Here is a 57671-nt window from a genome sequence, read left to right as displayed (position 1 = left end):
GCCGGGAGAGGAAGTAACCGTCACATTGAGTGCCGAAGGCTCCACCGACCCCTACCTGGGCATAACGGATTACAAATGGAAACAGACAGCCGGCCCCTCCGTGAATTTGGCGGGCGCGAACACTATCCGCCCGACATTTACGGTTCCATCTTCAATTTCTGCCGGTGACCGTATGACATTTCAATTAACGGTGACGGATCAGGCCGGTCTTTCTTCAACTGACGAGGTAAATATTAGCTTTTATGATGACAATATGTTTCCGGCGGCCGAAGCCGGCGAGGACCGAGAGTTCCGCCAGGGAACCCGCGTGTCTCTTGACGGGACCGGATCGGCAGATCCGGACGGCAGCATTGCTGCCTATGAATGGACCCAGACCAGCGGGCCGCCGGTGGAACTGATCAATCCAAACACCGCAAGACCTTATTTTGAGGCGTCCAGCGATAATGAATCCGCCCAAACATTAACCTTTCAATTAAAAGTGATGGATAATGGGGGACTGGAAGATACCGATGATATCTCGATCACCGTTCTTGGCCCGCTGATCGCCGATATACAGAGCAGCTTTTCAGCCGGCAACCGGGTAATTCTGGATGGAAGCGCCTCAGTTTACCAGAATGCTACCGCCAATATTAACATTCAATCCAATCTTCTTGAAATGGATAATCAGAGGGCGGGGCTTGTTGCGCTCACCGCGACCGAAAACGCTTCCTTTAACCTGAATCTCACGGGAAATAATTTAAAAGCGACTGAAGATACGGGCTATATTGTTTACACCTATGATTGGACAGCTCAAGCCCCGCAGACTGTGGCCCTGCCAAACAACTGGTGGGGGACTGGTAATGCCCAGATAATCGAAGGCCTCATTTATGATCAGATTGATAACTATGAATTGCCGTCAATTGAATTTCGGCCGTTTGCAAATCAGTCTCTTGGCAGCACAGGCTCATCTCTGCCCTACCCGCCCCTCGCTAATGCCGGGCCTGATCAGGAAACCGCTGCAGACAATGCCGTAACCCTTGATGGCACCGGTTCCTATGACCCCAAAGAAATCGCCCGGTATCAATGGCGGCAAACTGAAGGGCCAGCCGTTAACCTGGAAAATGCGGATCAGGCCACCGCCACCTTTATTGCCCCTTCCGGCGGTGATGACGGCAAAACCCTTGAGTTCGAATTGAAGGTGTCAACTGATGCCGTTTTTTCCCACAAAGACAGGACCATTGTCACAGTGAACCCGGCCGAGGCGCTGCCGACTGTTGATGTTGACAGCTGTTTTATTTCATCTGCTGCCCGCGACCAAGCCGGGAATTTCCCCTATGTGGGGATGTTAACGGGGGGCGCTTTCTTTTTATTGATCTGCTTAACCGCTGTTTCCTGGAGATTGCGGTCCGTATGCCGTTTCTGCACGCTGATTGTCCTTTTGCTCCTTATTTCCGTTCCCGCGCAGGCCGGGTATTTTTCAGTGGGCGGCGGCGCCGGCGGAGACGCCGATAATGCCAATGCAACGATTGAAACCGGGGCCAAAGACATCCGTTTCAAAGGACTTGATCTATTATTTGGCATGGGCCTCCATTTTATTCCGCATTCCGATGATGAACTGCCTGACCCAACCATATCTGCACCTTGCCCAAACGAGGCCTGCACCATCCTGGACACTGTCAGAAAAGGCACCGAGGTCGGGCTTTTCGGAAAACTCGGGGTTGAAATCGCAAAAAGCGATTTTTATGTATCCGCCATCGGCGGCTTTACCGCTTTTACCGAAAGCGAACTTTCCCGCTCGCCGGCCACGGGCCGCGTTTATGAAGAATCCTCAGACAGCCAGATTGAAGGCCTTTACGGCGGGGGGATAAGCTATTTTTTCGACTTTAAATACGATTTCGTGCTGCATGTGGATTATGACAATATCCGGGGGCTCACAGGCGGCATCGGGCTGCATTGGTAACTGATAAAAATGTATGAAACCTTTTAAAAAGTATGATATTCTATCAATATGAAACCAGCCCATGACGAAACCGAACTTTCAATTCAACATTTAAAGGATATATCCGCCTGGGTTTCCAATGTCCACGACCTGAATCGGCTGCTTGAAATGATTCTTGAAACCGGCAACCGGATGATGGCGGCAAAAGCGAGCTCTCTGCTGCTATTGGATGAAAAAACCAACAAGCTCTACTTCAAGGTAGCCACAGGCACCAAAAAGGAAGAAGTCAAACAGTTCGAGGTTAAATTGGGGCAGGGAATCGCCGGCTACGTGGCTGAAAAGGGCGAACCCCTGTTAATCAAAGATGCGGCCAAGGATAAGCGCTGGTATAAACACATCAGCAACCAGATTGGATTTAAAACAAAATCCATTGCCTGTGTGCCGATGCATCTGAATAACAAGGTGATCGGCGTCATCGAATTCATGAACAAAATCGACGGCAGTACATTTCAAAACAAAGACCTTGAGCTGCTTACGGTATTTGCGGACCTGGCGGCCGTGGCCATCGGAAATGCCAAAAAATTCCAAAGCGTTGAGAAAGAAAATCAGGGCTTGCGGGAAGAGCTGGCGCCAAAACATCAAATCATCGGCAAAAGCAAAGAAATTCAAAAGGTGCTCTCCGAGGCCCTGCAGGTGGCCGATTCCATGGCAAGCGCCCTGATTCTGGGGGAAAGCGGCACGGGCAAGGAACTGATAGCCCGCCTGATTCACCAGGGAAGTCCCAGAAAATCAAGGCACCTGGTGACATTGAACTGCGCTGCGCTGCCCGAATCCCTGCTTGAAGCCGAACTATTCGGCTATGAAAAGGGCGCGTTCACCGGCGCCGCCGCTCAAAAAATCGGCAAATTTGAACTGGCTGATGAAAGCACGATTTTTCTGGATGAAATTGCCGAAATGAGCCAGCAAATGCAGGCCAAGCTCCTCCGGGTGCTCCAGGACGGGATTTTCTACAGGGTCGGCGGGACGGCGCCGATAACTGTTGATATCCGCGTAATTGCCGCCACCAACAAAAATATTGTTGAATCCGTTAAGAACGGTCTTTTCAGGGAGGATCTGTATTATCGGTTGAATGTGGTGGAAATTCACATGCCCCCGCTAAGGCAAAGAAAAGAAGACATCCCCCTGCTGGCGAAACATTTTGTCCAGCTTTTCCGAAAAGAAAAAGGGTATTCGAACATTGAGATGACGCAGGAAGCTCTGGACAAAATGATTGCCTACGATTGGCCCGGCAACGTCAGAGAGCTGCAGAACGCTTTGGAACGCGCCGTGGTCATGGGTAACGGCAAAGAATTGCGGCCGGAAGATCTGCCCATGCTTTATTCGGTTGAGGCGACAATGAGCGATATCCAGGTGGGCCTTAGTCTTCAGGAGGCGGTTGATGAATTTAAAAAGAAATTTATCCGCCTGAACCTCAAACATACGAGCGGCAATCAAAGTCAAGCCGCCAAAGTTATGGGCATTCAAAGGACCTATCTCTCCCGGCTGATATCCAAATACGGACTGAGAAAGGACAGGGCTCAACACCCTGAAATTTTATAAAAAATCTATACCGCCGCACTCGTTTCTTTTGGAGAAAGCAACTTATAAAGGCGTCTCAAATCCCCCCATACTGTCATTTCGAGCGGCAGCGAGAAATCTTTTAAACCAAGATTCCTCGTCGCTTGCGCTTCTCGGAATGACAGCGGCGATTGGCCCGAAACCACCAACCCCGAATTTCATCGAATTTGTGCAATATTGATCCCGTATTTCTTTATTTTATAATGGATGGCGCGCCGGCTGATGCCCATCAAATCTGCCGCTTGCTTCTGAACCCCTCCGGTCCGCTTTAAAGCCCGTACAATGGTATCTCTCTCGCTTTCCTCAATAGAAAAGGACTCCGTCTTTAGTCCGTTCGCCGCCGACCCCGGTGTAAAATCGCAAAACTGAAGATCATCAGGCCTTAACACGCTGTCCCGGCAAAGCACGATACCGGCCTCCAGAATGTTTTTAAGCTCACGCACATTCCCCGGCCAGGTCTGATCACAAAGGCAGTCGATGGTTTCCTGGGGCAATGCAATCTTTTCGATTCCGTAAGCCTTGCAATAGGCATCCACAAAAAACCGGGCCAATTTCGGTATGTCTCTTTTCCTCTCCCTCAGCGGCGGAATTTTAATGGTCACCCCGCGAAGGCGATAGTAGAGATCCTGGCGAAACTCTCCCTTATTGATCGCTTCCCCCAAGTCACTGTTTGTGGCGGAAATAACCCGGCAGTCCACCGAAACGGCGTCAAGGGTGCCAACCCTTCTGACCTTTCTTTCTTCCAGGAAGCGCAGCAGCCGGGTCTGCATTTCCCCGGAAATGTTGCCCGCTTCATCCAAAAAAAGCGTTCCCTGGTCCGCGGCCTCAATAAGGCCCTTTTTGTCCCGAATGGCATGGGTAAAAGAGCCCTTGGCGTGGCCGAAAAGCTCTGTTTCGAGCAGGCCGTTGGCTGTTGAGCCGCAGTCCACCACAACAAACGGCTGCGCTTTTCTGGCCCCCCTGTTATGGATCAAATCGGCAATCCGCTCCTTACCCACCCCGCTTTCACCGGTAATCATCACATTTACTTCACTTCGGGCAACCCGCTGAACCACGTCATGCAAATGCTTCATCGCCCGGCTCCGGCCCCAGTAAAAGTCGCCCTCTAATTCCGGCGCGTCATGATCCGGCACATCATCCAATTGGCAGGCATTTAAGGTTTCCTCAATTTTTTTCAGCAGCTCGTGCCCGTCAAACGGTTTTTCCAGATAATCCACCGCCCCGGCCTTCACCGCATGCACCGCCTCCGAGACATTGGCATAGGCGGTTAAAAAAATGACTGGCATTCCCGGGTGCAGATCCTGAATTTTATTAAAAAGCGCCATCCCATCCATTCCCGGCATTTTTACGTCGGATACGACAAGATGGGGCTTCTTTTTATCAAGCAGATTAATGGCTTCTGCTGCATCCGAAGCCTTCTGCACATCATAGCCGGCCGATAAAAGCCTGGCGTTTAATACTTCAAGGACATTCGGATCATCGTCAACGACAAGAATTGTTTGCTGTGCGTTCAAAAGTGTACACCCTATACGGGGGCAGCCATAACATCAGCGGAGTTTTTGTGAGGCATTAAATGAGAGGTTTAAAACAGTGGATTTATGCGCCACCCCCTATTCCTGGCTATATTATTGGGGAGAGGTAATCTCTTTCTTTCTCTTTTTAATCTGTTGATCAATCGCTTCCAGCTCCTTCAGCTGATGCGTCAGCGTATTGATTTTTTCCTGCATTGCTTCCATTTTTTCATTAAGTGCGTCGATTTTATTCTCTTTTTCTTCCAGGCGGCGGTCTTTTTCCTGCAGCGAAGCCTTCAATTCCGTCAATAAAGGTTCAAGCATGCGCGGATCTTCAGCATCCAAATCGGGTGGAAAGGAATCCGCCCATTCATGCCAAAGCTCCAATGCCCTATTGAATTCTTTGGCATTATCGGCCATTATCAAACGCGAACAGGCCAATCCATAAAATGCCAGGCGACTTATTCTGCTCTTTGTATCAAGCTTGTATAAATAGCCAAAAATATCCGCCGCATTTTCATAATTCTTCTGCTCGAATGCATCATATCCATTCATCAGGGTTTTCCACTCATGCGTTGCTGAAGGAATTTTTTCGGGATCCTCCTTCTCAAAAATGGCGCACCCAGATAAAACAAAAAGGAACAGTATTGCAAGTAAGAATTGAAAAAATAAGAAGTCTTTTGTCAAAGTAATGTTTTTCATTATCACTTGGATTGAATCATTATCAAGCCGAAAAAATTTTATTCGGCCACGGCCGCCGGAAGCGTAAATCCAAAAACACTTCCGGCCCCGACTTCGCTTTTAACCCAAATATTGCCCCCATGCGCCACGATTATCTGCCTTGAAATACTTAACCCCAGACCCACGCCGTCCATGTGACCGCGTACATCTTTTGCCCTGTAATATTTATTAAATATAAGGGCCTGATCTTCTTCTGAAATACCCGGCCCGCTATCCTCAATTGCAAAGGTCAGGTTTTCGCCCTTTTTATCAGGTATCACATGAATGCCTACGCTACCGCCCTGATCCGTAAATTTTATTGCGTTGCCCAAAATATTGAGAAACACCTGATGCAGATGCTCGGGCGTGCACATGACTTTGGGGGCATCATTCGGTACCTGAAGATTAAAAGTGATATTTTTTGCCTGCGCCGTGGTTTTAAGATGGTCAATGCTCTTGGATACAAGTTCATAGGGATCAACCGGGCGGGGCTGAACCTCAAGCGCTTTAACCTCCATTCTCGATACCTGCATCATATGATTTAACAATTCAGAAATCCGTCCGATTTCCGAACTGGCGATTTTAAGAAATTTCTTTTGGCGCTCATTTACCGTCCCCATCACCTCTTCGAAAATCATATTTACTGATTCCCGGATTGAAGTCAACGGCGTTCGGATCTCATGGCTCAGCATGGAGATAAAATCCGAGCGCATATTTTCTTCGCGCTTCAACCGCCTGGTCATGTCGTTGAACGCATCGGTTAACTCCCCAAGCTCATCCCTGTATCGAATCTGTATCGTCTCGCTCATTCTCTCCTTTGAAAACGATCGAATGCCCTGCATCAACTCCTTTAAAGGCCGAATCATCGATTTTGCCAAAAACAGGCTGCCGAAACCGCCGAAAATGACAGCAATGAACAACCCGATCAGCCCATATCGCGCGGCCGATCGGCTCTGCTGGTTGATTTCCTGAAGCGCTGCTTCAATATTCTCCTCATTTTTCTCCCGGGCGGCCGATATTGCCTGAATCCATTTGTTGACAAAGGATTCCGGAATCCAGATTTTTTTCTCCGGGAAAGAGGCGCCTTTTTCCGCCTGATCATAAAAATGAAGATAGGTGCTCTCCAGAGCCTGCCACTTTTCCATTAAGGCGGCATCCGAAGTTTTCAAATTCAGGACCGCATTTAAATTGGCCTCGAACTCCTTTCTCGCGGATTGATACAGGCGCCAGTACTCATCATTGTTAAGTAAAACATATTTTTGATGGTACTCCTCCATGCTCAGCAAATTTTCGATCATTTGCTTTGAGCGCGAGGCAATTTCATTGTTTTTGCTGACTATCTCCTCGGACCGCGCCACGATCTCGGTCACATTGACATAAAAAACAATCGTGGTACCCAAAAATACCAGAAAAAAAACGATATATAACGCGAATAATTTCCCGGTTATCCCCAGCCTGAATTTCATATGGTTATCATTTTCGATTAAAACGTATTAATATCATGAAGTTAAAGGCACTTGAGCCTAGCGTAGGTTGGGTTGAGCTTGCGAAACCCAACGAACAATAGAATTCTCAAGATCCCACCGGGAAATATTTGTAACCCTGTGTGCACAAATCGTAACAGCCAGCGATCCGAAACCTCCCCGCTGACAAGCAAAAACTTTATTATTCCAGTACCTTAATAATTTGGCACGGCACTTGTATAAAGAAGGGAAATTTTGCTGTCAGCTTTCTTTAATATTTGCTGTCAGCTTTCTTTAATATTTAAGGAAATATTTTATATGTCAATTCTTAATAAGGTATATAAAAATCTTTTAATTATATTGTTTTTGCTTTTTCTTTCATGTTTTTTATCCGCTGCCGCCGACTCCGCGGAAGTTACTCTCAGCTGGGCGAAGCCCGCTGACAGTCGTGTGGCTGGTTATAATGTCTACTGCACGATATCCGGAACGAATTTCACTACAACCCCGGACCAAAGAATAAATTCCGCAGATCAAACGAACTGCATAATTTCAGGCTTAATAGCGGGCGCGACCTATCATTTTGCTGCATCCAGCTTTGATTCAAACGGGAGTGAAAGCCAACTGTCAGAGACCATCACTTATAAAGTCCCGGATAACGCCACATCTCCGGGAGATACGGATACAAACGACAAAAACGCCAAAGTCAACATGGCACCCATTCTGATGCTGCTGGCTGAATAATTCATTTATGTGTAATTTTGTATACACCCATACACATTTCTATACCAATAAAAAGCCGCATTTATATGCCAAAGAACATAATCTTGAAAAAAAATACCTGCCACTTCAACACGCGTAAATTTTTATAAAACTCATTAAAATCAATTGGAATCTTAAACAATGGCGTTCATCATTTTTTTAATAAATACGCCTGCTCTGACCAAGTCAAAAAACATGGCATGCGATCTGCATAAAAAATTTCTGAAAGAGCTCAAAAATTTTAATTTTATTGTTTATGACCTAATAATATCAACCGCTTGATAAAGGCAATCCACCTGAAAAGGTGATGCGCAAAGGAACCGGCCTAAGTCCAAATGATGGATATGGCGGCGGGCCCGCCGGGCGGATTCAGCACCTCCTAAGGTGTTGTTTCCGGCACGGTCAAGGAAAAAACACCTTAGGAGGTTTTTAATGAATCCAACAATAAATAAAAAACATGTATTATCCCTGATTATCCCCCTTTTGTTTTTTTGTTTATTACCCCTCTCTGCCTATGCGGCGGAAGTTACGCTGAGCTGGTCCAAGCCGGATGACAGCCGTGTGACTGGTTACAACGTCTATTATGCATCAGCTGACACTGAATTTTCATCCACCCCCAGCCAAACGGTTAATTCCGCAGATACGACCAGCTGCACCATTTCCGGCCTGACAGAAGGGCAAACCTATGATTTTGCCGCCACGAGCTTTGACTCAGACGGCAATGAAAGCGATTTTTCCGAAACCGTCAGTTATACGGTTGAATCTTCAACCACGGATACCAATGATATTGATGACGACGGAGACGGGTATACGGAAAACGAGGGCGACTGCAACGACAATGATGCCTCAATACACCCCGGCGCCGAGGAAATCTGCGGAGATGGCATTGACCAGAACTGCGACGGCAGTGACGAGCTTTGCCCCGAAGATATTGACAACGATGGTGACGGATACACCGAGAATGAAGGCGACTGCAACGACAACGACGCCACCATTTACCCCGGCGCTACCGAAATCTGCGGCGACGGCATCGATCAGAACTGTGACGGAAGTGATGAACTCTGTCCCGAAGACATTGATAATGACGGGGATGGATATAGCGAAAATGAGGGCGACTGCAATGACAACGATGCCTCAATTTACCCCGGTGCAGAAGAAATCTGCGGCGACGGCATTGATCAGAACTGCGACGGTGAGGACCTGCCGTGTATAGAAGGGGAAAATGATGTGACGCTTTCCTGGAGCCGGCCGGATGATGACCGGGTAGCAGGCTATAACCTCTATTGCGGCGAATCCGGAACTGACTTCAAGTCAACCCCCTATGTGACGATTGATTCCCCGGATACAACCAGCTACACCTTTACAAACCTGGAAAGCGACGTGGAATATTCTTTCGCCGCCACAAGCTTTGATGCAGACGGCAATGAAAGCGATTTTTCCGAAACCGTCAATTATACTGTGGGATCCGCCACCGAAACAGAAAGCTTAATTTTCGGCGACACAACGGATGCCGACCATCCCGGCACCCTGCAGGACACTTTTATAAACCTCAATGATGAGGTAAATATCACCAGCGAACAGTTAAACACCTATACCTGGCCCCAGGATATGCCGGCCAATGCTATTCTGCTCAAGCTGGACCTCTCAGACCTACCGGCTGATGCCCAGATCCAGAGCGCCACGCTTTCGCTCTACCAGACGGAAGCCGGCGGGGATGCGTCCTACGATGTATCCGCCCACAAAATCATCAACCACAACCCGGACCTGTACCAGGCAGACGGCTACACCTATAACGGCACCGCCGACTGGACAGCCAATGACGACTGCTACAACAGCATCCCCCTGGCCCAGGCGGATATTGCACCAGCCGAAGACACAAAAACCCTGGATCAGAGCACAGGCTACAAACAATGGGATGTGACAGGCATAATCCAGGACTGGACCGACAATCCGGATTCAAACTACGGCCTGCTGCTTAATTCCGATAACACGGCAGCCGCTGACAGCTACCGCTCTTTCGCAGCCAGTGAAACAATTGACGCCGCGCAAAGGCCGCAGCTTGAAATCACATACACCCTTTCAAGCGATGATATCGACGAAGACGGCGACGGCTATACCGTCAGCGATGGCGACTGTAATGACAACGACCCCTCAATACACCCCGGCGCCGAGGAAATCTGCGGTGACGGCATTGACCAGAACTGCGATGGCAGTGATGAGACCTGCCCCGAAGACATTGATAACGATGGGGATGGGTATACCGAGAATGAGGGCGACTGCAATGATAACGATGCCTCAATTTACCCCGGCGCTGAAGAAATATGCGGGGATGGCATTGACCAGAATTGTGACGGAAGCGATGAAATCTGCCCCGAGGATATTGACAATGACGGGGATGGGTACACTGAGAACGAAGGCGACTGCAATGACAACGATGCCTCAATCTATCCCGGCGCAGAAGAAATCTGCGGCGACGGCATCGACCAGGACTGCGACGGCAGTGACGAACTCTGCCCCGAAGACATCGACAACGATGGTGACGGATATACCGAGAACGAGGGCGACTGTAATGACAATGACGCCTCAATACACCCCGGTGCAGAGGAAATCTGTGGTGACGGTATTGACCAGAATTGTGACGGAAGCGATGAGATCTGTCCGGAGGATATTGACAATGACGGGGATGGATTCACTGAGAACGAAGGTGACTGCAATGACAACGATGCCTCAATCTATCCCGGCGCAGAAGAAATTTGCGGCGACGGCATCGACCAGGACTGCGACGGCAGTGACGAAATCTGTCCCGAGGACATCGACAACGATGGTGACGGGTACACAGAGAACGAGGGCGACTGCGATGACACTGACGCCACAATAGTCCCGGGTGCTATCGAAATCTGCGGCGACGGCATTGACCAGGATTGTGACGGCAGTGACTTAGAATGCCTCGAGGAGGAAAAAGCGCCGGAATTCACGCTGGAAACCGCTGAAATCGAAGTCAATCATGTATGGAAAACCGTATCTTTCGACAAAACCTTTGACAACCCGATCGTGGTAGCCAAGCCCATGAGCTTAAACGGCGGCCAGCCGGCTGTCATCCGAATAAACAATGTAACCCCGGAAGGATTTGAAATTCGCATCCAAGAGTGGGACTACCTGGACGGGCAGCACGCAGTTGAAACAGTAAGCTACATCGCAATGGAAGCCGGCCACCACGAACTATCCACAGGAATCCGCGTCGAAGCCGGCACCTTTGAGGCAAAAAATACGGAAACCGTGAGCTTTAACCAGACCTTCAATCAGATTCCGGTCATTGTATCCGGCGTGATAACAGAAAATGATTTGTATTCTGTCACCGGAAGATTATATAATATATCCAAAGATGGGTTTGACTGCACCCTGCAGGAGCAGGAATCCCACAAAAATGGGCACAATGCCATGGAAACCATGTCCTATATTGCATGGGAACCATCAGCCGGAACCGTCAACGGGATGGACTATACAGTGGACAGCACATTCAACGAGGTAACCCACGACTTCTACCCTGTTCCGTTCCATCCCTCATTTGCCAGCACCCCCACCTTTCTCGCGGACATGCAGACCCTGGACGGGGGAGATACGGCCAACATCCGCTGGAGGAACAAAAACACCGAAGGAGTGGAGGTCCAGATAGACGAGGATCAATCCAAAGATAGGGAAACCAACCACACCACCGAGGTCGTCGGATACATGGCCTTTGACCCGGCCTCGGCACTCCAGACAGCGGTTTTCGGCGACACACCGGATGCCGACTATCCCGGGACCATCCAGGACACCTTCATCAACATCAACAACGAGGTGTATGTCGCCAGTGAACAGCTAAACACCTACACCTGGCCGGAAAACACCCCGGCCAATGCCATCCTGCTCAAGTTCGATCTATCCCAACTGCCGGATGGTGCCCAAATCCAGAGCGCAACCCTTAAACTCTATCAAACTGCCGCAGGCGGAGATGCCACCTATGATGTATCCGTCCACAAGCTAATCAACCATATGCCGGATTTAAACCAGGCCGATGGATACACCTACGATGGAATAAACGGATGGACCCCCAACGACACCTGCTACAACAGCATCCCCCTGGCCCAGGCCGATATCGGGGCGGCGGCGGATGTGAACAGCCTGGATCAGGAGTCGGAATATAAGGAATGGAATGTTACGGGAATGGTGCAGGAATGGGTAAGCGGAGGAAGTTTGAATAACGGGTTGATGTTGAACTCCGATGTTGAGGCCGTTGCTGACAGCTATCGGCTTTTCGCATCTAAAGAATTTAATGGCAGTGAAAAACCCAAAATGGAAATAGTATATACATTAGAATAAAGGAGGACAAATGAAGAGAATACTAATTTTTGCAAGTATACTGGTTTTATTGTTCAGTGGGAAACTTTTTGCAGCACCAGGGGATGTTATAGTTGAGGACTTACATGACTCCGCCTCCATCGGGAGTAAAGATACAAGAAATGTTGTGTGGGATGCTTCGGAGTGCGCTGATGGGGTTGCCCCCTGCGTTATGATGGATTGCGCTGATGGTGATTGCTCAGGGACAGATGGCTGGAGATTAAACATACCGGACGGAAAAGGCAGTGAAATAACAATTGTCTGGTGGGAAAGATATGACACGTGGCCACTGGAATGGAGTGTTGGGGGATGTAAGTCTATAAGACCATACAATGGCAGTAGCTCTGATGAGTATTTAGCAGCTCTTATAAGTTTCCATGGCGGCGATTATATGTATTTGAGTACATGGGAGGAAGCTACGGTAGAGTTTAATCCTGATGTTGTCACTGAGGTGCGAACAAACACCTATTCATATTGCACAGAAAATCCTGATGGAAGTTATGACTGCCCGCATGGAAGAATAGGGTGGCAGTGGGAAGGTATGGGAACGGAATGGCGAAAAATGCGGCAGTGGATCAAAATGCCTACAAGTTATTCAAGCGGGGACGGTGAGATAAAGCTTTGGGTTGACGGAAAACTGCATTATCATGTTTACGATAAGGACATGTGGGACAGGGGCGGATTGGAGATTGAAAGCGTTGCATTTGCGCCTGTGGATGAATCAGCTACGCCGCATGGGCACTGGTACGATGAAATTACCATTTACGAAGGGTACGTACCCCCTGATGATGAGCCCACGGATAACCTCGAACCCCTTGAGGCACCAACAGAACTGGAACTCACCCCATATTGAATAGGTTTTACTTATAGTAATTTAAAATAAGAAGGTTGATGGCAATAGGTGGTGCACTTTCATTTTGCCATCAACCGATAAAAGAACTTTATTTTTCTATCTTTCAAAATTGGAAATTTTCATCGAGGGCTTATTGATTAATAAATCATAATCTCTAAACACTTCCCAAATCTTTTTATCTTTCAGCACAGGACCATAAGTCCATCTCAAGTCCTGCATGATCAGGATTGGCATTTATCTCAATTAACACCGGACCACTTGGGGTGATCGCTATATCGGGCCCCAGAAGCTTATAATATGGAAACTCCAACTGGATTTGTTTGGATAATTCAACAACCTTTTGCCAGAAAGGAATTTTAAAATTTTTAAACTCAAAATTCGAATTCGGATGATAATCGAATTTTTCTCCCCGGCCGTTCATTGCGTAATCGAACAGGTTGCCGCTTTCAAGGTTAACTCCAATTGACAATCCTCCTGCACACTGATTATCCAGGAAATTATCGCCAAGTCCGAATCTCATAAAAGCTCCGAGAATCAGGACCTCCCCGTCCCTCGACATTATTGTTTCGGTGCGAATAGTATTTATTGAGGAAGATATTTTGGATAAATCTTGATGCTGCTCAATAAATTCCTGAATAACTGATGGCGCTTCTAAATGAAATGCAGAAAGAGATAATGTTTTATTGCCATCGAAGACTGAAATTTTACCATTTTTTTTATGGGCGAGATACACACCTCGCCCCCCTTTCCCCTTTACCCCTTGCAGCTTTAACTATAACTCGTTGTGCTAAAATATTTTGGGTTTACCCCGGCATGCCTGACAGCCAGAAAGGCTGCCTGAGGTAGTATTAACGTCTTTGCCTGTTGAAATAATGCGAATCCTTGACAGGTGTTGATTTTAGTAATTTTTCGTAAAAACCGTGTCAAGTCTTTTTTTTACTTTTTTTGTCTTTTCGCTGAATAGATACACCGATTTTTTGAGCATAGCTTTAAGCTTAGTTTGAAATAAATCATATTTTTCGCCACTTCTTACTATTAATTTACAGCTCAATTTATCGCATGCTTCATAGGTGCCGATAAACCTGACATCATTTCCACCAAACCCCGCCTTAAAATATGAAGGACCAGGATAAACATCAGGATCGTAGCCTCGAAGGTCAAAGTACTCGTAGCCTTGTTCTTTTAACCATTTAATAGCATGCCAATACAGAACATATGAACTGTTCAATCTATTTTTTATATCTTTTGTCCCGGTTGCGGCAATAATCGGCATTCCAGTATTCCCGATACCAAAAACGACTAAAGCACCGACAACCTCATTGTCATATCTAGACAAGAAAACCCTCATTTTCATATTGTCGGGCAATTTATTCTGTATCATCATTTGTTTTTTTATATCCGCTATATATATAGTAAAGGCTTTTCTTTCCACCATGTCTTCATACACATCTTCAATGTGCTCAAACAATTGTGCATTAGCGCCTTCCTCAATAATGACACCCTTCCCCCCCCCTCTGTTCAAAGCTTGCCTCCATTTTCTTCTGAAATTTTTCTTTAACTCTTCAAGGCTTATTGAAATGTTTAACAGTATGGTCCTGTATTGATTTTCATTGCTGTTCCAATTAAATTTTTCTTTATCCAAAAGGGCTTTTATCGAGTCTGCTTCCTTGCCACTCTCGAGCTCGTAAGATCTAATTTTTAGAAGAAGCCCTCTTCGCATGACATATTCATTAAATAAGGCCCTCAGCATATTTTCTATTACTTGTAAATCTATGGCCTCTCCTTTCAAGCGCCACATGGGCCCCCATGAAACATGAGCAAATCCCGCCTTGATTACCGGCAGCTCCACTTTCCATAGCTGTGCTGCAGCAACAATAGATCCATTTTTCTTGAGGACTAGATGGCTCATGTTTTTTACGCCCCATGTCATCTCTCCATGTTCCCACGTCTGATAAAAGTTTGCATCTTTAAATATCTTTAATATTGCTCCCCACTCTTCTTTATCTACTTCATCAACTTCGCAGCAAAATTTTTTCTGCAATTCTTGCATTTTCTCCTCTTGCTTGTATTTTTGTAACTTCCATGAGAAGGTTTATGTCAAGAGCTAATTCGTTCGCTAATTCGTTCACAAATTATCCTTTTCCCACCATCTAACAAGTCTCGTCCGTCACGCTTCCATCCGCACTCTTTTGTGGGGCTGCCTTTTGCCCCGGTGCATGTTAATATTCGTGGGCAGGAACTGCTAGTGTCCATCCCAAAATAGGCATTTTGGCGAAAGCGAGTAAAAAAATCCGGCCGTAGCGGCCTTAACTTCAGCCAGGTTGGCCGAAAAAATAAAAAATAATGTAAAATCAGTCTGTTTTCAGCTTGTTTGAGCGCACTTATCCATTTGAATTAAGATTTTATCAGCCGAGCCAATGCTGCCCAGACAGCTTGGCCCTGGCAAGTGTCAAAAGATTGGCGGCGACAATCGATGACCACACGTAGGATTTAAACGAATGCCATCCTTTCCACGTGCAGCGGGTAAGCCCCAGGCACCGCTTCAGCCAGGAAATTCCGGCCTCAATGCCGGCACGGAAGCGGCGCAACCGGTTATATACATACTCGCTGCGGCACATATCGGTTTTTTCAAGTCCTCGTCTTTTGGAAAAGCAAATATCTTTTATTTTCCGCTCCTTGGCCTGTTCCAGATTGGCTTTGGAGGCAAATCCGCCATCCAGGCTGGCCTTGAGCGGATAGCCTCCGTAAATATCCTTTTGGCGGTCAAGCATGGATATCGTAAGCGAGCTGTCGGCAGGGTTGCCATCAAAAATCCTGCAGTCGAGAATCAGGTTCGAAGCGCCGCCGGTCAGGCATATTTTGTGGCCATAAATCGTCTCGCGCCGGTCCTTTATAATGATGTCGGTATGCGGTTCAAATATCGAAAACACTTTTTCTCCGGCGGGCACTTTTTCTCCCAACAGGACCCGGCGGCGGGTCTGATCAATGACTTTGCCCATCAACTGTGCATCATGTTTGATCGCTTCGGATATGGCAAGCGCTTTCAAGGAAGAACTTCCAAGCAGGTTTGTTTCTGCTGTGCTGGCATATCCGAGCACCATGTCAGCCACTTTGAGCAGATCAAGATATGCGGCTTTGCGCTGGTTTTTGTTCTTTGCATTCAGGATGGCCAGCATGCGGCGTTTGGCCCGGCGCTGGTGGTTGGAAAAACCAGAAACCTTGACACCTTCAGCTTTTGCCTGCTTGATATGGCGGGTCAACACCCGGACCCCATCATAAAGAAGACTCGAATCAGAAGGCTCATGAATATTGGTTTCTACACACGTACAGTCGATGCGGACCTGTCGACCTTTTTCAATTTTTTGATCTTTGGAATATTGGAGCAGACAACGGTTGATCGCCTCCCAGGTCTGATCCGAAATGGATTTGATGTTTCGATTGAGAGTCGATTTTTTGAATCCCTCTTCGGCCATGCCAATGCGACAGAACCACCGCAGACTTTGCGAATCCACGATATGGAAGGCCAGTTCTTCATAAGTGAAGCTATACAGTGTCTTTACAACGGCGCTGCGGACTATCTGATCAGCACTCATGCCTTTTGCCCCGGCATGTTGAACCGGCGATTTGCCACTGATCAGGTCTTGCAAAATCATCTCGGCGATGGTAGGATTACTATCTATGATGTCGCTGATCGTCTCGAGTTCTTTGCTCTGGGGATGGTCTTTAATATGGATCATAGAGGCATTTGTTTTTGCCATTTTTCGCGCATTTTGTGCTGGCTCCTTTTTCTGTATTTACAGTTATATTGGTTGTTTGTGGAAACTCTAATATACTACAAAGCTCGGAAAAACACCAGCACAAAATGCGCTTTTTTTATTTTTTCAAAAAGTTATAGCCTTGGATGAACACTACTTCCTGAATTTGTCGATTATTAGAAGCGAAAAAAAAAGAATTTTAATTACAGGAATCATTCCACGACCTAAAGGAGAAATAGCTTGCAAATAGTAAAGTAAATTACCTTTTTTACCTACAAGTATATACCCCTGCTTTGTTAACGCTTTTATACTCGGAATATTTTTCTCGTCAATTATACCTAGTAATACGTGGCATGTTTTTTCTTTGCGGCATTTTTCAAATCTTTTAGCAATAAGCTTTGCCCCCACCCCCTTTTTCCAATGCTCTTTTTTCACTATTGCCCAAGAACGAACAATTCCATATTTTTTTTCAACTCCCGCGGCAGCAATTAATTTGCCGTCTTGATACTCCGGAATTATCCAAATGGAATTCATCATCCTTTGGAAAGTCACATTGAAATAACTTTTCTCGTCTGATAAGCTATTGCAAAATTCATTCAATTCACTTTTATTTGGAGGAAACATATTTTCTAACTGTTAAAACTGGAGATTTTCATTGAGGGCTTATTGATTAATAAATCATAATCTCTAAACACTTCCCAAATCTTTTTATCTTTCAGCACAGGACCATAGTCCATCTCAAGTCCTGCATGATCAGGATTGGCATTTATCTCAATTAACACCGGACCACTTGGGGTGATCGCTATATCGGGTCCCAGAAGCTTATAATATGGAAACTCCAACTGGATTTGTTTGGATAATTCAACAACCTTTTGCCAGAAAGGAATTTTAAAATTTTTAAACTCAAAATTCGAATTCGGATGATAATCGAATTTTTCTCCCCGGCCATTCATTGCGTAATCGAACAGGTTGCCGCTTTCAAGGTTAACTCCAATTGACAACCCTCCTGCACACTGATTATCCAGGAAATTATCGCCAAGTCCGAATCTCATAAAAGCTCCGAGAATCAGGACCTCCCCGTCCCTCGACATTATTGTTTCGGTGCGAATAGTATTTATTGAGGAAGATATTTTGGATAAATCTTGATGCTGCTCAATAAATTCCTGAATAACTGATGGCGCTTCTAAATGAAATGCAGAAAGAGATAATGTTTTATTGCCATCGAAGACTGAAATTTTACCATTTTTTTTATGGGCGAGATACACACCTCGCCCCCCTTTACCCCTTGCAGCTTTAACTATAACTTTTGAAGCACTTTCATTATCAAATAAATACTTTAATGTTTTCTCCCATTCTAAACCTGGTTCAATATATCCTATACGCCGTGGAAGCGGGAACCCAAAGTGGGAGCAAAGTTGATAGCATACAAGTTTGTCCTCAAATATTATTTCGTATTCTTTTCTCTGGACCTCTTTTCTTAAACGAGCTCTCTGGTGAGGGTTATATGTAGATCCATAATAATACTTCCATTCAGATCTATCTTTTTCCCACAATCTGAAGGAAGAGTAATAATCAGGGAAATCCCTTAATTTAAAAAATATATAAATAAAATCCTTAAATACTTGGTATCTTGATGCTGAGCATTCCTTCCAGTTCACTAAAACGAAATAGGCATAAGGCAATGCAACAAACCGAATTATCCTTCTGAAATACGGCACAGAAGCTTTCGCACAAGATAATGCAAAGTCTCTTACGATTGTATAACTTCTATCAATGATATCCATATTTGACCAAATTCGTAAAAATAATTGAGAGCCCGTTATACTCCTCTTATAATGGCGACTATGTATCAGAATTACTATCTATATTTCCTATTTTTTCTTTAAAACCACTGAACTTTTGTTCCCACTCGCTGTTAATTTTTTCTTTAAGGATTGCAACATTGTTTAAGCAGATCTCGTAATCCTCCATCAGCTCGATAATCCCGTTACAGATACCATCAGCACTATTCTCAACAAAAACGCTTCCGGTGAAATATTGCCGCAATACCTGCTTATCCGAAGTAATCAGTGGGCGGCCTGCTGCAACCGCTTCATAGCAACCGCAGAGCATGCAATAATCTGCTGTTGTTAAAGCCATTATTGCATCAGCAGCATAAACATGATCTGTAAAATCCTGCTCACTTAAAAAATCTGTAAAAGTTACATTGCCTTGGGATTTTTTCCTTATGGCGGGATCCAGCTTTTTCGAATTTCCGGAAATGTACAACTTAACCCCCTCTTCTTCTAACTTGCCTGCCGCCACAATGGCTTCAGCAACAGGTTCATCCCCCCCAAATGATGAAATCATGAAGATACTGAATCCTTCAAGTTGAATGTCGCGACTCTTTTTCAAATCCGGAAGCTTATCGGGCAGCACATATGCCCTGCCTCCCATGTCTCTTACAATACCGGCCAGGTATTCATTTGTAACTATCGTTAAGTCTGCATTTTTTATTGTAAAATTATTTAACAAGTCAAAAACCATCCAATCTGATGATACTATTCTCTGCTTGTTAATTCTAAAATTAGTATGCCTGTCCACAATTATCCTTCTTCTTGTAACCCACTTAAATAAACAGGCAAGTGCGGCCAAAAGCATTGAAGGATTTTGAACAAACACTATCTTGTACCTGCTGAAAAGAAATACTTTCAAGGTATTATATATACACTTCGGGTATCTTGATCTTCCTTCAAAATCAAAAACATACAAATCGCAGCCGAGGATGCCGGCCAGTTCTATGGACCTCCTTTGTCTTTCCCATGTTATCCACACTTTTCCCGGTTCTGACATAAAAAACCTTTCACTTGATCCTTGAGATAAAATACCTGAGCTTCCCGGATTTATCCGGAAGTATCCTGTCTACCACATTAAAATCGATCTGCATTTCATTGCCCAGATATTTCCTGAGCCGGGCTTTGACTTTCTGTTCAATTACTTCGTCAAAACTACTTTTCGGGATGATATCGATTTTTATAAATCCTTTTTTGTCCTGATAGGCCCTGAACTGAATTGCATAATCCTTGAGAATATATGCCAATATCGCATCATAGACTACGTCTCCATTGGGGCAGACAATAAAATCGTCCACCCTGCCCTCCCGAATTTCCAGTTCTTCAAAAGGCCTGCCGCACTTGCACCCGGGGTTTAAAACCCGCCCCCTGTCCCCTATTTTGTATTTTATAAAGGGAACTGACCGGCTGTTAAGCTCTGTTACTGCTATTTCTCCGAACCCGGCCTGGTCAGGGTCCATGATATCCACATGCACCGTCGGCAGCAGGTGCATGGTCCCGTATTCGCATTCAAAAGCGATTATGCCGTTTTCTGTGGACCCGTATTCATTGACAACCCTGGCCCCTGTTACTTGTTCAATTTTTTCCTTCTGGTACTGAAAAAGGATTTCACCCGTGCATATCACAACAGATGCACCGATTTCTTTACCGTCAAGTCCCAGCCGCTCCAGTGACAGGGCGAATTGATACATCGCATTTGGATAGCAGTAAAAATATCCGGGCTTGTGGTTTAAAAGTATAGCATGAAACCGCCGGCAGTTATGATCGCTCATTTCAAAAGCTGAAAGGCGCTTTCTGCCCAACATTCTGTCCTTGGCATCCTGGATCATTCTCGCTCTGGGAGCAACCGAGCTGCCCCAGATTCGTGCCTGCCTGGACAAGGGCAAAATGCCATGCCAATGGTATGCGCAGTACATCATGGCATCCATGTACCCGGAGGCATACCTGTCTTTTTTGAAAACAAACGGGGTTCCAGTCGTGCCACTTGTCGAACGCCAACCCGCACGCATATGCCCGCAAATAAAACCGGAGAGATTATTTTTGATTATCCATTTATCCACAGCCGGCAGCTTATCCAATAATTTAAAAGCAGAATCGCCGCCTGCGCCATGTTTTGCTTCTTCTACTGAGGTTCGATAATAATCGCACTCATTTCCGATAAATTCTATCAATTCTCGGAGTTTTTTTTCCTTGTACACAACAACAGACTGCCGCCCAGATTTCTCAAGCCTTTCTAACTCATCAATTGCAGACTTAACCCTTTCCCCCCGCAGCCGGTAAATAAATTCCAATTTTTTATCGAGAACCGGCATGAGCCGTTCTTACCTCCGCTATTTCATTTAAGGCCTTATAGTGGCAAGGCCTGCATTGTTCTACAATTGCGCTTATTTTTCTTGGGGTTTTCCCGGCATGCGGTGAGTTATCAGAGCGATCTATTTATCGACGAATCATAAAGCTCTTGATACTGTTGAATCATTCCGGTTTCAGAAAATTTATTCAGGAAAACCCTAAAACCGTTTTCTGATATATTTTTCTGGAAAGAAGGATTTTCGAGCACTTCAATTATACCTTGCGCGAGCTCCGCAGAAGAGCCCGGGGCCACGAGTTTTCCGGTTATATCATTTTCCAGTATTTCTTCTGGGCCCCCACTTTTAGTTGCAACGACCGGGATCTTATGGGACATGGCTTCAATAACAGACAATGAAAAGCCTTCTGAAAGGGACGGCAAAACGAAAAGGTCCGAAGCTTTATAGACAATGTCGGTTTTTCCCTGGTAGCCGATAAAAAAAAAGGAATTGTCCAATTTAAGTTCTGCCCGCAAGTTTAATAAAATTTGATAGGTCTCATCTACAGGCGCTCCTGCGACCACAAATTTAACGTCGGGGAATTTGGAAATGACGCTTTCAGCCGCTCTTAGAAGAACATCGTAACCTTTGATAGGCTTTATATTGCCGACTGCTGAAATCAAAATATCGCTTTCTGAAAAACCCAGTTCCTTTTTGGCCTGGCGCCTATCAAACTGCCATACCTTCGGCATGGGTATTCCATTATATATACAGATTGATTTTCCGGGACGGGTATAAGCCATAGCCGAGAAATAATTTTTTAGATACTCTGATACAAATACAACGGCTTTGGTTCGGACAAAAATTATGGATAGCTTGATTTTGTTAAACAAATCCTCAGGCCGCCAATCAGGGATGCCATGAAAAGTCGAAATTACAGGTGTCCGGGTAATACAAGTGGCCACACTGCCATAAAACGATGAGCCGAAAAGATGCGTGTGGACAAGGTCAATTTGATATTCCCGTATGAATTTAACTATCTTTTGCAAAAGAGAAAAATTCAATCTTCCCTTTCCATTGAAAACAAAAACCCTCACCCCGGGCTCTGCTGACAACTGATCGAAAAGCCATCCATAATCAGACAACAGCACATAAGATTTGAAACGGGTCTTATCGAGGCCGCAAACCAGAGTTTTAAAAACCGTTTCCGCGCCACCATGCCCTGTTGTATCGATCAGGTGCAGGATATTATAAGGCTTATCCGGATGATTCATCAGGAAAGAGATAGGCCAGCTCACTTTTTTCATAAGTACTGGCGGTCAATTTTCTTTTAAAGGAATGCAGAAACCACTTCAACTCCAGATTGACTCTTTCAGTGAAACCAATATCCATCTCCTGGCGAAAACCTGTCAAATAGTCCAAAAGCTCTGATACCGTTGGGAACCAGCCATTTCTTTGCGAAAAACGCTCAAGCAGATATTTCGTCTCCGGATTAACGGCGCCCCCTTTTACAAACCCTTTGCCAATATGGGTGCTCAGTATGCAGACGCCCCCCTGTTTCTCTAACTTTTCCTGGTTTTTTAAATGAATCAGGCGGTTGAATTCTTCCACATTATCGGCATCGCTGGAAATGAAAAGGTTATTTAAAAACGGTTTTCTGGAATCAGCATAGCATACGCGGGGACTTATATTGAAAAGATTAATTTCATCATAGCTAAAAGAGCGGGCATAGCTTATATATTTTTTTGCCAGGTCCCCCCAAAAAAAATGGGAATCAGGGCGGTGGCCTTCGGAATAACCACTTTTTGACGGATTTAAAAGCCGAAAAAGCAACTTGAAAGCTTTTATGGTAAACCGGTCATCTTCCCAATACAGGTTTTCGCGGTTTCCTGCGTGACTAGCATATGCGCGCGGATAAAAGCCCAACTCACTTCTGAACTTTTGCAAACTTTTTTTAACTATACTGCGATCACTGCTCTCCATCCGGGCGCCATGATATGCTATCTCAAAACCGCGCTGCTGAAGGGATTTAATGTAGTCGCAATATTTACAATCCTCTAAGGTCTGGGAGCCAAAATAGTCGCTGGCAGTATCATCGACAGACAGCGGCCAGACGGATTTCGTAGTCCTGAAGCCAAGCCCAGCCAGCAATTCATAGACAGGTGCAATATTGCCTAAAGTTGAGACATCCGTATCATCAAAAATGGTAAAGGCAAATCGCTTGTTTTCAGGCCAGGAAATTCTATTCCTCGTCCTCATCTGTTATATCTTTTGCTTCTATTTTGACTACATTGTTCAAGGAAACAGTCATCCCCAGATTAATCCAAAAATATGGATAATAAAAAACAGTTACAAAAAAACCGGTAACCAGGTATGCCAGCAAGGATAAATCCAGTGCCTTGGAAAGATTAGTGTACCAGTTTCTTTCCATGGCCGGAAATTGCATAGCAACCTTCCTGGTTTCCCTGTTGTTTTTTAGCGTAAAGAAGATAAGAAACAGGAACACGGCCAATCCGGTCAAGCCCAGTTCAGATGAACACTCTATAAATATATTGTGGGAAAGTGCCCCTGTGCCATCAAACATTTTTTCATCCGCTTCCCCCCAATTGGAAAACCCCACACCAAAGACAGGATAGGCCTTTACCATTTCAATGCCTTTTGCCCAACGTTCAAGACGATTTTGGGCTGTACCGTCTGTTTCCGCTCCCATATTTTGCAGGCGCTCCATATCTCTTTCCGCCATTAAAAAAGGAGTGCTCACCATGATCAGGATTAAAACAATGGCCCCGAACATTTTCTTTTTAGCATAAAACCACATGGCCAGCAGAACAAAGGCAAGACCCAAAAAAGCCCCCCTGGAGCCCGAGGCTATAACACTCCCAAAACATGTAACAGGTATAGAAATCAATATCAGTTTCTTAAACCAGTGGATATAAGGCCAGACAGATATAAGAAAATAGGTGCTGATCGCAAAGGCTATGCACATCTGGATGGCAAACTCTCCCGGATTCCTGAGCCATGCCATCCCCACAACTGCGCCGTATTTTTCGTACTCAAAACCTCTGGCAACCCATTTAAGGAATGCGAAATGAGAGAGTTTAAAGTTTATAAGCAGGTAAAATAAAATAAAAACGAAAAGTTGCTTTCCATTGGTTATGGAATAAATAATTAAATAATAACAAAGGATGAGTATAATAATATCCTGCAAACTACTGAACGCGGTCTGCGGCGACAACGCGAACACGGAAGACATTAAAACAACGATAAATAGAATCTTTATTGTTTTATTTATCGGGTTCCTGACGGAAAATAATTTTCCTTCGAAAACGATTGTAAAAAACCATAGGATTATCACCATCTGCATCCAGGGAAGAAAACTTATCGCCGGATACATGCTCTGGGGCCTTAAATATTCGAATAAAAAATATAAAAGCAGCAGCCAAAATGATAATTTCTGAATGAAACCATATTTCAAGATGCTGCTTACGTTTAAGCTATATAGCTGATTTGTCTGCATAGAAAGTAGGAGGTTAAAAACCGTTATACTTTGACCTTTTTTATAAGCGAAAAATAAGAATTTACATGGGCTATGGGGGTAAGACCGGTAAATCTCATTCCCTTTATGACATTCACATTTCCTTCAGAAACCACATTCACAACTCTTTTGTAACCTTTCAGTCTAAGATCCTGGCACGTATAATTCATGGCTTTTGCCATTATCCGTTTCCCCCTGAACTTCGGCATAGTATATCCGAATTGCAGTTCGACTGTTTTTTCATCTTGAATATCACAGAATTTAGAAAATTCGCCTTTGCCAAACAACCAGTGAATATACACCGGCTCAGAATCCAGAAGCACAAGATGAAATTTTTTTCCCCCATGCGTCTTATCTACATAAAATTCTCTTGGCAAATCATCCCTCTCTTTTCTAAGTTTATCAAGGACGCTTAAGTCATCAATAATTACAGTATATTCAGGATCTAATTCCCGACCATTGAAATTATAATCCAAATCAATGGCATTAATTCTAAACTTAAGAATGCGGGTATACCTGGCTGAAATTCTTTTTGCCGTATCTTTAATTCCCTTTTTTTTATAATAGTATAAAAATTCCTGCAGTTTTTTTTTCAACACGCAGCCCTTTTAATCTTTTTTGGGTTTTCTGAAAATTTAGAGTGAATTCCTTGATGGTATGAATGGGGAAACATTATTTTTGTTTTAATTGTATGACATTCTCATAAACCCGCTGAACATCAGCGGCATAACGCTCCTTTGTAAAATTCTGAAGCACGCGGGCCTTTCCTTTGCCTCCCATTGCGCTGGCAAGTTCCGGATCCTTTAACAAGGCAATTATTTTTTCGGCCATAGTCTTATAATCATAACTCTGCACCAAAAAACCGGTCTCCCCCTCAATCACGATGTCAAGCGGGCCGCCGGAGCGGGCCGCGACAACCGGCCTGGACATCGCCATGCCTTCGATAAGAACCATCCCAAAAGGCTCCGGCCTGTTTGAGGCATGCACGATAACATCCATAAACTTCATGAAAGCCGCTACATCCTGCCGATACCCGGTAAAGACCAGTTGATTCTCAATGTCCAGTTCCTGTGCCAGTTTTTTCATTTCGTCTATAAAAAACGGATCCCCATCTGAGCAGTCCCCGACGATAAAGGCTATGGCATGCGGGACCGCTTTTATTACATTACTTGCAGCATAAACAAATTCCCTTATGCCTTTCCACTGAACAACTCGCCCAAAAATTCCAAAGCAAGGCTGGTCCGGAGAGAGGGAAAACTCTTCAAACAAGTAGTCAGTATCAAGGTCCGTACTAAACTCGTCCAGATCAATGGCATCATAAACCAGAGAGATACGGTCTGCCGGCACGCCAATCTGCAGCAAATTGTCCCGGATAGCGCCGGAAATCGCCACATGATGATCGATCAGTTTAGCATAAAAACGGGTGAGCGGATGGATCACTTCAAAGTCACGGAGGTGCGCGATACAGGGTATGCCCAGAAGTTTGGCCGCCAATATCCCTGCTGGCTGGCTGCCGAAAATGTTATTCAGATGAATCAAATCAACCTGATGTCTCCGTCCCAGTCGATAATATTTTAACGATTCGGGGATTATTATAAAAACCAACCAAAAAGAAGAGCGCATCAGGTTCAGGATGCCACGAAAAAAACGATATCGAAAGATCGGAAGGGCAAGCAGTTTACGATAAACCCGGTTGTTCACCCAAGGCAGTCTGGGGACAAAATGATACCAGGTACAGGTGAAGTTTTTTGCCAGATGTTCCCGTGGCTGAGCGCAAACCAGTATGGGGACGAACCTTTTTTTATCCAGGGCACGCAACAGATGACAGAGACTGTTAATCGCCCCGCCAAAAGTAAAACTGTTGTCCAGTATCAGAATTCTAATGGCATCTTTCATAGCGGAACCAGATCCTCAAGATGTTGCAGACATTCCAGGTAGTCTCCTTGTTCCCGGATAAAAACCTCAGGGTATTGCGCCGCCCGGCTCATATAGCGGATCAGGCAAGCATAGAGAATGATTTTCAGGGGCTCTCCGGTTAAATCAAACTCCTGCGCATAACAGTCTTTGTCATCCAGGGCGCCTTTTCGCCAAATTTCCTCGCTTGCTTCACTGAAAGCTCTGGCCACACTGTGCCCGGATTCCGAGCGCTTTTTTTGCACCACAAGATTCAGATAATCTATCCCGGGCAGATCATTTACCCGCCCGGTATCCCAGTCTATTACACCAGCCAGGTGTCCGGTAACCGGGTGAACCAGTATGTTCCCGTATCCGTAATCGCCGTGAGATATGGTTAAAAAAAAAGTACGGCCGGAAAGAATCCGGCGCATCTTCTTAACGACCCTTAATACGCCTGCCATCAGCTCCGGATCGCACGCCTTCACCTTACAAATCCGCTGGACATCCGCACTGAAGAATTCCTCGGCATGGTCCGGTGTCAACAGCATGGATTGCCGCATGGACAGTTGGAGAGTGGTTATAAATTCTACGGCTTCAGCGAATATAACCTTACGCAGCCCACCTTGATTTATCTTCCAGGCAAGCCGGCCCTGGATCAGTGTTTCCGTGAAAAGTGTATGGGCAGCATCTTCCTTTTCGCTGATCGGTTCGGGCAATTTTTTTTTTATTGCCGCGGACAGTCGGGAAGATTTGTGCAGAAAATTCAAAAAATCCTGATTCCGGCGCACTATCTTTTGCACATACGGATCGCTGACAAGCCGGGTGATAAAATTTTTCCGCGTGTTTTGCTCGGTGATGAAAATAACCAGGCTGCCTCTCAGCCTCATATCAAAACGCTCAACAATACATACACATTCCTGATTATTCAGAAACCCTTGAATTTGCCCTGCTGCGGTTTTGACGACGGTTCTGTTTTCAAGGCCGCGATTTGAAATCAGATAGATCCGGCCATCTGCAATCCAATGATATCGCTGCATATGTGCGGCAAGCCGGTACACCGCATGGGCATGGGGCGGGATTTCGAGAAATTGACTGCCCGGTACTATCATCTCTTCGGCGGCCTGATATTTGGGAATGCCGACGAATTCCTTTGCAACCGGCATGGATGCATGCTTAAAGAGTTTGTGAAAGTATAACGGGATGAAAGACGAGCGACGAAGCTGATGAAAATTTCGGTGCCTTAAAAGTTGTTTAAAATTTGCCAATGATAAAAAATTTTCTGCAAAATATAAAATCTGGCCATGTTTTCCAGCCAGCTTTTTAAGAACTTGAAGATCATCAATAAGCTTGGAGCGACTTGCTGCTGAACCTGAATGATAAAAAATCAAGTCATAACATCCGCGATTGGCGTCAGACGTTGATAATTCTTCCAGGAAATCAGAATTTGAGAAAATATTGCGCCAATGCCCGAGTGCACCTCCGACTACGAGTATGGCAGCGCCTGATATGTCCAGGAATGCAAGAAAATTTTCAGCGCTGCCGGCGTAACTGCTATAGCCGGCCGGGCGGATTTTCGCAGGATTGGCTTCCAAAGGCTTTACTTAAAGACATTTTGATGCAGAAAATCAACGACTGCCGGCACTATCCGTGATTTCTGCCTGTTCCGGTTTTTCTTTATCCGCATTATCCGCTGCAGCAGCCGGCTCCCGATGTCCGATAACTCTTGCCGGATTTCCGGCAAGGATTGAATAAGGGGGGTATTTTTTGACCGGGACAACCGCGCCGGCTGAAACCACAACACCGTCAGGCAAGGTAACACCCGGCGAGATAAAGGCATTGGCGGCGATAAAGACATCATTGCCGATGAACACCGGCGCCTTTCTCTGGCCCTGTTTTTTGATAAGCGTATCCCGCTCTTTATAATTATGATTTACGCTCCAGATTTTAACTCCCGGCGCCAGCATGACATCATTGCCCAGTGTCACACCGCCCAGGGCCTGGATAAAATTGTCAAAGCCTATGTTAACATTATCGCCCACCACAAGATTTTCCATGGATCGGAAACGTGTGCCTGCAAGCACTTTCAGATTTTTCCCTGCTGATTTTAATCGTTTTGACACATATCTGCCCCTGAGGATATTCCCGAAAAGACAGGGCACCTGGGAAATCAGCCAGTAGCCGTAATATTTTCTTTCGTTCCTGTCGAGCAAATCCCAACATAATCGCTTCAGCAAATCCAGAAATCGGGGTTGTTGTGACATAAGTCTCGCCTTTTTCTCAGCTGCTTTTTACCATGCCACGCATCTGGCGGGGTAACTGCCATGGATGCAGCAACAGGCTGCGCATGCGCAGCCGATGCTTTACGGATAAAACCGGCAGCTGGGTGAGCGTATAAACAAATATTAAAAAAACAAGGATGTTTAAGCATATGGACCAGACAATTTGATCAGGGCCGAATACCGCAACCAGAACAGCAAGGACACTTAAAGGCAAAAGCGGATAAATCCGCTTCCAGGGAAGTTCCATGTCATACAGGCTTCTTGCATGAAAATAGATATACAGAAACCGTGCGGCAAAAGTCACGGCAGTCGCCCAGGCCGCACCGGCAGCACCGAAACGGGGAATAAGAACAAAGTAAAGAACCGTGATCAATCCCGCCGACAGGATCGTGCTTTTGGTGATTATGAACGTTTTCCTGTGGATCAGGATACCCAGATTACAGTAATTCATTAGTCCCTGGAAAAAATATGCCAGCAACACTATGGGCACAATCTGCGCAGCTCCCCAGAAATCCGGATCCGCCATGATCATAAGAATATTTTTGGCAAACACAGAAATACCAACGGCAATTATCAATATAAACACGGTAAAAAGAACAAAAACCTCCTGAAATGTGGCTTTTGGATTGGGGTTTTTTAGCACCTCGTATCGTTCCGAATCCCAGATGGACATGAAAGGCTGGGTTCCGATGAAAGTGAGCAGGAAACCGAATTTATACCCCAGTGAATAAATGCCGACATCGGACAATGTGCCGTAAAGGTTTAAAAAATAACGGTCCCCGAAAGTCACGTAAAAAGAAACGATACTTGCCAGAATCAGGGGGTAACTAAACGCCACCAAAGTTTTTGCCTGTGAGAAGGAGACATGCAAACCGACTTTGCCCAGGCAATAACTTCCGAGAAGCAGCGCCATGGCTCCGCCCGATAAAACAGCGCTTAACACCACCCCTTTGACGCCCAGCCCAAGGAAAACCACCAGATAAAGATTAAGCGATAATTGCAAAAAAAGCTTGAGGGTGCTGAAGGAGACAAAAAACCAGGGGCGCTGCTGGGCCCTTATGTAAGTCATGGCAACTTCCACAACCGGGTGAAACAGCAGGGAAAGAGAAAAAAGAATCAACAGGTTCTGCTGTTGGAGCCCGCCGAAAACAGCCTTGCTGATAATACCGGAGGCTCCATAAAGCAGCAGGAACCCAAAACCGCTCAAAAGCGTTGTAAGCACCAGGGAGGATGAGATAACCCGGCTTTTGGCAAAATCATCGTCTGCCATCAAATAAAACCTGAAAATCGCCTGGCCGATCCGCAATCCGAAAATAATACCGGCAAAGTCAATCACCATTGAGAGCAATTCAATTGTGCCATACTCCGCCGGCGTCAACACGCGCGTATAAATGGGCAGCATGACAAAGCTGACGCTATAGCGCAAAATGTTGCCCACCAGGTAAGCGCTTCCGTGAGAAACTAATTTTTTACCCGTATCATTCATCATTCAGCCGTATTATTAAAAGGACGCCTATTACCGGCAAACATCGCTTAAAGCCCGATCTGTTTTTCACAATTCTAAAAACGGGCGCTAAGAATAGCTTTTTGATATAATTTTCCAAAAATATTGCCCGTCTTCATCAATGCCCTATGGATTCTATATAATGCGAACAAAATTCTTCCGTTATATATCTTTTCATCGCTTTGGGCTGTAATGTCTTTAATTGCCAGATCAACAAAACCTGCATGATATTTATTCAAGGCTTTTTTCCATCTTCCAATACTGCTTCCTTCTATCGCTTTAGCGGCGACTTCCTCCTTTGTATAAAACACAGAGTCAACATTGGCCGCACGTTCTTGCATATATGAAGTCCCCAGGCCATCCAGCTCGAGCATGCCATTCTCAAGGGGCAGGCCCAGAAAATCAACTATATCCTTTGCAGTTTTGCCCGGATTATTCACCAAATCTTCATACTTTACGATAAAAGTTTTATCTTTATTTTTTTCATAAAACGAAAAACCCGCTTTAAAATGCTCATAAACACAATCAACGGAAAGAAACAAATTTTTTACATGAGCAGGCACACTTTGTTTTTTTTCTAACGCTCTTTTTCGAACCTTTTTTAAAGATGCCACGATATCCTTCGGGTCCCTGACCACAAAAATAAAAAATGCATCATCAACTATTTCTGATAATGTTTCAAAAGCAAGTACATTCGGGGGGGTTTTTTCGCTGATTATTTTGACGTTATGTCTCTCATGCACGATTCTGAAAAGGGAATCTATAAAATCCCGGAAAATTGCTTTCAATTCAGTTTTATTAAAGTAAAAATTAATTCTCTTGTCATCAATTCTTTTGACCATATTTTCATATAGGTGTGTTATTTCCTGAAGGGAATTCAACTCAGGACCGCCTGCAATGTCAGAATGTGAATCAAGGAGCCGTTGAACTAATGTTGTTCCTGACCTTGGTGATCCACCTACAAAAACCAGTCTAAATGAAGACTTACTTTTAGCGTCAGACAAAATTTCCATACAAAAAAACCATTATTCTCTAATCTTTACGGTTGTTTAGCTTTTTTCTGCCATTCTATTATACAATCCCATATAGCCCTCAACCATTCTTGCCGTGGAATAGCGGTCCATAATTTTCTTACGGGCCTTCTCCCCCAGGGTTTCCAGGAAATCCGGTTGGTCGATCAATTCAATAATCCTGGATGCAAATAAAGAATTATCGCCCTCGGGTATGGCAAATCCGTCTGAGCCGGTTGTGATTATCTCTTTTAAGCCGGCCACATCAAAGGCGATAACAGGGAGGCCGCTGGCCATTGCCTCGAGGATGGACATTGGCGTGCCTTCATGCATCGAGGTATTGATATAGAGGTCAAGGCTATTGTAAAAGGCCTGCATATCTTCGACATGGCCCAGCAGCCGGACCTTTGCGCCCAACCCGTATCGGGCAGTCAGATTTTCCAGTTTCTCCTTTTCCGGTCCTTCGCCTGCGATAACGAAACGGGCATGGGTTTTTGCCTGGCAGACTTGTCTGGCGATTTCTATAAACGTGTCAAACCGCTTAACCGGGAACAGACGGCCGGCAGAGCCTATGGTAAAAGGCCGGGCGGTTCCATCCCTGTCCGGTTGTTGCGATGGTTTGGGAAGATTGATGCCATTGGGTATAATGGAGAGCTTGCCCTGCTTCAAACCGCAGGTTTCCAAAAGATAGTCTGCTGTATCTTTTGACACAGCCACCGATTCGGTGAAGATCCAGCGCAAGCACGAGCGGTTGAGTCTGTTGATAATTGTTTTGTTAAAGGCGCGCTTATTGCTCTCCGTTCTGCCGTGCTGCGTGGCGACCAGTCCGGGTCTGCCGCAAAAACCGGCGATAAGTGCGGCAAGGATGTTTTCTTTATACCGGTGGGAATGAATGATGTCCGGTTTAATTTTACGGGCAAGCCAGGCGGCTCTTGCGGCAATGGACAGGGCCGAATGTTTCCGCTCGTCCAGCAGATAGCAATTGATGCCCAGTTGCCTGCATGACTGTTCCAGACGGCCTTGATTCAAGATGATGAGGTGGAGATCAATATCCTTTATCTGATTCAATCCGGATAAAAGCTGATAGGCCATGGCTTCGGCGCCGGCCCATAAATCGCCGGAAATAATATGCACAATTCTTATGGGGTGTTTTTGGGTCAACGGTCAAACATCCTGCTCTATTGGCCAATACCGGGGCAGCATCGTCAAAACCTTTTCAGCAAAAGCCTGCACATCAGAGAACGCAGGCTCGATTTGATTTTTTTGCACCTGCATGGAAATCTGAATAAAAGCCCCGTCGTTTCTGTTTTTGGTGACCCGGCTCACAAATCGCTGAATATTCTGCTCCAAACCTGAATCCAGCACTTTGGTCCCGCCGGAGTGATACCAGTGCAGCATGACATTATATAAGTCCCCTTTACGAGTGATTGTATAGTTGACCTCCTCATAGGCGTCTTTGTATCCGGCGTATAATCTGACATTTTTATCCGTCACTATCCCCCACCCGGCACCCGGAAGGCAGGCATAGGGATTGTGGCCGGTTCGCCCGCCTTTGGCTGTTCCGTAGTAGCCGATATAAAGATCGATAACCCGGCTGTCAGGGGATTTGTAATGCCGGTAGACGTGCTTGTCCGCATTAAGTTCGTCATAAACCGATTGGGGAAAAGTATCATCTGTTGCCGTATACCCGCCAATTTGCATGGGGATATTTTCCAGGTTGGTCTGCACCACCACCGGCGTCTTGCGCGAGGCAATGGCCGCAACAGCAAGCAGGGTCAGCAGGAAAACCAGCGTGGTGGTGATAAATGTTTTATTTTGCATGAAATTAACCTGGCAGAAAAAAGCTTTGAGAAAATTTATTCAAATTCTGGCTTGTCTTTTTTTGCGCTTCCCCGGTTCAACAGCATGTATTCCAGAAGCAGGAGAACAAAGCCGAATGCAAAGACGGCCATGCCGGAAAACTCGTGCAGAAACCCCCTTGCCACCTGTTTGCCGAAAAAGTGGGCAAGGATGCCGGTACCCGTGACGCGTATGATGTTGGCAAATATGGCCAGGGGAATGGCTGACAGGACCAGGATGAGACGCCGCCCCCAGCCCTTGTCCATCAGGTAGGAAAACAGCACGCCGAGCATTATAAACGCGGTCATGGAGCGAAGCCCGGAGCAGGCTTCGGCGACTTCAAGCTGGGTCTGAGCAAAATACAGCATGTTGCCTTCCTGCAGCACGGGGATGCCCAATGCATGGATTATCGCATGAGAAATGTCGGTGGCAAAGAGCTGCAGGGGAAATGCCGCCAGGCCGTAGATGGAGTCCGGCACCGGTACCATAAAGATCAGGTACAGTAAGGGAAATGCCAAAACCTTGAATACGGCTGTTCCAAAATTAAACATTACCAGCCCGCACAGGCTGGCAACGATCATAAGCCGCTGGACCACGGCCACATGCCCGGCAAGCGCCAGCAAATACAGGCAAAGACTAAAGACCAGGATCACAGCCCCCCAGTTGGAAGTGCGGATTGGCGCCCTGGCGAGCTGCGCCCGGCTGCTCCAGACGAAAAAAGCGGATATGAGCGGGACCAGCACACCGTGGGAATTGTTCGAATGGTTCATCCAGGTATGCCATAGGGCGGGATAAACCGGTGTAAAAACAAGCCCCCAAAGGATAAAAACAACACCGCATTTCAGCCAGAAGGAAAAGGCGGAAGCATGATTTATGAGCTTATCGGATTCAATAAATGTCATCGCTTTGAAGGTTCCCAGTAAACAGAGCGCTCGCCCCTGAAGTATTTGACCCAGGCCATGATGATGGCGGCATTGACCACGAGGAAATAATACGGAATCTTAAGGCTGCCCGGAAAAGCGGGCAGCCTGTCCTGCCATTGAAACACCCCGTAACATGCAGCCAGTAAATAAAAGACCGCCTGCAAGCCGAGCAAATATGTGTAGAGGATCGAAGAATGGATGAGAAAAATATTGCTGACCAGCGCGAGAACAAGGAAAAAAGGCACCAGCCAGCGGCAGAGCTTGTGGCTGAAAAGCTGCCAGGCAAAAAGTTTGTAAGTCAACGGATTCAGAAAATTCAGGTTGCGCCCCAGAACCGACAAGCCCCTTGCCACGGTCCGCACCTTGCGGTTGAACTCCTTTTTCTCATCGGCAATATTGCGGTACCAGCCCAGCGCCCGGGGATCGGAAACCCCCCTCAGACCGAGTTTCAGGGAGTTGAGCAGCGTGTTGAAATCACTTTGCAGATCCACGGCCCAATCCGTGCAGACCTCGCGCCTGGCGGCAAAAAAGGAGCCGCTCAAACCGACCAGGGAGCCCACCCTGGACTCCAGGCGGCGCAGCAGCATCTCGTATTTGACATAAGCCCCTTCCCCGCTGATATGCCCTTTTTCATCGACAAACCGGTCTTCACTGCTGACGCAGCCCACGGTGGGATCGGCAAAGCTGGCAGTGATTGTTCGAAGCCCTTCGGGCGCCAGCATGGTGGCCACATCGCTGAACACCAGGATATCCCCGGCTGCTTGATCCACGGCGCATTTCTGGGCAAACTCCTTGCCCTTTCTCTCCGGTGAGCGGGCCACCTTCAGGTGCGCATGGGATTGGATGATTGCTTCCGTTCTGTCTGTTGAAGCATCCGAGGCAAAGATGACTTCCAGTCGGTCCGCGGGATAATCCAGGGAAAGGGTGTTGTCTATTTTTTCCTGAACCCGCTCCTGCTCATTGTGTACCGCGATAATCAGCGATACCCGGGGCAGCAGCTGCTCATCCCGCTGCACGGGTTTCCTGCGGAACAAAGACAGGATATACAGGCATAGCGGGTAGCCAATATAGGCGTATACAATTGCAGCCGCCGAGAGCCAGAAGATTAATTGCATAAACATTTACTCTTCCATATCTTTATCATCTATTTGGCTTTAGTCGAATTCAAGTCAGCAAAAAAAGCTGATAGACCTGAAGCTTGAACGCCTCCACAAGAAGTTCGAACAAGCCGGTTGGTTTGTCTGATGCGATAACCCAAAGTCTGGTCCCTGATGTATTCAAAAAATAGCGAAAACTTTTCCCGGCCCGTTTGGTATGGTGGGTCGAGGTAATTAACAGAAGGTTTTCCCAGTCTTTTTTTTTGCCATCTCTGACACAGTTCTGGCCTCGGAATAGGTCCCGAAAAAACCGGAGTCAACTTCAATGGTGTGTACGTGATTTCGGGGGATATTTAAATTTTCAAGGATCATCAGCGACCATTCATCATTGCTCAGGTTTCTGCCAAGCGCCCGGTTGTATTCAGTGGTGCCCGGCCGGCTGAGGATAAAGATCGCTTTGCAGCGGTCCCTGTCATGAAGCGCGGCAACAGTCCTGAATTTGGCCTTCAGGCTCTCCTGGCCGCCTCCCAGTATATAAACGGCATCGAATGTTTTTCCCTCGGGCAGTTCATCCACGCAGGTGAGATACGATACCAGGCCGGCATGAACGGCAGAGCAAACACGGCTTTGCAGACACACCATCACAGCGGCAAAAAGGATGACCGCACTCAGAGCGAACCATTTTAATTTTCTTTTCATTTACGGGAGATTAACCGCTGATCAGTCCATTAGGCGGATACCGGCACCGAATCCGCCGACCGAACCGTTTCCAGCCCGGCTGTTATCCGCCGGCGGTCGTCCGGGGATACGAACCCGTGCACAGGGAAAGTCAACAGGCAGGCAGCACATTGCCTGGCACCCGGAAAAACCTCTCCCTTATTGGATAGTCCGAGTTCTTTTATTTCATCCACCGGGGCGGGATATGAAGGCATGATGCCCAGTCCCCGTCTTTCGCTGACATCCAGGACCGCATCCCGAAGCCGGCTGTTCTTAACCCGCACCGGCAGGCGAAGCAGCGGCAAGGGCCGCTCTGAATGTTGACTCGCACCACTTACCGGCTCAAGCCATGGAAACCGGCCGAGGGTCTTTGTCCAGTAACGCACGTTTTCCCTGCGTACGGATTGAAACGAGGCGATGCGCCTTTTCCAGTTCCGCGCCAGTCCCGCCTGAAAGGGGGAATACGCTTTGATCGGGAAGCCCGGATCATAGATGGTTTCCCCCAGCTTCAGGCCGGGCAGGGATTTGGGCAGCCAAAAAAATGCGGGGTTTGTAAGGCCGGATAAGGCCAGGGCATATGCCGCCAGCTTCACTGGCCGAAAGCGGGATTGCCCGACAAATTCCTGAATAACAAGTTGGAGCGCTTCTGCCAGCCGGTCTGAATTGGTGACAATGAGCCCGCCCTCGACGGTGGAAAAGGCCTTTCCCCGGCCAAGACTGAAAAACCCGATATCACCCAGCGTCCCGAGGGGTTTTCCATCGAATTCCCCTCCCATGGCCTGGGCCGTATCCTCTATAACCACAGCCCCGGAATCCTTCAGCAGCTCCCGCATTTTGGCGATATTGGCCGGAAGACCGAAAAGGTGGGGGCTGACGACGGCTAAAAGCTTTTCTTTCGGGCTCAGGCGGCCGGGTAAATCATCAAAATCAAAATCCAGCGTGGCCGGGTCCACATCGCCCAGCCGGGGTTTCAAGCCGGCCCGAACAATGGCGGAGGGCACGGAATAACAGGTGAAGGCCGGAATTAAAACCTCGTCGCGCTCCGGTGAAAACCGGTGGAGCGCATGGAGTATCAAGGTTAAGGCAGCCTTGCCGGATGAAACCAGAAAACAGTGCCGAACCTGGAATTTCTTCCTGATATCCGCCTTGAAATTTTCAATTGCTGCCGGCCCCTGCTGCAGCCCCTGGATTCCACAAAAAATATCGTTTAAAGGAATCGGCGCGGCTGCCGGGGGTAAGGTTCGCTTAACGCGCATGGGCACCGCTGCTTTATTATATTTCAATTTACCGGGGGAATTATAGCGTAATGTACTTTCTGAGCCGGCTCCCAACTAATGTGGCGACCGGCAGGGGCGTTTTCCGGATAATCTGCTCCAGTATTTCCCTGGTTCTGCCGGGCGAAACGGTAAATCCCGCTGTTGCCGGCCGGCGCCCGGTTTTGCCGTTGAGCACCCATCGCTGCCAGTGCAGGGGCTGCGGTGTCGCCCCCCACTGGGCCTTAAACCTGTACGTCCCTTCCCCGGGTGTGGAACGGCCGAAATCAAAAAACCGGTATCCGCGGTCTGCGGCAAACTTTAAAAACGTCCAGTACAGCAGCATATTCGGGCTGAAACGGTTAAACCGCTGCCGGGAGGAGGCCCAGGGGATAGAGACGATACGCTTGTGGCAGAGGATAATGCCGGCAGCCGCTGCTGTCTGATCCGGCATGTAGACAACCCCGCATCCGGCGTTTTCCCCGTAAGCCTTCAGGATCCCGCCCAGCCAGTCTTTACCGTGCACGGGCGAGCCCAGGTCCCGCATATTCTCCGCAAAAACCGGGTAAAAGTCATTTAACAACGCCACCCCGCCCAATCGGGCTGTCAAACCGTCGCGGGCCGGCCTTTTAACCTGGCTGCGAAGCTTGGATTTAAAGCCGGCCAGCAGGGCATCAGAGCTCTCCGGCAACTCAAGCAGCATGCGGACTTTTTGCGGCGGCCGGGGTTTTGGACCGGCGAGCCCGACATTGCCTTCTTGGGCGCCGGCCTTGTCCGGATTTCCGGCCGCCGGCAATGACGGCGACTGCCGGATTTCTATTTTTGAAATGTTGTGCTTCCGCGCATACTCGCAGGCATGGTTGAAAAGGGCCGAAGCAATTTCGGGACGGTCAGCCAGGATACCGCCGGCATCGCAGTACGGCAGGGAAACAAGCTGACCCTTTTTAAACGGCAGATGCACATGAACTATTGGCAGAACACCGCAAACCCGGTTTTTCTCCTCCGCCAAAAAATAGGGGCAGTCAAAGCCATAAGCCGCCTCTGTTGCCTGTTTCCAGGCAAAAAGATGATAGGCGAGGCCCTCCGGGCTGCCGGCTGCATAGGCGTCCCAAATAGAAGCATCGCTGTTTTCCGCCCTTCGAACCTGCAATTTTCTATGCCTTACCCGTTTTCTTGGTTCCTTCAGCCGCTTCAGAAAGTGCGGGGTTACTTTGCCTGTTCCGCCAGCAGCTTCAGGAGGTACGCGGCAACCATCCTGCGGCCCGTCTCATTCAAATGCCCCCCGTCATAAGTGTATGAAGGAACCAGGGCTGCGTATGTGCTGCCATCCATTTCAAATGTTTCCCGGGTGCCATCCGGGCGGGTCGACTCGATCCGGGCGATATCCAGCAGTTTTCCGGAAGCCTCATACTCCCCGCGCACCAGCTCGTTGAATTCATTTCTTTTGATATTGTCCGCGTATTCCCATATGAGCTCCTTGCCGATCAGCTTTTTGATCCAGGTTTTCCAGGAGGTCTTCGTGGTTTTCAGCGGAGCGGTTGTGTGGAGAAAAACGGTATCCGGATAGGCTTTCTGCAGCTCACCCATGGTTTGCCGGTATGACTCAAAAAGTTTGGCAACGTCGGTCTCGCCCTTGATGTCTACATAACAGAACTTGAAAAAAGCGATGTCCGCATTATCTCCCAGCCCGTTGTTTATTTTATTATGGAAACCATCAATCTTTGACTGCCAGTCCCTGTTTTCACCATTGCGGGAGTGGGCAAAAACCGGTTCATCAAAGTCACTTAAATCGCTTGTTTCCTTGATGGTCAAATCAATTGCGTCATTGCCCTCCATGATATCGGCTACGCCATCCATTATATTGAAGCCCACGGATTGATGGCCGAAATAAATTTTTTGATCTGAGACCGGCTTCCATTGCTGGTCAGAAATTCCTTCCAAAATTTTCATGTAAGCCCTGCTATCCTGCATATTGTCTCCGTTGCTGCATGAGAGAATAAACAAAAAACCTGAAATAACGACAATTAATCCAAAACTGAGATGTTTCATCATTCATACTCCTGTGATTTAATCGGAGAGCAGTAGCAGAAGGCACCCGCCTGAACCGCCATTGCTCTCCTGCGGATCATTGGGGTCCGGGGGTTCACCGGTTTCAACAAGGACCTGGCAGGTATCGGTGTCGGAGAGCCCTTCCGAATCGGTCACGGTAAGGTCAAACTCCAGGGTTTCGTCGCTCTCCCCGACTTCAGGGGCGGTAAAGCTTGCCCGGGCGCTGTTCGGCGAGGAGAGCGCCGCCGTGGCCCCTGAGATCTGAACCCAGGCGTAGCCGGCGATATTGCCATCCGGGTCATGCGAGCCGGAACCGTCGAGCGTGACCAGCTCGCCTTCGGAAACTTTCTGGTTCCCTCCGGCATCGGCAGTAGGTGCTGCGTTTCCGGTTTGAAAGGATTCTATGACGTTGACGATTCTTTCGGCAAACAAGGGCCCGGCGGTTTCATTGGCCAGGGTGTTCGGGTGTGAGTCGCTGCTTGAATGGCTGCGCTCAAATTCATACTTCAGGCAGTTCACCTCGCCGTTTGGCGGGTTTGGGTCCTGCTCCGCCACAATGCCCCAGAAATCGAAGATAAATATATTGGGGTGCGCCTGACCGTCTTCGGTCAAAAAATTATTTTTGACCCAGTTAACGAACTGTGCGGCCCTGGCGGCATTATCCGCGTTGGTCGCCAGCCTGTGCCTTGGCGGCAAGGTCCAAACGATAAAAATTGTATCTGTAAAGGTGTCCATTAGATCTCGTAGCGCCCGGTACTGCAGCTTGTAGTTCTCCAGTGTTTTGGTTCTGGAATCGACAGAGCCGGTTCCTGTGCCGGCAACAATATCTGAACCCGGGAAACAGTGCTTGAATATGATCACATCATAATCGGCAGCCATGGAATCCAGGCACTCGATATCCGGGTCACTGGAGTCGCAGGCGCCGTTGATCCAGAGGTTCCAGTAGTCGTAGGGGTAATTGTGCCACGGATAAGAGCCTGTCGGGTAAGAGCGTTCCTGAATCTGGTAATTCGTCCCATTGGCATTGTTGTAATCGCTTATCCATTCCGGGACATCCCCTTCAAGATAGACGTTGCGTCCGGTTGAGTGATGCAGGAAAAGGATCTCCTCGTCAGCCGCCAGGGCAAGCTGGGCGGAGGCCAAAAGCAGCAGGAGCAAAAGACCCGTGCAGCCAATCCATTGTGCTGAAAAATTTCCTTTAAGCATGAATCATCCCCCTCATTTTTTGGTTTTCAGTTGATGGCTTCGTAAAACGTCCAATATCTGCGTTGCGCTGCATCCCTCAAAATTTCACGTACTCTTATGTACGCTGCATTTCTCGGGATTTGCGTCGCCTTGATCTTGAACTTTTTACTTTGCCATCCAAAAACTGAGTTTTTACGATAGCTTTTTCAGTTGATTATAGGCTGCTTCGCATTTCAGGGAATCGATCTTTCCGGCGCCGTTTTTGGGCAAGCTCTTCAAGAAAATAAATTCCGCGGGCACCTGGTGTCTGGGCAAGTTTTGATGGCAATGCTGCTGCAGGTCCTGCGCCACTACTGAATTGTCGAGCGGCACGCAAAGGGCTACCAGGCGATTGCCGGCAAGTTCGTCGGGAACGCCGATGACCGCTGTTTCCACCAGCTTTCTGCTCTGCATGAGGCAGTCTTCAATGTCTGCCGGGTTGACCTTGTGGCCGCTGACTTTCAGGATGTTGTCTTTCCGGCCGGTGATAAAGAAATACCCCTCGTCGTCCTTGTAGGCCAGGTCCCCGGTGCGGTAGCAGCCGTTTTCATCAATGGCCGCTTTTGTGGCCTCCGGGTCCCGCCAGTAACCCTGCATGATGTTGGGCCCTTTGGCCAGGAGCTCGCCGGATTGGCCGTTTTGGACATCCTTTCCGGCATCATCCACGATTTTCAGTTCCACCCCCGGGATGGCCCGGCCGATGGAGCCCATTTTGGACTCAAACCGGGCGGGTTCCAGGTAGCTCAGCCGGGCGGCCGCCTCGGTGGCCCCGTACATGATCACAATCTGGGTATGCGCGGGCAAAACTTCCCGAAGATCCTTTTTGAGCTGGGTGGCCATGTGTCCGCCGGCCTGGCTGCAATAGCGGAGGGCATGGAATTTGTCCCGGTATTTGGCCAGGGGAGAGCGGTGCAGGAGATAAGCATAGGTTGAGGGCACGCCTGAAAAACCGGTCACTTCTTCCTCAGCCATTTGCTTAACAACGTCGGCCGGATATAAAAACCGATTGTTGATAACCACTGTGCCGCCTGCCGCAAAATGGGTGTTTAAAAGCGATTTGCCCATGACATAGAAAAAGGGCAGCACCACCATCTGAATATCTTCGGCAGAGAGAAAAAGGTATTGGCATATGGCGCGCGTGTTGGAAACAATGTTGGCATGGGATAGCATCACGCCCTTGGGTTTGCCGGTGGAGCCGGAGGTATAGATAATGCTGGCCAGGCTGTCAGGTCCAACATTCCCAGGTTCAACCGGATTTGCCTGGTCTTTAATGCAATCCTCGAAAGATAAAACTGGAAAAGAAGATTCTTCCCATTTTTGTTTAGGATTTTTAATAATCAGCAGCTTGAGCTGTTTCTCGCTTAGGGACGCTGCCTTAAGCAGCCGTTCGGATTTAAAAGTGGAGATGACGACTGCGGGCTCAAGGTTTTCAAAAAGTTCATTTAACCCATCCGGTTTTAGAGCGGGATTTATGGGGGCTGCGACACAACCAGCCTTTAAAATACCATAATAGGCGATTATATAATCAACGCTGTTTTCCATTAAAATTGATATGCGGTCGCCCGGGGAAACACCCTTTGCTTTAAGTGAAACCGCCAGATTGTCTGCCTGCTCATTGATCTGACGATAAGACGCCCGAACCTCGTCATGAATCACTGCGGTTTTCCGGGGAAACCGCGATGCTGAATTTTCCAAAAAATGATGGATCATTGGGCCTGCTGGATTACCTGCTTTTTGGAAAGAAAATTGATCAAGTTATTGATGGAATCAAGATTTTCGGGAACCAGTTCTTCATCATCGAGCTGAATGGAAAAGGTTTCCTCAAGGAAGGTGATTAGCTCGAGCATACCTGTGGAGTCGATGATGCCCTCTTCAAGAAATGAGGTGTCATCGGCCAGGCCATCGTCATCGCCAAACAGAAAATTGTCGATTATGAACTGTCTGAGTGTCGTTTTAATGTCTGTCATATGCGCAGCTCCGTTTAACTGTGAAACTTTATCTCAGGGATGTCACCGGCCAACTGGGGCGCCAGGTGAAGATATCGGGTGGTTTTGCGTTTGGTGTCGATATCATCGTATACGCGCTGGACCTGATCCGGGGTGAGGGATACGGTTTCTGCCACCTCGGCTGGTGTATAGCCGTTATTTTTGCCGTAAAGGCATAAATCCATGCGGTCATAAGGCAGGGCAAAGTAGAACTCATCCTGACCCTGGGGCAGGGAATAGGTATCCGTGGTCGGCGGCCGGGTGCGGATTTCTTCCGGGATTTCGAGGTATTCGGCCATCTGGTAAACTTGGGTTTTGTACAGGTGGGCAATGGGCTTGATATCCGCTGCGCCGTCGCCCTGTTTGACAAAAAAGCCCTGATCGTATTCCAGGCGGTTGGGCGTGCCGGTAACCGCGTAGTTAAGGCGGTCGGCATGGTAGTATTCCAGCATTTTCCGGGTGCGCTGCTTAAAGTTGGTGGCGGCCACGATTTCCAGGTAGGCGTTAAGCGGAAGCCGTTTTTTGATCTGCTCACCGCCTTCCGGCGGCTGCGCAACTATGGAAAACAGGCTGAAGCCTTTGCTTTCCATGATGTCCGAGATAACAATTTTGGATTTCCAGCCTTCCCCGTATTCCGGGATGACCTTTTGAACAGCCGCATCATAGCGGCGGTAGAAGTCAAAGGCTTCGAGAACGGCGGATATGTCATCATAGACGGTCTGAATGCCAAGATGTTGGGCCACTTTGCCGCTTAATTTCAGGGTTTCGGATGCGGAATGCCGCTCGGGCATTTCAAGCCCAAATACTTTTGATGCGCCAAGGGCTTGAACAGCCAGGGCCGCTGTTACGCTGCTGTCTATACCGCCGGATAATGCTACCACCAACCCACGGCGCTTGAGATCTTGGCGCATGATTGAGCGGATGGCGTCTGCAATGCGAGCGGTTTCTTTTTCGGGGTCAAGCTTTAGCAGATCTTTTGAAAAGGGGGGCATGGGATCTCCGAATAACTTTATCGGGTTTGGCCGGGTGAGTTTTATGGCTATCAAAATTTTTGATAAACTGCTCGTGAATTATTTGGGTGGAAAGTATGCCTACCACCGCCATATTTTCAGACTCGCTGCCGGGGCCGTTTTCCCTGGACAAGCATTTTCGGAAAAGATGCCGGACCTTTTTCAAGTCAAAAATACCGGCTGAGGCGAGTTGGTCCTCGCAGATAAGGTCGCCCATCGGGTCGCCGCTGCTGAAAAAAGCCTGGCCAACCGGCGCCCGGTAAGGCTGCTTGGGACGCCGGGTGATGTTTTGCGGTAGTTGATCCTTGAAGGCCCTCTTCAACAGATATTTTTCATCCAGCCCGTGAATTTTCCAATGGGCGGGCAGACGGGCGGCAAAATCGATAAGCCGGTGGTCCAAAAACGGCACACGGAGTTCCACAGAATTGGCCATAGCCATCCTGTCTCCCTGGGAGGTCAGCAGGTAGTTGGACATAAACAAATCCATCTCCAGCCACTGGGCGCGGGCGAAGCTGTCGCGCCTGGTAAAATCCCCGGGCAGCCGGGCGGATATGTCCGAGACAGGATTCTCATTTTTCAACTCATCAAGCATCTCTTTATTAAAAAAGGTGGTGCAGCGTTGTGTGTTTGCCCAGCGTTTTCGATGAGACATCAAAGGATCGTCCAAATCTTTCCGGGTAACAGAGAAAAATTTCTGCAGAAAAGCCCGGTTCCGGGAAGGATTTTCGAAAATATAGGGATAGAGCCTCTCCAGCAAAAGAGGGCGGTACTTGGAATCGGGTTGGCGGGCCCAGAATGACCGAATTTTGGCCTCTTTAAAAATGTTATAGCCGCCAAACACCTCATCCGCCCCTTCTCCCGTCAACACCACCTTGAAGCGGTTGTCTCTCACAAATCCGGACAGCATATATAAGGGGACGGGACCGGTTCGCAAAAGGGGCTTTTCACAATGCCAGATGACTTTTGAAAAATTCTCCCTTACCTCCTTATTAGTAATGCGGGTCGGATGGTGATCCGTTTTAAGGGATTGGACCATTTCGGTTTGAAAGGCGGCCTCGTCAAAGGCTTTTTCTTCAAACCCGATGGAGAAAGTTTTGAGGCGGTTGTTGAATTTTCCGGCGATTATTGAGGTAAGGACCGATGAATCAAGGCCGCCCGAAAGATAGGCGCCTACGGGCACATCAGCTCTAAGGCGCAGCCTGACGGCATCTTCAAGGATATTTCGAAGCTCGGCTTCTGCTTCTTCAATGGTGCCTGCCCACCGCTGTTCCGGCGTATAATAAGGAATATGCCAATAGGGCTGCTGCAGCCCCGGATCTGATCCCTCTTTAATGATCATAAAATGGCCGGGGCATAGGGCGTTAATATTTTTAAAAATGGTCCTCGACCCAATGGTCGTCCAGCAGGTAAAAATCTGCTTAAGGGATGTAAGATCGATTTCCCTTGCTGCTTGGTCATCCATAAACAGCGCTTTTATCTCTGAAGCAAAGAGGAGCCTGCCGTTATGGAATGTGTAATAAAGCGGGCAAATGCCCACCCGGTCTCTGGCAAGAAAAAGTTCTTTTTTCCGGACATCCCAGATGGCAATGGCAAACTGACCATTGAGTTCAGAAAGACAGCCGCTGCCCATTTCCTCGTATAAATGGACGATGACTTCGGTATCGGTTTGGGTGGTGAACCGGTGGCCTTGTTTTTCAAGATCGCTTCTTAATTCTGTATAATTGAATACTTCGCCGTTATAGACAATCCATAATGTTTTATCCTCGTTTGGAATCGGCTGTACGCCGCCTTCCAAGTCGAGGATGCTCAGCCGGGCCTGCCCCATATGAATATGATCATCGAAATAAACCCCACTTTCATCCGGGCCTCTGTGTTTCAGAATGGATATCATCCGAAGGATTATATCTTCTGAAAGGATATCGTTTGAGGATGAGTTTAATATTCCGGCAATGCCGCACATGGATATTTCCTAAAGTCTTCAACTACTCTGGCTTTGCAATCGTAAACTCCCTGGAAGTATTCCCCCCCGGGCCACCGCCCGGGACCGAGCCTATAAATAACTTTAAAGGCACTAAGGCACTGAGGCACTAAGGCACTGAGTTTGTATAACCGTTGAACCGTGAACTGTGAACCGTGAACTACGTATAAGCATAACGGCTTGATTTCATTCGCCTAATGCCTAATACCCAAAACCTAAAACCCGTGAAGTTACTTGGAAGGCTGAAGCCTTCCGCTACATCGCCCGTGCCAGTTGATGATGAAATAGCTGTGAAGTTAACCAATACATGCCTTTAATTGCAGCAAGACGCACTCCGTCCCCTTCGGGGGCACCCCGTTTTTGCCCCTTACAAGGAAAGTGCTTAAATATTCAACACTTAAATTTAGGTCAACAGATTATGCCGTTTCCAGCTTAATCTGGTTGCCCCCCGCTCCAGGATTGGGCAGAGGAACAAATTCAAAATCATTTAAGAGCCGTTCAAGGCGGCCCATGGTTTTTCCAAGGTTATTGTAATGTCTGAACTTAGAAAAAATCCGCGCCTGTTTGAATCTGGGCTGCCCACTATCAATTTCCCATGGATGGAGATAAAACACAAATGGTTGTTTTTCTATTTTATTTATTCTTTTTAGGGCAAATTTTGTAAACCAGTAAGGATACAGGCGAAAGTATCCGCCGCCGGCAACCGGTAAATTTTTCCCGAAAAAAACGGCTGTGGAAATCGGGTATTCATCAATCTGCTGGGACTCTAATTTATAATGGAACCGGGGGGAACCCGGGAGTCCGTAAATGTCATGCATGATTGGAAAAATGCTGGAATCCGTGGTAAAGCCCAATTCCTTTAAAATATCAAAGGCCCACAAGGATTTTCTGGTAATTGAGTAACTGGGCGCCCGGTAGGATGTAACTTTTCTGTTGCTGATTTTTTCCAGGATGGTCTTAGCCTTAAGCGTGTCTTCCCGGAACTCTTCAGGGGTAAGATCATAGACTTTCCTGTGCCAGTAGCTATGGCAGCCGATCTCGTGGCCATCAGCCAGGATGTGATGGACCACCTCCGGGTGCTTTTCGGCAATCCAGCCCACTATGAAAAATGTTGCAGATACCCTGTATTTTTTGAGCAGCTGCAGAATCGGCGAAATATTCGCTGAAACTCTTGGTTCCATGGCGTCCCAGTCGCTTGAAGAGATAATATCTTCAAATGCCGACACCTGAAAATAATCCTCAACATCTATGGTCAGATAATTCTGCATCTATTGGGGCATATCTAATCTATGGGCGCCACATGGTCCGCATCAATTTCAACGGAGATGGACTGCATGATACTTTTAACCGAAAGCACCCGCCTGTAGTTATAGAAAGGGCCATTTGAAAACTTTTAAACTGATATTTCAAAAAAAATCGCTTTGCAATGGTCTCACTGCAAAGCGATTTTATCTTATAGTTTGATATATGATATCAAAACTTTCTTAATTTACGGCGCCCAATAAAAGCTAATCCCGCAAGGCCTGAACCCAGCAGTAACATGGAAGCCGGTTCAGGAACCGGTGTGGCGTTATTGCCAAAACTTTCGCTGCCGCCACCCTCAAAGCCCTGAACCTTAAGGCCGAGCCGCAATCCCCCGTCGTCTCCCCCGAGTGACAAGGCGGTAATTAAACCCTCGTAATTTAACCCAGCGCTAAGACTAAACACCATACCCAGGGTTTCTCCACGATCAATGCCAAATGTAAACAACGCGTTGTCCTCAAACGAATTAATACCCACATATAATTGGGATTCCCCTGCTGAGGAGTCTGAAGAGTTGTTGTCATTAATATTCTCAAACGAAAAACGGAGCGCATGGGCCTGGGCAGCCCCGAGCACCAGCAATGTGCCAAGCAATACACCTAATAATCTAAATTTAATTTGGGTATTCATGATCGCCTCCATAAGTGTTTTCTGAACCGCTGAAAATTTTATTGCCGGAGCGTATTCAGCTGATTAGGTTATACTTTTTTCTGTCAACGTTAGAAGCAATGAAAGCAATTAAGGTGCCAAAAATTTCTAAACCCATATAAAACTGGCATTTTAATATTCCGGCAATATTTAGATGGGAAGATTATGTTTTTTAACAGGCATTTAAGCGGATTTATTTTTCTTAAAGCAAGCGGCTGCGGGATTATTTTCAGCTTCATAACAGCCAAACTTAAAAACAAAATTCCGGAAATCCGGACCTTGAATCCGGATTTCCGGAAAAAACTCAAAAAACCTGAAATGTGAAGAGTCCGTTTTTCCGGAAATTGACCCTATTGCCACTCACCTTCCATGGCAAGCTCGAGAGCCCTCTGGCTGTATTTGTCTCTGAACTCAAGCCCGGCCTCTATTTTATGATCGTTGCCATCAATTTTCCGATGCCATCTCAGTGAGGCAAGACCCTGGAAGCGAGGAATCAGGAAATCATCGTCAAAATCGAATAACAGCAGGGTGTTCGCCGGAATTTCCTTGTCGAGGGCTATTCGCATGCCTCCCTCGCTGTAATCGAGGGTTAAGGCCATTTCAACAAAATCTCCGACCACAATACCCTGGGGACTGGAGGTGCGGATCAAAACTTTTTTCTGTTCATTCAACCGCTTAAAGGCCCGTCTGTTTTCCGGATCGCCGGAGGTATTGTTTTTTTCTAACCCCCATCGGACAGAATTGTTTATAAATGGAGCATTCCTCATACATGGAACTCAGGCAACAAGTCGATATATGCACCCTGGGGGGCAAATAAATACCATCCGTGCTTGAGCTGCATGAGTTCATTTCCTTTACGAAATACGGACAAATCCTCTCCCACTCTCCTCCTGAATTCTCCATGGAAAATCCTTGCGTTTTAATCGAATTTTTTGGTTGCACCTAAACGCATACTTTCCATGCAAAAAGAAAGCCAAAGCTGATTATTTTTTATAGTCCTTTGGGTTAATGCTGTATCTTTTCATTTTTTCATAAAGAGCGGTTTTGGAAAGATTCAGATAACGGCACATGATATCCGTTTTTCCGTCAAATGCCTCTAACGCATGGCTAATAACTTCTGCTTCAAAAAAAGACACGCTTTCCTTTAGGGGACGGTCAAGAAATTTATTTACAGGGATGGCAGCCAAAACCTCTTCTTTTCCGGACTCATTTTCTTTTAATTTGATCCCCAGGCTATTCGGCAAAATAATACCGTTCCTGGAAAGCAGCACCGCGCGCTGCATGGCATTTTCCAATTCCCGCACATTGCCGGGCCAATCATATGCCAGCATTTTTTCCACAACACTGTCGGGCAGAAAAGTAACCTGCTTATTGAATCGCTCACGAAATTTTACCAGAAAATTGATGGCAAGCAGCACAATATCATCTTTGCGCTTGCGCAAGGGAACCTGGTACAAATTAAAAACGTTAAGTCGGTAATAAAGGTCTTCCCGAAAAATGCCGGCTTCAACCAATCGGCTCAAGTCTTTGTTGGTGGCCGCGATAATCCGGACATCCACCGAAGTGGGCCGGTTAGAGCCCACCCTGAAAATCTCGCCTTCCTGAAGTACCCGAAGCAAGGACGTCTGCATTTTCGGGCTGACATCCCCGATTTCATCAAGAAAAATCGTACCGCCGTCAGCTTCCTCAAATTTACCCTTATGCGGCCCTTGCGCCCCAGTAAAAGCTCCTTTTTCATAACCAAAAAGGTCACTTTCAAGTAAACTTTCGGCCACCGCAGAGCAGTTAAACTTCAGGTACCGTTTGTCCGCGCGGCCGCTGTGCCTGTGCACCAGATCCGCCACAAGCTCCTTGCCGGTCCCGGATTCACCGGTAATAAGAATTGTGGCGTCAGAGGGGGCTACCTGGTATATCAAGTCCCGCAGCTTTTGAATCGGTTTGCTCTCCCCCATCATTTTATCTTTGCCGACAAACCGCTCTGTTTCCTTCTTGAGATAATTCAGCTCCCGATGCAGCTGCCGGCGTTGAGTTTCATTTTTTCTTAGAAGCGCTATCTTTTCCTCAAGAACTTTTTCGATATTTTTGTTGTACCTTTCAATCTCCATTTCATGCAGCTTTTTCTGGGTAACTTCCCTCATTACCAGTAAAATAAGATTATCATCGCGATAGCCTTCAAAAGGGACATAACTGTATTCCACGAAAAAATCATCACTGATCTTTCTTTCCAGCAACTCGCCATATTGCTTCTGGGGATTCTGACAATTAAATGGGCACATTGCCTCGCCACATGGATGATCAAGCCCGAAGATGGCTCGGTAGCATGTCTTGCCATGCTGATCACCAAATCGGGATACAGCTGCCGCATTCATTCGCTCCACCACCAGATCCCCTGTTATAATCAGGAGCATGTCCGGCAGCAGATCAAATAAAGCCTTGGTATTTTGGGACAGCCGGGAAACTTCCTTTTGGGTATCCAGCAGCGCATCCGACATGGAAACCACCTTACGGTCTAAGATTCACGGTTTAAGGTGTAAGCAAGGAACTGATCAGACTCAGTCCCGCGCAAGCGTGAGGGTTCTGGTACTCGTAATCGTACTCGGGGAATTTAAAGGCCGATTACGAGCACGAGTACGAGTACGAATCATAAGTTACCTTCTGCAAAATTGCCATCATGACGACATAACCGCTTTTTACAAAACCGCGGCTTGGTTTTATCGGGCGCCTTTTCGGAACAAAACCACTTTAATGGTCTGAAAGATGGTTAACAAGTCGAGGGCGATCGACAAATTTTTAATATAATAAAGGTCATATTCCAGCTTGCGCAATGCATCTTCCACAGAAGCGCCATAGGGGTAGTTGATTTGAGCCCACCCGGTGATGCCGGGCTTTACGTGATGCCGATTGCCATAAAATGGGATCTCTTTTACCAGGCTCTCGACAAAAACCGGCCGCTCGGGTCTGGGGCCGACAAAACTCATATCTCCTTTAAGCACGTTGATTAATTGGGGAAGCTCATCAATACGGGTTTCCCTGATAAATCGACCGAATTTTGTCACGCGGGCATCCCCTGCCTGGGCCCAGACAGGCCCCTCTTGCTCCGCGCTTTCCTTCATTGACCGAAATTTTATGAGTTCAAAAATTTTTTCGTTTTCGCCGACGCGCTTCTGCCGGTAAAAAACCCCCCCGGCGGATTCAAGCTTAACAATCAAAGCGGTTAGGAAGAAGATGGGCAAGGATATCAGGAACAGACTTGAAGCGGCCACAACATCTAAAGCTCGTTTTAACATTCGTTTAAATCGCCCGATATGGAAACCATCTGAAAAGATCAACCATGACGGATTAATTCTTTTTACCGGTACTTTTCCTGTAAGCGCTTCGTAGAACCTCGCCCCGTCCAGGATTTCTATTCCGATAAACTTATATTGTATCAGTTCATGCAATGGCACGCCTCGTTTTTCGTCCAAGGCGACTACGATTTTTCCTATTTTTCTATTGGTACAAAGCTTTGTCAGTTCTTTAAAATCCGAAAATATGGGTCTTCCTATATTCCTGCTGCGGGGATTCCCGTCTGCCGCAAACAAGGCCTCGATTTTAAAGCCGCAATCCTTTTGTCCGTCTATTGCCGATATTATTTCTTCTGCGAATTCGCCGGCCCCGATCAAAGCCACAGGCTGGACAAACATCCGTTTTTCAAGAATCTTGAAATATAAAAACCGCCAAAAAAAAACCGCCAAACCAACACCGGCCAATCCGGACACAAAAATCCGGCTGGGCATGGTCAGAAATGGAAAAAGAAAATAAATTAAGGCCAATACAATACACCCCAGGCCGAATGCCTGAATCACATTTAAAAAGTGGTCCGGGAGGCGAGGGATAACATGCAGATCGTAAAGATCCGAATAATAAAAAACCAGCTGGAAGACAAAGGTGACAACCAGCGCCCGCAGCAAATAAAGCGAGAACTGGCTTTGAAATTCTAAAAAACCGACCCAGAACAGAAAAACGCTGTTGATGATGAGAAAAATGATCCCCGATTCCCCAAAAACGAACAGCAGGTTTCTCCATGGATAGTACTTACTAAATAAATACGGCATAGGAAAAAATCCGAGACAGTAAGGCGCTAAGTTTTTGATTTTTTTAACCTAACACCTAATACCCAAAACCTAATACCCAAAGCTCCTTAGAATCCTCAAGGCGATAGGTACCAACTTCATAACATTTCCCCAAAACCCTAATAATATTTGTAACGGCTATACCCGTAATACATTTTTTTATTAATAAACGCGGTGAACTTATCCTCAGGACAGGCGTTATATACAAGCCCGACAATTTTGTCCGGGCCTACGGCTTCCACAAACTTTTTTACCTGTTCTTTTTTGGCTATCCCGTGGCGGATGACCAGGATCAAACCATCCACGTGATTTGCCAGAACACTTGTTTCAGAGGCGACTATGTTAGGGGGGCTGTCAAAAAGCACCATGCGATCCGGATAATGCTCAGAGAGCTCACTAATAAGCCCGATCATCTTGCCGGAACTCAACAGCTCCGATGGATTCTTTGGCGGCTTTCCGCAGGGAATCAATGAAAGCTTGGGCTGAGCTGTCTTTCTGACAAGAAGGGATAAATCAATATCCTCCTGCAAGTAATCGACAAGCCCGGTTTCATTGGAAATGCCGAAAAGCCAGGCAAGAGTAGGGCGCCGAAAATCGCAGTCCAGCATTAAGGCCTGATGCTCCATATCCTGTGAAAGCGCAACGCCCAAATTAGCACAAACAAACCCCTTGCCTTCTCCGGGCATCACACTGGTTACCAGAATCGTTCTGGGCTGATGCTCTGAGTATAACAGGCGGGCCCGAAGCCGGCGGAAGCTTTCAAAAATTTGGGATTCGGGGGCGGTGGAAATCTGCAGCCGCTCATCCCAGGTAGCCCGGCTATGGGCCATATGCACCGGGTCCACTTTAGCGAAGGCCTGATCTGATATCTTATCAAGGACAGACAGGTGGCGCCCGCCGGGGCTTTCGACTTGATTTTTCCGGGGAAAAGATTTTTCAAAGGCCTTTGTCAATTTGCCCATGCTTGTGCTCCTGGCAAACAATTTCAAAATTTAAATAATTAGTGCCCCCTGGCTCTGAAAATAAACTGCCGCCCCGATCAGGGCAAAAAGCCAAATGGCGAAAGAACAATACCAGACAATATTTTTTATCCTGTTACGCCTTTTTTCCGATTCCGTGACAATCAAGGGAAGCACAGCGGCCACAGGAATCTGCAAAAAAGCCTCGACTTCCTGCCGGTCTTTGAAAGCAGGATTCAAAAAATCCGTGCCCATCAATATTCCGCCGCCAACTGCCAACCCAAGCGCAATGGAGACCAATAAAATTTTGGGAAAAGGGCCCTTAACCGGCGTATTGGGCAAAAATGCGGAATCGACGATCTTAAACCGGCTGCCCTGCTGCCGCTTTTCAAGACCCTCGGCCGCCTCGGCGGCCAGGCTCTGCGAAAGGAGTTCATCGTGATAACTTCTCAGTTCATCATAATCCCTTGTCAAAGCGGCCCATTCCGCCTCCCGCACCGGGGCTGCATCTATCCATTCCTGATAAGTTCCAATCTGCTCGCGAATATTTTTGCTCTCTTTTCTCAAGTTCTCGAGATCCAGATCGATTTCTTTGAGTTGAAGCGTCAATTCCCGTATTCGCGAATCCCCGGCCTCAACCTCAGGGCTCTCATCACTCTCGCCCTGAGCCCCAAATTGCCCCTCAATCTCTGATTCAAGGCTGCTGATCCGTTTTTCAATGCGTTTTACGCTGGGATGCTCTCTCGTATATCTAGCCAGCAATTCCTGCCGCCTGCTGCGCGCCTCTGCAAGTTGAGCGGCGGCTCCCTGCCCTTCGGAATCGGCGCCTGAAGCCCCTGAGCCCGTCCCCTCGGCCATCATATTCCTTCTGAGTTCAAGCTGCTCGGAAATAAGCAGACGGGTTTGCTCAAGATTATGAATATTCGATTGAATCGCCTGAAGCTGCTCCTGCAGCGCATTGAGTCGATTCATATTGGATTCCCGCTGCTGGGGCATCTCATTATAATGTTTCAGTTTATAATCCCGCATCTGGGCTTCTTTTTCATGAAGCTTTTCCTTGGACATGCGGAGCTCATCCTGGATATAGCTGGCTCTTTCTCTAGCCTGCTCCTCGCGCATCCGCAGGTTTTCTTCTATAAATTTTGACGCCAGGGCATTGGTTACCTGTTGGGCCTTCTGGGGATCATTGTATTTAAACGAAACACTGAAGACATTTCCCCTTCCCCGGTCCACATTGACTTCAACATCGTTTTCGCGCAGTCGCTCCATGATGTTTTCCAAGGGGAATTCCTTCTGCATACTGGGATACAAACTGAATTGCTTAATAATATCCTCGAGATTTTTTCTGCTTAACACCTGCTGCGTCACCGTATTGACCATCTCTTCAAACCGCATTTCCTGGCGGGGTGCGGACCGGGTGGGATTGATATTCTGTTCCTGGTAGATAATTGACGCGCTTGACTGATAAATGTCCGGAATACTTATATAGTAGGGAATAGCGGCGGTAACAGCCAAAAGAAGACAAACAATAATCAGCTTATGCCCTCTGATTAACAGATTCAGGTACTTACCTAAAATATCTAGCTGTGATTGCTGGGCACTCATTCTTGCCTTTTATTTGAATTGGTTTTACGGGACAACAATTGTGTCGCCCGGTTTGATCTCAATATTCTGCTTTGTATTTTTGCCATCCAAAAAATCCTCATAGTTAAAATAAGTCAATTTTTCAGATGTATTGGGGGCGCCTACGATCATAATTCTTGACTTCTTGGCCCATTCAAGAAACCCCCCTGCATTGGCGATGGCCTGAAGCACTGTAACCTGGCGATCTAAGCTGTATCGACCCGGCTCTTCAACCTGCCCTACGATATAATAAACCTCTTCTCTGGCTTCAGCAAGGATCACCGTTACATCCGCCACCTCGATAAATTTTTTGAGTTTTCGGGTAATCTTTTCTGCAAGCGCTTCCGGGGTTTCCCCCGCTGCTACTAAATCGCCTATCAATGGCAGAGAAATTCTGCCATCGCTGCGCACCGTAACAGCCTGGGAAATATCGGGCTCCTCATAGACAAAAACATTCAATACATCGCCGACACCAAACTCATAAACATCATCGCCGGGCTTTGAATTTTGCGCTTGCGCCTCAAGAACCGAAGCATTACCCAAAAAAATTGCCGCGGCCAGAAAAATTGAAATAAAGACAAGCCGCATACTCAACATTCCCTCACCAAAACAGACATACTTCAACGCCTTATTCCGCGAAAAAACCATACACCCCACTCCGTCTTATTGGATTGACATTTTTGCCGAGCTCGTAGGCGTTCTAATTGACTTGAAAAAATATTATAATAGAATTAAAATGAATTTACAAATGCTAAATTGACTCAAAAACAATAATTTAGGATACCATATGAAGAGTAAAAGCAAATTTATCAGCGTCAATCTTTCCTTGCTTGTGTGCATTCTATTTGCTGGCGCATGTGCCGATATAGAAGAAAAAAAGGCTGATCATTACCAAAAAGGCCTTGAATATTTAAACGCCGAAAACCACAAAGCAGCCATTATAGAATTTCGCAATGCTGTAAAGATTGACCCGAAATATGCCGATGCGCGCTATCATCTGGGCCTTGCTTATTTGAAAGACATACAGCCGGGAAAGGCTCTGGGGGAACTTAAACGGGCTGCCAGCCTCGACCCGGAAAATACAGATGCCCTCTTAAAAACCGCAGAAATTTACTTTCTGGGCGAAAATCTTAATAAAAGCCGGGAAAATATTGAAAAGATTCTATCTGTGGATAAAGAATTGTCAGATGCCTATGCCCTGCTTGCACAGATAGAAGCCAGGGAAAAAAATATTGATGCTGCTGAGAAGGCCATCCGGAAAGCTCTGGAATTGAGCCCCGACAATAGCCCCTATCGTGTCATTCACGCCCGGATATTGAGCTCCGCAAACCGGATCAGTGAGGCGGAAAAGGAATTTAAGAAAGCGGCGGAACTTAACTCAGATGCCAAGTACCTGAAAGAACTTGCAGCGTTCTATCTCACCCAGGGAAAAGATTCCAAAGCAGAGAAAATCCTTAAATCCCTGATAGAAGAAAAACCTGACGATCCGACAAGCTATGTGAACCTGGCCAAATTTTATTTGAACAAAGGCCGTCATTTGGAAGCGGAGCAAAGCATTCTCGCGGCGATTGACAATTTTCCGGATTCAGATAAAATCCAAGCACTTTTGGCCGAGTTTTACCGCACAACCAACTCTCCGGAAAAAGCGGAAAAAGCCTATAAAGAAGCTATCAGCAAATCGGAATCCCCTGAGGATCTTAAAGCCATGCTGGCGGATTTTCATTATGAGAGCGGAAATTTTGAACTGGCCCAAAAAGCCATTCAAACGGTCTTATCCGATAGCCCCCAGCATTCCATGGCAAGCCTTGTCAAGGCCAAACTCCTTATACGCGAGAAAAAACCCGAAGATGCGCTGAGCATCCTTGAGCGGCTTATAGAAAAATCCCCGGGGTGGCCGGAGGCTTATTATCTCAAAAGCCTGGCCCATCTTAACAAGGGAGAGATTGCGCTGTCATTGGATGCAGCTAAACAGGCAGTTAAATATGCGCCGGACGACGCTGATGCACGAACCCTGCTGGCCCAGAATAGGTTTTTAAAACAAGATTTTGAGGGGGCCAAAAGCAATGCGGCAGAGGCTTTGCAGCAGGCGCCTGGCCATCTCCGTGCCGGAATGATTCTTGCGAAATCCTTTTTATCCCTTGGAGAAATTGAGAACGCAAAAAATTTACTCGAAAAAATGGCCTCCCTTGCACCTGAAAATGTTGAAATACTCCACATTAAAGCAAAAGCCGAGTTGGCGCAGAACAATATTTCGGAAGCCCGGGACGAGCTTGAAAAAATACTGAATTTAGATCCGGATTTCAATCCGGCATTGGCAGCCCTCAGCAAACTGCTCATCCAACAGGGGAAAACCGATCAAGCCATCGCCACAGTTCAACAGCAGCTTCAAAAATCCCCAAACAATCCACACCATATGTTACTGCTCGCAGATTTGCTGAATTCATACGGCAACTCTCCGGACGAAGCGCTAAAACTGGCTGAAAAAGCCAAAGCAATTGATCCGGAAAATCCGCGCGCCTATACCATGGCAGCAAAAATTTTGGCTGGAAAGGGAGAAATCGACCAGGCGACCGAGAAATACATACAAGTTACCCGGAAAAAACCCGATTTTGCCGAGGGCTACATGGCCCTGGGAACCCTTCTTGAAGAGGCAGGCGACCGCGAGGGCGCCAAAAAGGCTTACTCAAAAGTGCTTGAATTGGAACCCGACTTCGCCGCCGCCGCCAATAATCTTGCATGGCTGATGGCCAACAGCCCCGGGGGGGATCTTGGTGAGGCTTTGCGTTTGGCGCTCTCGGCCAAAGAAAACGCACCGGACGATCCCTATATTATCGATACCCTCGGATGGGTGCATTACAAGCGGGGCGCCTATAAGCTGGCGCTAACCCAGTTCAGCATGGCCACGGAAAAACAGCCCGACATACCCATCCTGCGCTACCATCTGGCACTGGCGCTCTATGCTGACGGGCAGACAGCCAGAGCAAAAGAAGAATTAAAAAAATGCCTTGAACTAGGAAAGGATTTCCCGGAATACGCTGATGCGCAAAAATTGCTGAACAAAATCAAATAAAAGAGGAGCAAGCGCTCTAAAAGGTATAAATTTTTTTCAACATCGAAATCTGATACCACAATCCTAAAGCAAATCGTTTTCAAAGAGAATGTCGACCGATATTAAATCTCAGATTTATTTAAATTAACTAACAAATCAAGAAGCGGCCTAATACTTTCATCGTTTACCTCATGTCGAATCCGCTCCAGTTCAGTGATGAGTTCTCTTGAGAATATATTTTTCGATTCAGAATCGCCAGATGAAATCAATTCATTGGGATCCAAAGCTCCTTGGTGAATTCTGTTTAATAAAAGACGAACACCATTTGACCGTTTTATATTCAAATCATCCATTTTTTCGCGGAATTTTTTTTCATCAATCGATGCAAACTTTTCAAAGGCCTTTACCGCCTCTGTTTTTGGATTCGCATCTTTTAAAGTAGTTTCTTGGTTAACCGGGCTATCATTTTTTTCCGATACTGATTTATATGACGTTGAATTGTCATAATTTTGCGTTTTTCTATTTGAACTGGAAAGATCAATTTCTTTAACACATTCTTTGACAATACCCTTTTTTATTTTTCTGGCGG

Annotated in this window: 47 protein-coding genes, 1 pseudogene and 1 riboswitch (2 of these 49 cut by a window edge); of the genes and pseudogenes, 7 read left to right on the top strand and 41 right to left on the bottom strand. The window is 47.0% G+C overall.

Annotated features, from left to right (window positions below; translation table 11 throughout):
* Both U5L07_17980 and U5L07_17975 read left to right on the top strand, forming a co-directional pair.
* A protein-coding gene (locus U5L07_17980; protein MDZ7833639.1) for a right-handed parallel beta-helix repeat-containing protein crosses the window boundary here: on the top strand, positions 1-1939 show its 3' portion. The gene continues 1037 nt to the left of window position 1, outside the view; 1939 of the gene's 2976 nt are visible here — the last part of the coding sequence; the start codon falls outside the window, past its left edge; it ends in the stop codon at positions 1937-1939.
* A 48-nt stretch (positions 1940-1987) separates the two neighbouring features.
* Positions 1988-3517, top strand: a complete 1530-nt coding sequence (locus U5L07_17975; GenBank protein ID MDZ7833638.1) for a sigma 54-interacting transcriptional regulator — start codon at positions 1988-1990, stop codon at positions 3515-3517.
* A 176-nt stretch (positions 3518-3693) separates the two neighbouring features.
* On the opposite strand, the gene U5L07_17970 is transcribed toward U5L07_17975, so the two are convergent.
* From U5L07_17970 to U5L07_17960, 3 genes are all read right to left on the bottom strand, one after another.
* Entirely contained in the window at positions 3694-5049 is a 1356-nt protein-coding gene (locus U5L07_17970; protein MDZ7833637.1) for a sigma-54 dependent transcriptional regulator, read from the bottom strand.
* A gap of 111 nt (positions 5050-5160) precedes the next feature.
* The gene (locus U5L07_17965) at positions 5161-5748 is read right to left on the bottom strand and encodes a hypothetical protein (GenBank protein ID MDZ7833636.1); all 588 of its coding nucleotides are present in this window, start codon (positions 5746-5748) and stop codon (positions 5161-5163) included.
* Between the two features lie 38 nt (positions 5749-5786).
* Positions 5787-7232 carry an ATP-binding protein gene (locus tag U5L07_17960; GenBank protein MDZ7833635.1) on the bottom strand — a complete coding sequence of 482 codons (1446 nt, stop codon included), beginning with the start codon at positions 7230-7232 and terminating at the stop codon, positions 5787-5789.
* A gap of 315 nt (positions 7233-7547) precedes the next feature.
* Between U5L07_17960 and U5L07_17955 the strand changes: the two genes are divergently transcribed.
* The 3 genes from U5L07_17955 (at position 7548) to U5L07_17945 (ending at position 13218) form a co-directional block, all read left to right on the top strand.
* Entirely contained in the window at positions 7548-7970 is a 423-nt protein-coding gene (locus U5L07_17955) for a fibronectin type III domain-containing protein (protein MDZ7833634.1), read from the top strand.
* A gap of 294 nt (positions 7971-8264) precedes the next feature.
* Positions 8265-8352, top strand: a riboswitch (cyclic di-GMP riboswitch).
* A gap of 68 nt (positions 8353-8420) precedes the next feature.
* A complete protein-coding gene (locus tag U5L07_17950) occupies positions 8421-12347 on the top strand; it encodes a MopE-related protein (GenBank protein MDZ7833633.1) in 3927 nt (1308 codons plus the stop codon).
* A 10-nt stretch (positions 12348-12357) separates the two neighbouring features.
* Positions 12358-13218, top strand: coding sequence for a hypothetical protein (locus tag U5L07_17945; protein MDZ7833632.1), 861 nt, complete (start codon positions 12358-12360; stop codon positions 13216-13218).
* Positions 13219-13393: 175 nt separating this feature from the next.
* Here the strand turns inward: U5L07_17945 and U5L07_17940 are convergent, their stop codons facing one another.
* From U5L07_17940 to U5L07_17790, 31 genes and pseudogenes are all read right to left on the bottom strand, one after another.
* Positions 13394-13984: a sugar-transfer associated ATP-grasp domain-containing protein gene (locus tag U5L07_17940; protein ID MDZ7833631.1), complete on the bottom strand. Its 591-nt coding sequence runs from the start codon at positions 13982-13984 to the stop codon at positions 13394-13396.
* Between the two features lie 132 nt (positions 13985-14116).
* Positions 14117-15268 carry a GNAT family N-acetyltransferase gene (locus tag U5L07_17935; protein ID MDZ7833630.1) on the bottom strand — a complete coding sequence of 384 codons (1152 nt, stop codon included), beginning with the start codon at positions 15266-15268 and terminating at the stop codon, positions 14117-14119.
* 355 nt (positions 15269-15623) lie between these two features.
* Positions 15624-16987, bottom strand: a pseudogene (locus U5L07_17930) (ISNCY family transposase).
* A gap of 139 nt (positions 16988-17126) precedes the next feature.
* Positions 17127-17597 (bottom strand): GNAT family N-acetyltransferase, encoded by a 471-nt coding sequence (locus U5L07_17925; protein MDZ7833629.1) that lies wholly within the window; start codon positions 17595-17597, stop codon positions 17127-17129.
* A gap of 5 nt (positions 17598-17602) precedes the next feature.
* Positions 17603-18757: a sugar-transfer associated ATP-grasp domain-containing protein gene (locus tag U5L07_17920; GenBank protein ID MDZ7833628.1), complete on the bottom strand. Its 1155-nt coding sequence runs from the start codon at positions 18755-18757 to the stop codon at positions 17603-17605.
* Positions 18758-18815: 58 nt separating this feature from the next.
* Entirely contained in the window at positions 18816-19805 is a 990-nt protein-coding gene (locus U5L07_17915) for a glycosyltransferase (GenBank protein ID MDZ7833627.1), read from the bottom strand.
* Between the two features lie 10 nt (positions 19806-19815).
* Positions 19816-20610 carry a hypothetical protein gene (locus U5L07_17910; protein ID MDZ7833626.1) on the bottom strand — a complete coding sequence of 265 codons (795 nt, stop codon included), beginning with the start codon at positions 20608-20610 and terminating at the stop codon, positions 19816-19818.
* Between the two features lie 617 nt (positions 20611-21227).
* Entirely contained in the window at positions 21228-22397 is a 1170-nt protein-coding gene (locus U5L07_17905; GenBank protein MDZ7833625.1) for a glycosyltransferase family 4 protein, read from the bottom strand.
* Positions 22348-23349 (bottom strand): hypothetical protein, encoded by a 1002-nt coding sequence (locus tag U5L07_17900; GenBank protein ID MDZ7833624.1) that lies wholly within the window; start codon positions 23347-23349, stop codon positions 22348-22350. The genes U5L07_17905 and U5L07_17900 overlap by 50 nt, the downstream gene beginning before the upstream one ends.
* Positions 23333-24484 carry an O-antigen ligase family protein gene (locus U5L07_17895; protein ID MDZ7833623.1) on the bottom strand — a complete coding sequence of 384 codons (1152 nt, stop codon included), beginning with the start codon at positions 24482-24484 and terminating at the stop codon, positions 23333-23335. Before U5L07_17895 ends, U5L07_17900 begins: the two co-directional genes overlap by 17 nt.
* 146 nt (positions 24485-24630) lie before the next feature.
* A complete protein-coding gene (locus U5L07_17890) occupies positions 24631-25221 on the bottom strand; it encodes a hypothetical protein (protein ID MDZ7833622.1) in 591 nt (196 codons plus the stop codon).
* Positions 25222-25297: 76 nt separating this feature from the next.
* Positions 25298-26521 carry a glycosyltransferase family 4 protein gene (locus tag U5L07_17885; GenBank protein ID MDZ7833621.1) on the bottom strand — a complete coding sequence of 408 codons (1224 nt, stop codon included), beginning with the start codon at positions 26519-26521 and terminating at the stop codon, positions 25298-25300.
* Positions 26518-27684, bottom strand: a complete 1167-nt coding sequence (locus tag U5L07_17880; GenBank protein ID MDZ7833620.1) for an aminoglycoside phosphotransferase family protein — start codon at positions 27682-27684, stop codon at positions 26518-26520. Before U5L07_17880 ends, U5L07_17885 begins: the two co-directional genes overlap by 4 nt.
* A gap of 462 nt (positions 27685-28146) precedes the next feature.
* Positions 28147-28782, bottom strand: coding sequence for an acyltransferase (locus U5L07_17875; GenBank protein MDZ7833619.1), 636 nt, complete (start codon positions 28780-28782; stop codon positions 28147-28149).
* A 16-nt stretch (positions 28783-28798) separates the two neighbouring features.
* The gene (locus U5L07_17870; protein ID MDZ7833618.1) at positions 28799-30238 is read right to left on the bottom strand and encodes a polysaccharide biosynthesis C-terminal domain-containing protein; all 1440 of its coding nucleotides are present in this window, start codon (positions 30236-30238) and stop codon (positions 28799-28801) included.
* Between the two features lie 122 nt (positions 30239-30360).
* Entirely contained in the window at positions 30361-31317 is a 957-nt protein-coding gene (locus U5L07_17865; GenBank protein MDZ7833617.1) for a sulfotransferase, read from the bottom strand.
* Between the two features lie 36 nt (positions 31318-31353).
* Entirely contained in the window at positions 31354-32475 is a 1122-nt protein-coding gene (locus U5L07_17860) for a glycosyltransferase (protein MDZ7833616.1), read from the bottom strand.
* Positions 32476-32478: 3 nt separating this feature from the next.
* A complete protein-coding gene (locus U5L07_17855; protein ID MDZ7833615.1) occupies positions 32479-33135 on the bottom strand; it encodes an EpsI family protein in 657 nt (218 codons plus the stop codon).
* 35 nt (positions 33136-33170) lie between these two features.
* Complete coding sequence (gene xrtA, locus U5L07_17850) at positions 33171-34055, bottom strand: exosortase A (protein MDZ7833614.1); 885 nt, start codon at positions 34053-34055, stop codon at positions 33171-33173.
* Positions 34052-35197, bottom strand: a complete 1146-nt coding sequence (locus tag U5L07_17845) for a glycosyltransferase family 2 protein (protein ID MDZ7833613.1) — start codon at positions 35195-35197, stop codon at positions 34052-34054. The genes xrtA and U5L07_17845 overlap by 4 nt, the downstream gene beginning before the upstream one ends.
* A 210-nt stretch (positions 35198-35407) precedes the next feature.
* Positions 35408-35872 carry a hypothetical protein gene (locus U5L07_17840; protein MDZ7833612.1) on the bottom strand — a complete coding sequence of 155 codons (465 nt, stop codon included), beginning with the start codon at positions 35870-35872 and terminating at the stop codon, positions 35408-35410.
* A 29-nt stretch (positions 35873-35901) separates the two neighbouring features.
* The gene (locus tag U5L07_17835) at positions 35902-37146 is read right to left on the bottom strand and encodes a DegT/DnrJ/EryC1/StrS family aminotransferase (GenBank protein ID MDZ7833611.1); all 1245 of its coding nucleotides are present in this window, start codon (positions 37144-37146) and stop codon (positions 35902-35904) included.
* A 40-nt stretch (positions 37147-37186) separates the two neighbouring features.
* Positions 37187-38293 (bottom strand): GNAT family N-acetyltransferase, encoded by a 1107-nt coding sequence (locus U5L07_17830; protein ID MDZ7833610.1) that lies wholly within the window; start codon positions 38291-38293, stop codon positions 37187-37189.
* A 56-nt stretch (positions 38294-38349) separates the two neighbouring features.
* Entirely contained in the window at positions 38350-39093 is a 744-nt protein-coding gene (locus tag U5L07_17825; GenBank protein MDZ7833609.1) for a hypothetical protein, read from the bottom strand.
* Between the two features lie 117 nt (positions 39094-39210).
* On the bottom strand, positions 39211-40398 hold the full coding sequence (locus tag U5L07_17820; GenBank protein ID MDZ7833608.1) for a PKD domain-containing protein: 1188 nt from the start codon (positions 40396-40398) through the stop codon (positions 39211-39213).
* A gap of 171 nt (positions 40399-40569) precedes the next feature.
* Positions 40570-42126, bottom strand: coding sequence for a class I adenylate-forming enzyme family protein (locus U5L07_17815; protein MDZ7833607.1), 1557 nt, complete (start codon positions 42124-42126; stop codon positions 40570-40572).
* Complete coding sequence (locus U5L07_17810) at positions 42123-42383, bottom strand: acyl carrier protein (GenBank protein MDZ7833606.1); 261 nt, start codon at positions 42381-42383, stop codon at positions 42123-42125. Before U5L07_17810 ends, U5L07_17815 begins: the two co-directional genes overlap by 4 nt.
* A gap of 14 nt (positions 42384-42397) precedes the next feature.
* Positions 42398-43393: an NAD(+) synthase gene (nadE, locus tag U5L07_17805; protein MDZ7833605.1), complete on the bottom strand. Its 996-nt coding sequence runs from the start codon at positions 43391-43393 to the stop codon at positions 42398-42400.
* Positions 43359-45371, bottom strand: a complete 2013-nt coding sequence (gene asnB / locus U5L07_17800; GenBank protein MDZ7833604.1) for an asparagine synthase (glutamine-hydrolyzing) — start codon at positions 45369-45371, stop codon at positions 43359-43361. Before asnB ends, nadE begins: the two co-directional genes overlap by 35 nt.
* 434 nt (positions 45372-45805) lie before the next feature.
* Complete coding sequence (locus U5L07_17795; protein MDZ7833603.1) at positions 45806-46657, bottom strand: XrtA system polysaccharide deacetylase; 852 nt, start codon at positions 46655-46657, stop codon at positions 45806-45808.
* A 205-nt stretch (positions 46658-46862) separates the two neighbouring features.
* On the bottom strand, positions 46863-47321 hold the full coding sequence (locus U5L07_17790) for a PEP-CTERM sorting domain-containing protein (protein ID MDZ7833602.1): 459 nt from the start codon (positions 47319-47321) through the stop codon (positions 46863-46865).
* A 183-nt stretch (positions 47322-47504) separates the two neighbouring features.
* Between U5L07_17790 and U5L07_17785 the strand changes: the two genes are divergently transcribed.
* A complete protein-coding gene (locus tag U5L07_17785; protein ID MDZ7833601.1) occupies positions 47505-47663 on the top strand; it encodes a hypothetical protein in 159 nt (52 codons plus the stop codon).
* A 26-nt stretch (positions 47664-47689) separates the two neighbouring features.
* On the opposite strand, the gene U5L07_17780 is transcribed toward U5L07_17785, so the two are convergent.
* From U5L07_17780 to U5L07_17755, 6 genes are all read right to left on the bottom strand, one after another.
* The gene (locus U5L07_17780) at positions 47690-48106 is read right to left on the bottom strand and encodes a PilZ domain-containing protein (GenBank protein MDZ7833600.1); all 417 of its coding nucleotides are present in this window, start codon (positions 48104-48106) and stop codon (positions 47690-47692) included.
* Between the two features lie 216 nt (positions 48107-48322).
* On the bottom strand, positions 48323-49831 hold the full coding sequence (locus U5L07_17775; GenBank protein ID MDZ7833599.1) for a sigma-54 dependent transcriptional regulator: 1509 nt from the start codon (positions 49829-49831) through the stop codon (positions 48323-48325).
* Positions 49832-50050: 219 nt separating this feature from the next.
* Complete coding sequence (locus U5L07_17770; GenBank protein MDZ7833598.1) at positions 50051-51433, bottom strand: TIGR03013 family XrtA/PEP-CTERM system glycosyltransferase; 1383 nt, start codon at positions 51431-51433, stop codon at positions 50051-50053.
* A 137-nt stretch (positions 51434-51570) separates the two neighbouring features.
* A complete protein-coding gene (locus U5L07_17765) occupies positions 51571-52413 on the bottom strand; it encodes a polysaccharide biosynthesis tyrosine autokinase (protein ID MDZ7833597.1) in 843 nt (280 codons plus the stop codon).
* A 30-nt stretch (positions 52414-52443) separates the two neighbouring features.
* Positions 52444-54015: a Wzz/FepE/Etk N-terminal domain-containing protein gene (locus U5L07_17760; GenBank protein MDZ7833596.1), complete on the bottom strand. Its 1572-nt coding sequence runs from the start codon at positions 54013-54015 to the stop codon at positions 52444-52446.
* Positions 54016-54039: 24 nt separating this feature from the next.
* A complete protein-coding gene (locus U5L07_17755) occupies positions 54040-54621 on the bottom strand; it encodes a polysaccharide biosynthesis/export family protein (GenBank protein MDZ7833595.1) in 582 nt (193 codons plus the stop codon).
* A 199-nt stretch (positions 54622-54820) separates the two neighbouring features.
* On the opposite strand from U5L07_17755, the gene U5L07_17750 reads away from it, so the two are divergent.
* Positions 54821-57103, top strand: coding sequence for a tetratricopeptide repeat protein (locus tag U5L07_17750; protein ID MDZ7833594.1), 2283 nt, complete (start codon positions 54821-54823; stop codon positions 57101-57103).
* Positions 57104-57204: 101 nt separating this feature from the next.
* Here the strand turns inward: U5L07_17750 and U5L07_17745 are convergent, their stop codons facing one another.
* A protein-coding gene (locus U5L07_17745) for an AAA family ATPase (protein ID MDZ7833593.1) crosses the window boundary here: on the bottom strand, positions 57205-57671 show its end. Its footprint extends 742 nt past the window's final position; the window shows 467 of its 1209 coding nt (coding positions 743-1209); its start codon lies off the right edge, out of view; the stop codon is at positions 57205-57207.

It is taken from the genome of Desulfobacterales bacterium, assembly GCA_034520365.1.
Lineage (GTDB): Bacteria > Desulfobacterota > Desulfobacteria > Desulfobacterales > Desulfosalsimonadaceae > M55B175.
This window is presented reverse-complemented; position numbering and strand designations above follow the sequence as displayed.

Coding starts and splice junctions, on each gene's coding strand:
- U5L07_17840 (MDZ7833612.1), bottom strand. CDS start 35,872: ATGAAAAGAAAATTAAAATGGTTCGCTCTGAGTGCGGTCATCCTTTTT.
- asnB (MDZ7833604.1), bottom strand. CDS start 45,371: ATGTGCGGCATTGCCGGAATATTAAACTCATCCTCAAACGATATCCTT.
- U5L07_17865 (MDZ7833617.1), bottom strand. CDS start 31,317: ATGGAAATTTTGTCTGACGCTAAAAGTAAGTCTTCATTTAGACTGGTT.
- U5L07_17785 (MDZ7833601.1), top strand. CDS start 47,505: ATGTTTTTTAACAGGCATTTAAGCGGATTTATTTTTCTTAAAGCAAGC.
- U5L07_17810 (MDZ7833606.1), bottom strand. CDS start 42,383: ATGACAGACATTAAAACGACACTCAGACAGTTCATAATCGACAATTTT.
- U5L07_17910 (MDZ7833626.1), bottom strand. CDS start 20,610: ATGTTGGGCAGAAAGCGCCTTTCAGCTTTTGAAATGAGCGATCATAAC.
- U5L07_17935 (MDZ7833630.1), bottom strand. CDS start 15,268: ATGCAAGAATTGCAGAAAAAATTTTGCTGCGAAGTTGATGAAGTAGAT.
- U5L07_17880 (MDZ7833620.1), bottom strand. CDS start 27,684: ATGCCGGTTGCAAAGGAATTCGTCGGCATTCCCAAATATCAGGCCGCC.
- U5L07_17815 (MDZ7833607.1), bottom strand. CDS start 42,126: ATGATCCATCATTTTTTGGAAAATTCAGCATCGCGGTTTCCCCGGAAA.
- U5L07_17855 (MDZ7833615.1), bottom strand. CDS start 33,135: ATGCAAAATAAAACATTTATCACCACCACGCTGGTTTTCCTGCTGACC.
- U5L07_17820 (MDZ7833608.1), bottom strand. CDS start 40,398: ATGCTTAAAGGAAATTTTTCAGCACAATGGATTGGCTGCACGGGTCTT.
- U5L07_17770 (MDZ7833598.1), bottom strand. CDS start 51,433: ATGCCGTATTTATTTAGTAAGTACTATCCATGGAGAAACCTGCTGTTC.
- U5L07_17955 (MDZ7833634.1), top strand. CDS start 7,548: ATGTCAATTCTTAATAAGGTATATAAAAATCTTTTAATTATATTGTTT.
- U5L07_17825 (MDZ7833609.1), bottom strand. CDS start 39,093: ATGAAAATTTTGGAAGGAATTTCTGACCAGCAATGGAAGCCGGTCTCA.
- U5L07_17875 (MDZ7833619.1), bottom strand. CDS start 28,782: ATGTCACAACAACCCCGATTTCTGGATTTGCTGAAGCGATTATGTTGG.
- U5L07_17900 (MDZ7833624.1), bottom strand. CDS start 23,349: ATGAGGACGAGGAATAGAATTTCCTGGCCTGAAAACAAGCGATTTGCC.
- U5L07_17760 (MDZ7833596.1), bottom strand. CDS start 54,015: ATGAGTGCCCAGCAATCACAGCTAGATATTTTAGGTAAGTACCTGAAT.
- U5L07_17775 (MDZ7833599.1), bottom strand. CDS start 49,831: ATGTCGGATGCGCTGCTGGATACCCAAAAGGAAGTTTCCCGGCTGTCC.
- U5L07_17960 (MDZ7833635.1), bottom strand. CDS start 7,232: ATGAAATTCAGGCTGGGGATAACCGGGAAATTATTCGCGTTATATATC.
- U5L07_17755 (MDZ7833595.1), bottom strand. CDS start 54,621: ATGCGGCTTGTCTTTATTTCAATTTTTCTGGCCGCGGCAATTTTTTTG.
- U5L07_17945 (MDZ7833632.1), top strand. CDS start 12,358: ATGAAGAGAATACTAATTTTTGCAAGTATACTGGTTTTATTGTTCAGT.
- U5L07_17925 (MDZ7833629.1), bottom strand. CDS start 17,597: ATGTTTCCTCCAAATAAAAGTGAATTGAATGAATTTTGCAATAGCTTA.
- U5L07_17965 (MDZ7833636.1), bottom strand. CDS start 5,748: ATGAAAAACATTACTTTGACAAAAGACTTCTTATTTTTTCAATTCTTA.
- U5L07_17905 (MDZ7833625.1), bottom strand. CDS start 22,397: ATGAAAAAAGTGAGCTGGCCTATCTCTTTCCTGATGAATCATCCGGAT.
- U5L07_17835 (MDZ7833611.1), bottom strand. CDS start 37,146: ATGCGCGTTAAGCGAACCTTACCCCCGGCAGCCGCGCCGATTCCTTTA.
- nadE (MDZ7833605.1), bottom strand. CDS start 43,393: ATGCCCCCCTTTTCAAAAGATCTGCTAAAGCTTGACCCCGAAAAAGAA.
- U5L07_17845 (MDZ7833613.1), bottom strand. CDS start 35,197: ATGTTTATGCAATTAATCTTCTGGCTCTCGGCGGCTGCAATTGTATAC.
- U5L07_17885 (MDZ7833621.1), bottom strand. CDS start 26,521: ATGAAAGATGCCATTAGAATTCTGATACTGGACAACAGTTTTACTTTT.
- U5L07_17895 (MDZ7833623.1), bottom strand. CDS start 24,484: ATGTATCCGGCGATAAGTTTTCTTCCCTGGATGCAGATGGTGATAATC.
- U5L07_17780 (MDZ7833600.1), bottom strand. CDS start 48,106: ATGAGGAATGCTCCATTTATAAACAATTCTGTCCGATGGGGGTTAGAA.
- U5L07_17915 (MDZ7833627.1), bottom strand. CDS start 19,805: ATGTCAGAACCGGGAAAAGTGTGGATAACATGGGAAAGACAAAGGAGG.
- U5L07_17765 (MDZ7833597.1), bottom strand. CDS start 52,413: ATGGGCAAATTGACAAAGGCCTTTGAAAAATCTTTTCCCCGGAAAAAT.
- U5L07_17950 (MDZ7833633.1), top strand. CDS start 8,421: ATGAATCCAACAATAAATAAAAAACATGTATTATCCCTGATTATCCCC.
- U5L07_17920 (MDZ7833628.1), bottom strand. CDS start 18,757: ATGGATATCATTGATAGAAGTTATACAATCGTAAGAGACTTTGCATTA.
- xrtA (MDZ7833614.1), bottom strand. CDS start 34,055: ATGACATTTATTGAATCCGATAAGCTCATAAATCATGCTTCCGCCTTT.
- U5L07_17750 (MDZ7833594.1), top strand. CDS start 54,821: ATGAAGAGTAAAAGCAAATTTATCAGCGTCAATCTTTCCTTGCTTGTG.
- U5L07_17795 (MDZ7833603.1), bottom strand. CDS start 46,657: ATGCAGAATTATCTGACCATAGATGTTGAGGATTATTTTCAGGTGTCG.
- U5L07_17790 (MDZ7833602.1), bottom strand. CDS start 47,321: ATGAATACCCAAATTAAATTTAGATTATTAGGTGTATTGCTTGGCACA.
- U5L07_17975 (MDZ7833638.1), top strand. CDS start 1,988: ATGAAACCAGCCCATGACGAAACCGAACTTTCAATTCAACATTTAAAG.